51 protein-coding genes and 3 pseudogenes (1 of these 54 cut by a window edge) are annotated in these 57671 nt (G+C 58.2%); 15 read left to right on the top strand and 39 right to left on the bottom strand.

Features of this window, described 5'->3' with window-relative positions:
- Window positions 1-83: 83 nt before the first annotated feature.
- Genes ACTG20_RS01475 through ACTG20_RS01500 form a run of 6 tightly spaced genes read right to left on the bottom strand, consistent with a single transcriptional unit; the run spans window position 84 to window position 4911 of the window.
- Window positions 84-1262, bottom strand: coding sequence for a hypothetical protein (locus tag ACTG20_RS01475; protein ID WP_194495325.1), 1179 nt, complete (start codon window positions 1260-1262; stop codon window positions 84-86).
- Between the two features lie 2 nt (window positions 1263-1264).
- Window positions 1265-1927: an energy transducer TonB gene (locus ACTG20_RS01480; protein ID WP_194495327.1), complete on the bottom strand. Its 663-nt coding sequence runs from the start codon at window positions 1925-1927 to the stop codon at window positions 1265-1267.
- A complete protein-coding gene (locus ACTG20_RS01485; RefSeq protein WP_005339369.1) occupies window positions 1924-2325 on the bottom strand; it encodes an ExbD/TolR family protein in 402 nt (133 codons plus the stop codon). Before ACTG20_RS01485 ends, ACTG20_RS01480 begins: the two co-directional genes overlap by 4 nt.
- Window positions 2322-2852 carry a MotA/TolQ/ExbB proton channel family protein gene (locus ACTG20_RS01490; RefSeq protein ID WP_005339367.1) on the bottom strand — a complete coding sequence of 177 codons (531 nt, stop codon included), beginning with the start codon at window positions 2850-2852 and terminating at the stop codon, window positions 2322-2324. Before ACTG20_RS01490 ends, ACTG20_RS01485 begins: the two co-directional genes overlap by 4 nt.
- Window positions 2849-4153 carry a MotA/TolQ/ExbB proton channel family protein gene (locus tag ACTG20_RS01495; protein WP_194495329.1) on the bottom strand — a complete coding sequence of 435 codons (1305 nt, stop codon included), beginning with the start codon at window positions 4151-4153 and terminating at the stop codon, window positions 2849-2851. The genes ACTG20_RS01490 and ACTG20_RS01495 overlap by 4 nt, the downstream gene beginning before the upstream one ends.
- A complete protein-coding gene (locus ACTG20_RS01500) occupies window positions 4150-4911 on the bottom strand; it encodes a DUF3450 domain-containing protein (protein ID WP_005339362.1) in 762 nt (253 codons plus the stop codon). Before ACTG20_RS01500 ends, ACTG20_RS01495 begins: the two co-directional genes overlap by 4 nt.
- Window positions 4912-5121: 210 nt before the next feature.
- Between ACTG20_RS01500 and ACTG20_RS01505 the strand changes: the two genes are divergently transcribed.
- Window positions 5122-5898 carry a helix-turn-helix transcriptional regulator gene (locus tag ACTG20_RS01505; RefSeq protein WP_005357256.1) on the top strand — a complete coding sequence of 259 codons (777 nt, stop codon included), beginning with the start codon at window positions 5122-5124 and terminating at the stop codon, window positions 5896-5898.
- A gap of 59 nt (window positions 5899-5957) precedes the next feature.
- On the opposite strand, the gene glmS is transcribed toward ACTG20_RS01505, so the two are convergent.
- Both glmS and ACTG20_RS01515 read right to left on the bottom strand, forming a co-directional pair.
- Window positions 5958-7790: a glutamine--fructose-6-phosphate transaminase (isomerizing) gene (gene glmS, locus ACTG20_RS01510; protein ID WP_005355853.1), complete on the bottom strand. Its 1833-nt coding sequence runs from the start codon at window positions 7788-7790 to the stop codon at window positions 5958-5960.
- A gap of 56 nt (window positions 7791-7846) precedes the next feature.
- Window positions 7847-8620: a DeoR/GlpR family DNA-binding transcription regulator gene (locus ACTG20_RS01515; RefSeq protein ID WP_064335026.1), complete on the bottom strand. Its 774-nt coding sequence runs from the start codon at window positions 8618-8620 to the stop codon at window positions 7847-7849.
- 122 nt (window positions 8621-8742) lie between these two features.
- Here ACTG20_RS01515 and blrA point away from each other — a divergent pair, with 122 nt between their 5' ends.
- The 6 genes from blrA (at window position 8743) to ACTG20_RS01545 (ending at window position 15278) form a co-directional block, all read left to right on the top strand.
- Complete coding sequence (gene blrA / locus ACTG20_RS01520; protein ID WP_013724228.1) at window positions 8743-9417, top strand: beta-lactam response regulator transcription factor BlrA; 675 nt, start codon at window positions 8743-8745, stop codon at window positions 9415-9417.
- Complete coding sequence (blrB, locus tag ACTG20_RS01525; RefSeq protein ID WP_439987420.1) at window positions 9414-10835, top strand: beta-lactam sensor histidine kinase BlrB; 1422 nt, start codon at window positions 9414-9416, stop codon at window positions 10833-10835. The genes blrA and blrB overlap by 4 nt, the downstream gene beginning before the upstream one ends.
- An 80-nt stretch (window positions 10836-10915) precedes the next feature.
- Window positions 10916-11710 (top strand): OXA-12 family class D beta-lactamase, encoded by a 795-nt coding sequence (gene blaOXA / locus ACTG20_RS01530; protein WP_439987421.1) that lies wholly within the window; start codon window positions 10916-10918, stop codon window positions 11708-11710.
- Between the two features lie 83 nt (window positions 11711-11793).
- Window positions 11794-12273, top strand: coding sequence for a DUF1566 domain-containing protein (locus ACTG20_RS01535; protein WP_429123625.1), 480 nt, complete (start codon window positions 11794-11796; stop codon window positions 12271-12273).
- Window positions 12274-12390: 117 nt separating this feature from the next.
- Complete coding sequence (gene creD / locus ACTG20_RS01540) at window positions 12391-13746, top strand: cell envelope integrity protein CreD (protein WP_194495332.1); 1356 nt, start codon at window positions 12391-12393, stop codon at window positions 13744-13746.
- 134 nt (window positions 13747-13880) lie between these two features.
- Window positions 13881-15278, top strand: a complete 1398-nt coding sequence (locus ACTG20_RS01545) for a DUF4832 domain-containing protein (RefSeq protein WP_194495334.1) — start codon at window positions 13881-13883, stop codon at window positions 15276-15278.
- A 32-nt stretch (window positions 15279-15310) separates the two neighbouring features.
- On the opposite strand, the gene ACTG20_RS01550 is transcribed toward ACTG20_RS01545, so the two are convergent.
- The 28 genes and pseudogenes from ACTG20_RS01550 to mioC all read right to left on the bottom strand — a co-directional run bounded on the left by ACTG20_RS01550 (window position 15311) and on the right by mioC (window position 41374).
- Window positions 15311-15712: a hypothetical protein gene (locus tag ACTG20_RS01550; protein ID WP_194495336.1), complete on the bottom strand. Its 402-nt coding sequence runs from the start codon at window positions 15710-15712 to the stop codon at window positions 15311-15313.
- A complete protein-coding gene (locus ACTG20_RS01555) occupies window positions 15709-16836 on the bottom strand; it encodes a glycosyltransferase family 4 protein (RefSeq protein WP_194495338.1) in 1128 nt (375 codons plus the stop codon). The genes ACTG20_RS01550 and ACTG20_RS01555 overlap by 4 nt, the downstream gene beginning before the upstream one ends.
- Window positions 16823-17314 carry a serine acetyltransferase gene (locus tag ACTG20_RS01560; RefSeq protein WP_179902852.1) on the bottom strand — a complete coding sequence of 164 codons (492 nt, stop codon included), beginning with the start codon at window positions 17312-17314 and terminating at the stop codon, window positions 16823-16825. Before ACTG20_RS01560 ends, ACTG20_RS01555 begins: the two co-directional genes overlap by 14 nt.
- Window positions 17311-17973, bottom strand: coding sequence for a glycosyltransferase family 4 protein (locus tag ACTG20_RS01565; protein WP_440007950.1), 663 nt, complete (start codon window positions 17971-17973; stop codon window positions 17311-17313). Before ACTG20_RS01565 ends, ACTG20_RS01560 begins: the two co-directional genes overlap by 4 nt.
- Window positions 17927-18493: pseudogene (locus ACTG20_RS01570) on the bottom strand (glycosyltransferase); the annotation flags it as partial. The pseudogene ACTG20_RS01570 and the gene ACTG20_RS01565, both read right to left, overlap by 47 nt.
- A 29-nt stretch (window positions 18494-18522) precedes the next feature.
- Complete coding sequence (locus ACTG20_RS01575; RefSeq protein WP_179902854.1) at window positions 18523-19533, bottom strand: glycosyltransferase family 2 protein; 1011 nt, start codon at window positions 19531-19533, stop codon at window positions 18523-18525.
- On the bottom strand, window positions 19530-20909 hold the full coding sequence (locus ACTG20_RS01580) for a capsular biosynthesis protein (protein WP_320628409.1): 1380 nt from the start codon (window positions 20907-20909) through the stop codon (window positions 19530-19532). The genes ACTG20_RS01575 and ACTG20_RS01580 overlap by 4 nt, the downstream gene beginning before the upstream one ends.
- A complete protein-coding gene (locus tag ACTG20_RS01585; protein ID WP_194495342.1) occupies window positions 20909-22120 on the bottom strand; it encodes a lipopolysaccharide biosynthesis protein in 1212 nt (403 codons plus the stop codon). Before ACTG20_RS01585 ends, ACTG20_RS01580 begins: the two co-directional genes overlap by 1 nt.
- Complete coding sequence (locus tag ACTG20_RS01590) at window positions 22117-24258, bottom strand: GumC family protein (protein WP_194495344.1); 2142 nt, start codon at window positions 24256-24258, stop codon at window positions 22117-22119. The genes ACTG20_RS01585 and ACTG20_RS01590 overlap by 4 nt, the downstream gene beginning before the upstream one ends.
- A 15-nt stretch (window positions 24259-24273) precedes the next feature.
- Window positions 24274-24528, bottom strand: coding sequence for a polysaccharide biosynthesis/export family protein (locus ACTG20_RS01595; protein ID WP_439987868.1), 255 nt, complete (start codon window positions 24526-24528; stop codon window positions 24274-24276).
- A pseudogene (locus ACTG20_RS01600) lies at window positions 24520-24723 on the bottom strand (polysaccharide biosynthesis/export family protein); the annotation flags it as partial. The gene ACTG20_RS01595 and the pseudogene ACTG20_RS01600, both read right to left, overlap by 9 nt.
- 91 nt (window positions 24724-24814) lie before the next feature.
- Window positions 24815-26173: an outer membrane beta-barrel protein gene (locus ACTG20_RS01605; RefSeq protein WP_194495346.1), complete on the bottom strand. Its 1359-nt coding sequence runs from the start codon at window positions 26171-26173 to the stop codon at window positions 24815-24817.
- On the bottom strand, window positions 26157-27560 hold the full coding sequence (locus ACTG20_RS01610; protein WP_439987424.1) for an undecaprenyl-phosphate glucose phosphotransferase: 1404 nt from the start codon (window positions 27558-27560) through the stop codon (window positions 26157-26159). Before ACTG20_RS01610 ends, ACTG20_RS01605 begins: the two co-directional genes overlap by 17 nt.
- 20 nt (window positions 27561-27580) lie before the next feature.
- Entirely contained in the window at window positions 27581-28948 is a 1368-nt protein-coding gene (glmU, locus tag ACTG20_RS01615; RefSeq protein ID WP_194495350.1) for a bifunctional UDP-N-acetylglucosamine diphosphorylase/glucosamine-1-phosphate N-acetyltransferase GlmU, read from the bottom strand.
- 95 nt (window positions 28949-29043) lie between these two features.
- Window positions 29044-29472, bottom strand: coding sequence for a F0F1 ATP synthase subunit epsilon (locus tag ACTG20_RS01620; RefSeq protein ID WP_005342354.1), 429 nt, complete (start codon window positions 29470-29472; stop codon window positions 29044-29046).
- Between the two features lie 18 nt (window positions 29473-29490).
- Window positions 29491-30879 (bottom strand): F0F1 ATP synthase subunit beta, encoded by a 1389-nt coding sequence (atpD, locus tag ACTG20_RS01625; protein ID WP_005339344.1) that lies wholly within the window; start codon window positions 30877-30879, stop codon window positions 29491-29493.
- 33 nt (window positions 30880-30912) lie between these two features.
- Window positions 30913-31779 (bottom strand): F0F1 ATP synthase subunit gamma, encoded by an 867-nt coding sequence (gene atpG, locus ACTG20_RS01630; protein ID WP_005339343.1) that lies wholly within the window; start codon window positions 31777-31779, stop codon window positions 30913-30915.
- Between the two features lie 43 nt (window positions 31780-31822).
- Window positions 31823-33364 (bottom strand): F0F1 ATP synthase subunit alpha, encoded by a 1542-nt coding sequence (atpA, locus tag ACTG20_RS01635; protein WP_005342352.1) that lies wholly within the window; start codon window positions 33362-33364, stop codon window positions 31823-31825.
- 15 nt (window positions 33365-33379) lie between these two features.
- Entirely contained in the window at window positions 33380-33913 is a 534-nt protein-coding gene (atpH, locus tag ACTG20_RS01640) for a F0F1 ATP synthase subunit delta (protein WP_005339341.1), read from the bottom strand.
- A 13-nt stretch (window positions 33914-33926) separates the two neighbouring features.
- Complete coding sequence (gene atpF, locus ACTG20_RS01645; RefSeq protein ID WP_005339336.1) at window positions 33927-34397, bottom strand: F0F1 ATP synthase subunit B; 471 nt, start codon at window positions 34395-34397, stop codon at window positions 33927-33929.
- Window positions 34398-34451: 54 nt separating this feature from the next.
- Window positions 34452-34694 (bottom strand): F0F1 ATP synthase subunit C, encoded by a 243-nt coding sequence (gene atpE, locus ACTG20_RS01650; protein ID WP_005307205.1) that lies wholly within the window; start codon window positions 34692-34694, stop codon window positions 34452-34454.
- Between the two features lie 58 nt (window positions 34695-34752).
- Window positions 34753-35535 (bottom strand): F0F1 ATP synthase subunit A, encoded by a 783-nt coding sequence (gene atpB, locus ACTG20_RS01655; protein ID WP_005339335.1) that lies wholly within the window; start codon window positions 35533-35535, stop codon window positions 34753-34755.
- A gap of 8 nt (window positions 35536-35543) precedes the next feature.
- The gene (locus ACTG20_RS01660) at window positions 35544-35954 is read right to left on the bottom strand and encodes an ATP synthase subunit I (RefSeq protein WP_019445506.1); all 411 of its coding nucleotides are present in this window, start codon (window positions 35952-35954) and stop codon (window positions 35544-35546) included.
- Between the two features lie 190 nt (window positions 35955-36144).
- The gene (locus tag ACTG20_RS01665; RefSeq protein ID WP_194495351.1) at window positions 36145-37053 is read right to left on the bottom strand and encodes a ParB/RepB/Spo0J family partition protein; all 909 of its coding nucleotides are present in this window, start codon (window positions 37051-37053) and stop codon (window positions 36145-36147) included.
- Window positions 37050-37853: a ParA family protein gene (locus ACTG20_RS01670; RefSeq protein ID WP_005357226.1), complete on the bottom strand. Its 804-nt coding sequence runs from the start codon at window positions 37851-37853 to the stop codon at window positions 37050-37052. Before ACTG20_RS01670 ends, ACTG20_RS01665 begins: the two co-directional genes overlap by 4 nt.
- 26 nt (window positions 37854-37879) lie before the next feature.
- Window positions 37880-38506, bottom strand: a complete 627-nt coding sequence (rsmG, locus tag ACTG20_RS01675) for a 16S rRNA (guanine(527)-N(7))-methyltransferase RsmG (RefSeq protein WP_005339331.1) — start codon at window positions 38504-38506, stop codon at window positions 37880-37882.
- A 21-nt stretch (window positions 38507-38527) separates the two neighbouring features.
- Window positions 38528-40417, bottom strand: a complete 1890-nt coding sequence (gene mnmG / locus ACTG20_RS01680) for a tRNA uridine-5-carboxymethylaminomethyl(34) synthesis enzyme MnmG (RefSeq protein WP_005357220.1) — start codon at window positions 40415-40417, stop codon at window positions 38528-38530.
- 507 nt (window positions 40418-40924) lie between these two features.
- Window positions 40925-41374 carry an FMN-binding protein MioC gene (gene mioC / locus ACTG20_RS01685; protein WP_194495353.1) on the bottom strand — a complete coding sequence of 150 codons (450 nt, stop codon included), beginning with the start codon at window positions 41372-41374 and terminating at the stop codon, window positions 40925-40927.
- Between the two features lie 396 nt (window positions 41375-41770).
- Here mioC and ACTG20_RS01690 point away from each other — a divergent pair, with 396 nt between their 5' ends.
- From ACTG20_RS01690 to fhuB, 5 genes are all read left to right on the top strand, one after another.
- Window positions 41771-43867, top strand: a complete 2097-nt coding sequence (locus tag ACTG20_RS01690) for a TonB-dependent siderophore receptor (RefSeq protein WP_088868087.1) — start codon at window positions 41771-41773, stop codon at window positions 43865-43867.
- A gap of 79 nt (window positions 43868-43946) precedes the next feature.
- Window positions 43947-45593, top strand: a complete 1647-nt coding sequence (locus ACTG20_RS01695) for a multidrug ABC transporter permease/ATP-binding protein (protein ID WP_194495355.1) — start codon at window positions 43947-43949, stop codon at window positions 45591-45593.
- 46 nt (window positions 45594-45639) lie between these two features.
- On the top strand, window positions 45640-46404 hold the full coding sequence (locus ACTG20_RS01700) for an ATP-binding cassette domain-containing protein (protein ID WP_194495357.1): 765 nt from the start codon (window positions 45640-45642) through the stop codon (window positions 46402-46404).
- Between the two features lie 34 nt (window positions 46405-46438).
- A complete protein-coding gene (locus tag ACTG20_RS01705; RefSeq protein ID WP_194495431.1) occupies window positions 46439-47323 on the top strand; it encodes an ABC transporter substrate-binding protein in 885 nt (294 codons plus the stop codon).
- Window positions 47320-49302, top strand: coding sequence for a Fe(3+)-hydroxamate ABC transporter permease FhuB (gene fhuB / locus ACTG20_RS01710; RefSeq protein ID WP_194495359.1), 1983 nt, complete (start codon window positions 47320-47322; stop codon window positions 49300-49302). The genes ACTG20_RS01705 and fhuB overlap by 4 nt, the downstream gene beginning before the upstream one ends.
- A gap of 420 nt (window positions 49303-49722) precedes the next feature.
- Here the strand turns inward: fhuB and ACTG20_RS01715 are convergent, their stop codons facing one another.
- The 3 genes from ACTG20_RS01715 to hepT form a co-directional block, all read right to left on the bottom strand.
- Entirely contained in the window at window positions 49723-51042 is a 1320-nt protein-coding gene (locus ACTG20_RS01715) for a type II toxin-antitoxin system HipA family toxin (protein ID WP_019841146.1), read from the bottom strand.
- On the bottom strand, window positions 51042-51296 hold the full coding sequence (locus ACTG20_RS01720) for a helix-turn-helix domain-containing protein (RefSeq protein ID WP_017410478.1): 255 nt from the start codon (window positions 51294-51296) through the stop codon (window positions 51042-51044). Before ACTG20_RS01720 ends, ACTG20_RS01715 begins: the two co-directional genes overlap by 1 nt.
- Before the next feature lie 167 nt (window positions 51297-51463).
- Window positions 51464-51892, bottom strand: coding sequence for a type VII toxin-antitoxin system HepT family RNase toxin (gene hepT, locus ACTG20_RS01725; RefSeq protein WP_128816792.1), 429 nt, complete (start codon window positions 51890-51892; stop codon window positions 51464-51466).
- Between the two features lie 609 nt (window positions 51893-52501).
- On the opposite strand from hepT, the gene ACTG20_RS01730 reads away from it, so the two are divergent.
- The 3 genes and pseudogenes from ACTG20_RS01730 to ACTG20_RS01740 all read left to right on the top strand — a co-directional run.
- Window positions 52502-53125, top strand: a complete 624-nt coding sequence (locus ACTG20_RS01730; protein ID WP_429102837.1) for a recombinase family protein — start codon at window positions 52502-52504, stop codon at window positions 53123-53125.
- 787 nt (window positions 53126-53912) lie between these two features.
- Window positions 53913-54617 (top strand): annotated as a pseudogene (locus tag ACTG20_RS01735) (DEAD/DEAH box helicase family protein); the annotation flags it as partial.
- 141 nt (window positions 54618-54758) lie between these two features.
- Window positions 54759-57671 carry the 5' portion of a Tn3-like element IS3000 family transposase gene (locus tag ACTG20_RS01740; RefSeq protein ID WP_439987425.1) on the top strand. It continues 105 nt past the right edge of the window, so 2913 of the gene's 3018 nt are visible here — the first part of the coding sequence; its start codon is at window positions 54759-54761; its stop codon lies off the right edge, out of view.

The raw sequence follows: 57671 nt of genomic DNA on the forward strand, positions 1-57671 counted from the left end.
GATGACAAGAGCTTTTTGCAAAAATGCGTTCGTTTGCTGAAAAAGCGAACTGAACGCCCCAAAACAACCCCTTGGCATCTCTTTTACGCCGCTTTTTTGCTCAATTCTTCGCTTTGTGCCCGGATATAGTTGACCCAGCTGGTTGCCTTCTGCTGCCAGTTATCCTGTTGCTGCAGCTCACGGGCCAGTTCTAGCGCCTGGGCATACTGCTCCTTATTAAGGTGTGCCTGCACCAGCAGCGCTTTGGCACGATTGCCTTGCTCGCCTTTTACCGACTTGATGGCGGCGAGCTGGGTCATGGCAGCATCAGTCTTGCCCTGTTGCAGCAGCAGTTCGGCGGCGCGCATGGCGGCTTTGGGCTGACCGTGCTGGTTGGCGAGCTGCTGCCAGCTATCGACCGCTTGTGACCACTCCCGGGCACCTTCCCACAATTGGGCAAGCAGTTGGCGGTTTTCAGCGCTTTGCTTCATCTGTCCCTTGGCCATGGCCGCTTCCAGCAGACGGGCACCACGATAAGGCAGCCCTTGCCAGGCATAGAGACGGATCAGCTGATTGCGGGCAGACGCATCATCCATCAGTTTTCTGTCGATAGCTGTTTGCAACAGAGCCAGCGCCTGATCGCCGCGTTTGGCGGAGAGGTTGAGCGACACCGCCTGCTGCCACCATTTGCTCTCTTTGGGTTCGTGGCTGATCAACTCAGCCGCCTGCTCGGCAGCCACGCCATAACGTTGCTGAGCGGTGAGGGCGGAGAGACGAATAATGGCGGCCTGCTTCTGCCAACCCTTCTTCAACAACTGTTCGCTCTGGCTGGCGGCGTCACCGTACTGCTTGTTGTGGTAATAGAGACCGGCCAGACGCAGGCGCAGTGCATCGTCTTGCTTCAGTGCCAGTGCCGCCTTGTAGCTGGCAATGGCACCAGACCAGTTGGATTGCTGGGCCTGAATATCGCCGCGCAGTCGCAGCAGCTGGAGCTGTTGTTGCTCTGGCCACTCTTTATAGGCAAGGGCCTGTTCGACATAACGGCTCGCCTGGGCGGTCTGTTGCAGATTGGCCGCCAGCGAGGCTTGCAGCTGCGCCAGCCAGGCACGCTCGGCATCGCTATTTGGCTTGAGGCCGGACGCCTTGCTCTGGGCTTGTTGCCACTGACCGGACTGATAGAGCTTCATCACGGGTTCAAGCTGACGGGAGAAGTGAGGGCTGACCTCCATCGCCAGACAGGCTTGGCCGACCAGGGCAAGCAGACAGATCCAGATCCGCAACATAGTTATGACTCCAGTTTGAATTTGAGCGTGATGACTTGCACCAGCTTGTCGGTAGCGCCCGGTCTCGGCTGATAGCGCCACTTGTTGATCGCCTGAATGGCCGCCCGCTCGAACTGACGCTTGGGTTTGGCCTCGACCACTTCCACATCCTGCACGCCACCTTCCGCATTCACGCTAAAGCGCAGGGTGACGAATCCTTCGATCCCTGACTGTTGGGCACGATAGGGGTAGACCGGCTCGATCCGTTGCAGCGGCATCAGCATGTCACCTGCGCCGATACCTGCCCCCTGCTGCTGGCCGTGGTAGTTGCCACTCAATACCGGTGCGTTACTGGTCGCCACACCGGGGGCATAGACCTGCACCGCGCTGAGGCTGGAAACCAGATCCAGACTCGGCTCAACGGCCGCCAAAGGGGCCGCGGCAGGCATCGGCAGCGGTGTCGAGGCCAATGCAGCGGGAGGCTCTGGCAGAGGTTCAGGCTCCTGCGGTACCGGACGCTCGCGCACCTGCACCTCGGTCACCTCGTTTTGCATATTGATGACAATGGGCTTCTGTTCGCTCGCCACCTTCTCGCCCCGGGGCGGTTCAACCAGCGTGGCCATAAACAGCAGGATGCCCAGACTGAGGGCGATCCCCAGCCCCAGGCTCATCAGCTTGTATTTCATTTCGGCGCCACCGCCACGGCGATATTGGCGATGCCTGCCGCCTTGGCCTCATCCATCACCCGCACCACCTTGCCATGGGGCACTCGCTCATCGGCCTGAATCACCAGACTGGCATCGGGCTGCTCCGCCAGCAGACGGGCGATGGTGGCCTGCACCCGCTCCACATCGATCTGCTTGCGGTCAAGGAAGATCTGACCCTGAGCCCCGATCGCCAGCATGATGCTGGAAGATTTCTGCGCCTTGGCCTGACTGGCCTGAGGTCTGTGTACCTCGAGCCCGGCTTCGCGCACGAAGGAGGTGGTGACAATAAAGAAGATCAGCATGATGAACACGATATCCAGCATGGGGGTCATGTCGATCTGCACTTCGTCACGCTGGCGTTTGGATTGCCGTCTCATTGCATTACCTTCTCTTCTCGCAGGCCGTCCCGGGTCTTGGCCAGCGCACGCTTGGCCTGACTCTCGAGCCGACTGAGTAACAACACGCCGGAGAGCGCCACCACCATGCCCGCCATGGTGGGGATGGTGGCGCGGGAGATCCCGCCCGCCATGCTCTCCGGGTTAAAGCGGTTGGCCGCAGCCAACGCATCGAATACGCCGATCATGCCGGTCACTGTGCCCAGCAACCCCAGCATGGGGCAGAGCACCACCAGGGTGCGGATGAAGATCAGATGACGGTTCAATTCCAGCTCCGCCTGTGCCAGCCAGCGGCTGCGGATCGCCCTGGCGTGCCAGCTGTGGCGCTCGCTGCGGGCCTGCCAGCGGCCAAGCAGCTGTTGCTGCAAGGGACCGAAACCCAGATTGAGGTAGAGCAGCCGCTCGATCATCAAAATCCACATCAGCACCAGCAGGGCCAGAATGACCCAGAGCACAGGGCCGCCACGGCCCATGAAACTCTGCAGCTGTTGCCAGATGTCGAGCATCATGCTGCTCGCTCCATCCCGCCGTTATTGCTCTCGGCGCGCTCGGCCAGAATGCCGGCTACCTGCTGCTCCAGTACATTGGAAAGCTCGGTGAAGCGCGATTGCAGCAGGCTGTGGGCCAGGATCAGCGGAATGGCAGCAACCAGACCCTGTACCGTGGTAACCAGCGCCATGGAGATGCCGCCCGCCATGATCTTGGGATCGCCGGTGCCAAACTGGGTGATGGCCTGGAAGGTGCCGATCATCCCGGTCACGGTACCGAGCAGGCCCAACATGGGGGCGATGGCCGCGATCACCTTGACCATGCCGATGCCGCGCTCCATGCGAGGAGTCTCCTGCAGGATCGCCTCATCAAGACGCAGTTCGAGGGTCTCCATGCTCAGCTCGGGGTGTTTGTCTGCCACCGTCAGCACCCGGCCAAGGGCGTTGTCGGCGTGATACTCGCCGCTCTTGAGTTGGCGGCGCACCCGACCCAGTTCGCGGGAGAGGCTCCACAGCCGTACCGCAGCGATACCCAAACCGATGGCGGCCAGCAGCACGATAATGGCGCCAACCTGACCACCTTGCTGTACCTGCTGCCAGAAGGTGGGTGCCTGTGCCAGCATCGCCAGCAGAGTGCCATGAGAAGGATCCAGCGGCAGCGCTTCCCCTTCCTGACCCTGATAAGCCGCAACGGCAGAGAGCACGCTACCGGGCAGACCCAGTACCGGGCTCAAGCCTTCGGCGGTCGGTTGCAGGAAGCCGTCACTCCCCAGCAGAGCAAAGCTGCCAACCCGGGTCAGCGACTGCTCGCTGGCAGCCCCCTGAGCATCGAGCACCTTGCCGTTGAACTGGGCAATCCGGCCAGATTCGCGGATCTCCTGCAGCAGAGTAGCGGGCAGCAGGGCGAGAGCGGCGCGATCCGGCACCTGTTTATCCTGTGCCATGGCTTTCAGCGGGGCGAGACGCTCCGGGTACTGGCCCTCGACGGCGGATTCGCTCAGCAGCTTGACTGCATCGCTGGCGCCCTGACGGGTGACCGCGAAGATCTCGTTCATGTCGCCGGAGGCTTGCTCCCACTGGGCGTTAAGCTCGACCAGCTGCTTCTCGTTGCTGGCGAACTTGCCAGCCAGCTCCTTGCTCAGGCGCTGGGCCTCGGCCAGTCTGGCGCGGGCAGTGCCGAGCTCCTTGGCAACGGTCGCCAGATCTTGCTGAGCCTGCTGTTCACGAGCCTGTTCCTGCTGCTGCCACTCATCAGCGACAGCGGCATTGGCACCGCAGGAGAGAGCAATAAGGAGGGGGAACCACTTCATGGTGACTCTCATGATTGGGCCTCCTGACTACGGCTGACAGAGAGGGGGACATTGAGCAACTGGGGAACTTTCTTGTCGGCGGCCACATCCATCGCCTCGGCGATAGGGGAGAGCCACTGGCTGTCGAGGGCTTGCCACTGCTTAGACTCGGCAGACCAGCGCCATGCCTGACTGCGATCGGCCGTCATTGCCAGCAGGGAGACCCGACCCAGCGCCAGCACATCGACCCGACGCGGAGCACCATCCAGCTCCAGCTCGGCGGAATAGCTGTCCATCCGGCTGCCGTATTCGGCTTCAATCTGATAGGCCTGCAGCAGCTGACGGAATTTCTCTGCCTCGCTAACGTCTGCACGGGCCAGGGTCGCTTTCAACTGTTCAACCCGCGCCAGCCGATCTTCCTTGCGCAGCGGGATGTCGTTTTGCACCAGCTGTTCCAGATCTGCCTGCATCTGCAACATCAGCGGAATCAAGCCCTGACGGGTCTCTTGCACCGCTTCCAGCTGCTGGCTCAATTTACCCAGCTCATTTTGCTGATCGGCCACCAGAGATTGCATGTAGCGGTTGTAGGCTTCGAGGTCGCGTAGTTGAAGCTGGGCATTTTGCAGCTCCAGTCGTGCGGCAACAGCGGCATCGGCGGCTTTTTCCACCCGCTGCTGGGAGGCTTTCCCGGCAGCTATGCTGTTCTTGAGGGCGGGAGCAACCAGCTCATCCCCGATGGCAGCAAAGTGGACTGACAGTGGCAGCAGGGCCACACCCCATAATTTGTTCATTGAAATACATCTTACTAATGATAACTATTATCATTATCTCAAATGCAGGGCGGACTGGCAACGAGAGGATTTTCTTGGCCTTTATGCACAAAAACAGGATAATTTTTAAGCACGCACGGAATAAGTGGCTCCAATAGCCACCGCACAAATATAAATAACGATAAAAAATCTTTTCGATCAGTGTGATAGAGATCGAAAAAGGAGAAAGTAATGCTCAACGATGCGATCTGGGAACATATCGACAAGTTCACCAAGGCAACAAAAACCAGCGATATCCAGCAACTGCTGGAGCGCTTCAGTCATCAAATGGGCTTTGATTACTTTCGGCTGCTGATTATTTTCCCCATCAGCATGCAAAAATCCCACGTGGCACTGTTCAACAACTGTCCGACCACCTGGTTTGACGCCTACAGCGAAAACCAGTACCTGACCCAGGATCCGGTGGTCTATCTGGGGCTGAAACAGACCCAGCCGATCTTCTGGAACAAGCTCGACTGCGACTCGCCCTGGCTGCCCAGCGCCAGCCGCGACGTGATGAACCTGGCCGCCGATTTCGGTGTACGCAATGGCGTCTCCTTTCCGCTGCACACCCCGCAGGGGGAGCACGGCATCCTCTCATTCATCACCAAGGAGAAATCCAACTCCGACCTGATGTTTGAAAATGTCCCGCTGCTGTCGTTCTGCGCCAGCTACATCTTCAACTCCGCGCTGCAACTGATAAAAAGCAGACCGGATATGATGAAATACCTGACCGAACTGTCGGATCGGGAGAAGGAGTGCCTGTTCTGGGCCAGCGAGGGCAAGACCTCCTGGGAGATCGCCACCATCCTCGGCATCAGTGAGCGGACGGTCAACTTTCACCTGACCCAGGTGACCAACAAGACCGACTCAAAGAACCGCAGTCAGGCCATCGCCAAAGGGATCACCAGCGGCATCATAGTGCCCTCCCTCGACGAGGTCACCATCACCAACCTGCGGCTGTCGTAACCCCTCAGCCGAAACAAAAAGAGCCGCAATTGCGGCTCTTTTTCATTTGAGAGAGTGACTTACTCAACGGTCACCGATTTTGCCAGGTTGCGCGGCTGGTCCACGTCAGTGCCCTTGATCAGGGCAACGTGGTAGGAGAGCAACTGCAGCGGCACGGTATAGACGATGGGGGCGATCACCTCTTCCACATGGTTGAGGTTCATGACCCGCATGGTCTCGTCGCTCTTGAAGCCGGTGTCGGCATCGGCGAACACGTAGAGGATACCACCACGGGCGCGCACCTCTTCCACGTTGGACTTGAGCTTCTCCAGCAGATCGTTGTTCGGCGCCACAACGATGATGGGCATTTCGGCATCGATCAGCGCCAGCGGGCCATGCTTCAGTTCACCAGCGGCGTAAGCTTCGGCGTGGATGTAGGAGATCTCTTTGAGCTTGAGCGCCCCCTCCATGGCGATGGGGTACTGGCTGCCACGGCCGAGGAACAGGCTGTGCTGCTTGTCGGCAAACTCTTCGGCCAGGGTTTCGATATCCTTGGCCAGCGCCAGGCTCTCTTTAATACGCAGCGGCAAGGCTTGCAGCGCCTTGACCAGTTCGGCTTCGGCGGCGGCGCTCAGGTGGCCACGGCAGTGACCGACCGAGGCCACCAGCATCAGCAGGCCAGCCAGCTGGGTGGTGAACGCCTTGGTGGAGGCCACACCAATTTCTGCCCCCGCGCGGGTCATAAAGGCCAGATCCGATTCACGCACCAGCGAGGAGCCCGGCACGTTGCAGATAGCCAGCGAGCTCATGTAGCCGGATTCCTTGGCCAGACGCAGGGCGGCCAGGGTATCGGCGGTCTCACCACTCTGGGAGAGGGTCACCAGCAGGCTGTTGGGGCGCACTACCGATTTGCGATAGCGGAACTCGGAGGCGATCTCTACATCGCAGGAGACGCCAGCGATCTCTTCGAACCAGTAGCGAGCCACCATGCCGGAGTGATAGGAAGTGCCGCAGGCGACGATCTGCACGTGCTCCACCTTGTCAAAGATGGCGCGCGCGCCGTTACCGAACGATTCGACCACCACGTGATCGCTGCCCAGACGCCCTTCCAGGGTGTTGGTGATCGCTTTGGGCTGCTCGTGGATCTCCTTGAGCATGTAGTGACGGTATTCACCCTTGTCACCGGCATCGTGGGAGAGTTCGGACTCCTGCTCTTCGCGCACCACGGCGTTGCCGTTGGTATCGAAGATATGCACGTCACGGCGGGTCACTTCGGCCACATCACCCTCTTCCAGGAAGATGAAACGACGGGTCACCGGCAGCAGCGCCATCTGGTCGGAGGCGATAAAGTTCTCGCCGATACCGCGGCCGATCACCAGCGGTGAACCGGAACGGGCAACCACCACGCGGCTGTCGTCGCGGCTGTCCATCACCACGGTACCGTAGGCACCGCGCAGCTGCTTCACCGCAGTCTGCATGGCGGCCAGCAGGCTGCCGGCGCTCTTCAGCTCATGATGGACCAAATGGGCAATCACCTCGGTATCGGTGTCGGAGCTGAACACATAGCCCAGCGCCTTCAACTCTTCCCGCAGCTCTTCGTGGTTCTCGATAATGCCGTTGTGCACCACCACGATATGCTCGGAGACGTGGGGGTGAGCATTGCGTTCGGAGGGCTCGCCGTGAGTGGCCCAGCGGGTATGGGCGATGCCGGTACCACCGTGAACGGACTGCTCGTCGAGCGCCTTGGCCAGCTCGGCCACCTTGCCCAGACGGCGAACCCGCTGCAACGGCTGGTTGGCGCTGAACACGGCCACACCGGCTGAGTCATAACCGCGGTACTCCAGACGGCGCAGGCCCTCTACCAGAATTTCAGCCACATCACGTTGGGCAACAGCCCCGACGATGCCACACATACACTTCTCCTTGAGATGCAAATCGTAAAGTCAGTTGGATGGTTCAGAGCTCGATGTCAGCAAGTGACCGGGGCGCAGATAAGCGTCACCCCCTGGGCTTGAATCTGTTCTCTGGCCTCGCTGGCCAGCCCCTCGTCGGTCACCAAGGTATGGATGCTCGACCAGGGAAGTTCGAGATTGGGGATCTTGCGGCCGATCTTTTCCGATTCGACCATCACAATGACCTCCCGCGATACCTCGGCCATGACCCGCGACAGGCCCACCAGCTCGTTGAAGGTGGTGGTGCCACGTTCCGGGTCGATACCGTCGGCACCGATAAAGAGCTGGTCGAAGTCGTAGGAGCGCAGCACCTGTTCCGCCACCTGCCCCTGGAAGGATTCGGAGTGAGGGTCCCAAGTGCCACCGGTCATTAACAGGGTAGGCTCATTTTCCAGCTCGCGCAGGGCACCGGCCACATTGAGGGAGTTGGTCATCACGATGAGGCCGCGCTTGTTGCCCAGCATGGGGATCATGGCGCTGGTGGTGCTGCCGCTGTCGATGATGACGCGGTTGTGATCACGCAGCCGCTCGGCCGCCGCACGGGCAATGGCTAACTTTCGGTTCGAAACTTGTTCAGGGTTGACCTCGACCACCATCTCGTTCGGCAAGGGGACGGCACCACCATAACGGCGCAGCAGCAGACCGCCGGTCTCCAGTACGGCCAGATCTTTACGGATGGTCACTTCGGAGGTAGAAAAGTGTTTGGCGAGGGCGTCGACACTCACTTCACCCTGCTCTTGTACCAGGGTCACTATGGTGTGACGGCGTTGTTGAGTATTACGTTTGGTCATTTTTAAGTTTCGATTCGAAAGAACATCGAAATATTAGCCCCTTTTTCGGAAAAATAAAACAGCAAATAGGATCCGATTTAGTTCGATGCCAGAATGGGGTGCCAATTTGCGACGAGGATGCCATGCAAAAGAGAGTCATCTGGCTGGTGGAGGATGAGGCCAGCATCGCCGACACCCTGATTTATGCCCTGCAGACCGACGGGTTCGAGGTGGAGTGGTTCATGCTGGGCCAGCAGTTGCTGACACGACTGGAACAGACGCGACCCGACTTCCTGATCCTCGATGTGGGGCTGCCCGACATCAGCGGCTTCGAACTCTGCAAGCAGGTGAGGGCGCTGACCGATATCCCCCTGATGTTCCTCACCGCCCGCAGCGAGGAGATAGACCGGCTGATCGGGCTGGAGATCGGTGCCGACGACTATGTGGCCAAACCCTTCTCGCCACGGGAAGTGTGTGCCCGGGTGCGGGTCATCCTGCGCCGCAGCCAGCCCGTCGCCCCCCAGCCCAGCGCCCTGCTGGTACTGGATGAGGAGCGGGCCCGCATTCACTTTCGCGGCCAGCCGCTGGCCCTCACCCGCTACGAATATCTGCTGCTCAAGACCCTGATGCTGGCGCCGGGGCGGGTCTACTCCCGCCAGCAGCTGATGGATCTGGTGTGGCAGGATGCGGAGGAGAGTCTGGATCGCACCGTAGATACCCATATCAAGACCATCCGCGCCAAGCTGCGCGAACATGATCCAGAAGCCAACCTGATCCTCACCCATCGCGGGCTGGGCTACAGCCTGGAGCTGGCATGAGACTCGGGTTGCAACTGCTGTGCGGCCTGCTGCTGATCTTCGCGCTGGCCGCCTGGTTCGTGCTGGAGATCTTCGTCGAGGAGATAAAACCCGGGGTGCGCAGCGCCACCGAGGATACTCTGGTAGACATGACCCAGCTGCTGGCACCGCTGGCGCTCGATGATCTGAAAGAGGGCAATATGATGAACGGGCGTTTGGCCAGCGCCTTCGCCCGCCTCAACCAGAATCCCATCAATGCGATGATCGACGGCCACCTCAAGCAGCAGGCGGAGTACCGCATCTATGTCGCTGACCGGCAAGGCATGGTGATTTACGACTCCGACGGTACAGATCTGGGTAAGGACTATTCCCGCTGGAACGATGTCTACCGCACCCTGCGCGGCCAGTATGGCGCCCGCAGCACCCGCACCGATCCCGACGATGCTGCCAGCTCGACCATGTATGTGGCGGCACCGCTGCGGGAAGGGGCCGAAATCATCGGCTCCCTCACCGTCGCCAAACCCAATCGCACCCTGATGCCAGCCATCGAGCGGGGGGAACAGGAGCTGCTGCGGGCCGGCGGCCAGATGCTGCTCATCTCGCTGCTGATCGGCAGCCTGCTGGTGTGGTGGCTCAACCGCGCCATCGGCAAGCTGGTGCACTACGCCGACTCGGTCAGCAAGGGGGAGGTGGCACCGCTGCCAAGGCTGCACACCGTCGAGCTGGATCGGCTCGGCCGCTCACTGGAGACCATGCGCCACCAGCTCGATGGCAAAAGCTACATCGAAGCCTATGTGCACAGCCTGACCCACGAGCTGAAGAGCCCGCTGGCCGCCATTCGCGGGGCAGGGGAGATTTTGGCCGAAACGCCGCCCCCCGATGTCGCCAAACGGTTTATCGGCAACATCAATCTGGAAACCGCGCGCATGCAGCAGCTGATCGAGCGAATGCTGCAACTGGCGCGGCTGGAGTCGGGGCAGGGGCTGGATCGCCAGTCGGTGGAGCCAGCGAAACTGGGCAAGCGCACCCTCGATGCCCGCCAGATCATCGCCCAGCGCCGTCAGGTCGAGTTGGTGGCCGAGCTGGCCAGCGCGCCGAAACAGAAGTGGGATCCGCTGTTGGTGGAGCAGGCCATCGGCAACCTGCTGGATAACGCCATCGACTTCTCTCCCGCCAACGGGCAAGTCACCCTGAGCGGCAGCCAGCAGGAGGAGGGCTACTGTTTTCGGGTCACCGACTGCGGCCCCGGCATTCCCGACTACGCCCTGCCGCGCATCTTCGAGCGCTTCTACTCCCTGCCGCGCCCCGACAAGGGCAAGAGCAGTGGTCTGGGGCTCAGCTTCGCCCATGAGGTGGCCCACCAGCATGGCGGTCGTCTGACCCTGAGCAACCGGCCGGAAGGGGGCGCGCTGGCGGAACTCTGGCTGCCATTCACCTAGTCCCCCCGCAACTTCACATTCCCCACACAAAGCGGCATTAGACTGCCGCTTTCTCTCATCCATTTGCTCAAGGAAATGCTATGTCCCGCCTGCTTCTCTCCAGCCTGCTGGCTGCCGGTCTGCTCACAGCCCTGCCAGCCTCCGCCGCCAGCGGCTGCTTTCTCTATGCTGACGGCAACGGCCAGACCCTCTCCAGCGAAGGGGACTGCTCCAGCCAGCTGCCGCCCGCGTCCACCTTCAAGATCCCGCTGGCGCTGATGGGTTACGACAGTGGCTATCTGGTGGATGAAGAGCATCCGGCACTGCCTTACAAGCCGAGCTATGACGGCTGGCTGCCCGCTTGGCGCGAAACCACTACCCCGCGCCGCTGGGAAACCTACTCGGTGGTCTGGTTTTCCCAGCAGCTCACCGAATGGCTGGGGATGGAGCGCTTCCAGCAATATGTCGACCGCTTCGACTACGGCAATCGGGATCTCTCCGGCAATCCGGGCAAACATGACGGCCTGACCCAGGCCTGGCTTAGCTCCAGCCTCGCCATCAGTCCGGAGGAGCAAGCCCGCTTCCTCGGCAAGATGCTGAGCGGCAAGCTGCCGGTTTCGGCGCAGACCCTGCAGTACACCGCCAATATCCTCAAGGTGAGCGAGATCGACGGCTGGCAGATCCACGGCAAAACCGGCATGGGCTACCCGAAGAAGCTGGATGGCAGCCTCAACCGCGATCAGCAGATCGGCTGGTTCGTCGGATGGGCCAGCAAACCGGGCAAGCAACTGATCTTCGTCCATACCGTGGTGCAAAAGCCCGGCAAGCAGTTCGCCTCTATCAAGGCTAAAGAAGAGGTGCTGGCCGCCCTGCCTGCACAACTTAAAAAGCTGTGATCTCGCTTCCCGCCAGATAAACCCCGATAACCACGGTCAGCCCACCAGCGACGGGCTGACCGCCATTCGTAAACGAGACAAACATGAAATTATTTCTATTGCTGCTCTGGCTTCCGGCCAGCATGGCGCTGGCTGCCTGTGATCTCTCCGACCGCCTGACACGGCAGGGAGAAGTCATCCATGATCGGCTAAACCACCTCGAATGGCAGGCGTGCAGCCTCGGCAGCCAGTGGCAGAAAGGGAAAGGTTGCGTGGGCACACCGGCCCTGCTGACGCTGCTTGAAGCCAAAGATGAAGCTGCCCGCCTTGGCGAGGAGTGGCGACTCCCCACCATCGAGGAGCTCTTCACCCTGCTCGACGAAAATTGCCGGGCGCCGATGACAGACCCGCGCTTCTTCTCCGATATCCATGACAACGGGGAAAATTCAGCCCCCTACTGGACCTCCAGCTCCATTGAGGAGATGCCTGAACTGGTCTACTACATCGACTTTATGCACGGACTCATCGACGGCCACACCGATCGTTTCGCACAAGCCGCCCGGTTGGTGCGCTCCCGCCCCTGAACAATCCCGCGGCGCCTGATGGCGCCGTTTTGCAGCAGTTCACCGCCACTTCACACAAGCCCATCACCACTTCACGCCGGACTGACAGACTCACTCCATCCAACAAGGAGACGTGTCATGGTCAAACAGATATTCACCCACAAAATCTTTCTGCTGCTGTTGCTCAGCCTGCTGCTGATGGTACCGGTGCAATCCATCATGGAGCTGAACCGGGAGCGTCAGGCTTACCGCAGTCAGGCCATTCACAGCATCATGGCCAGCAGCAGCGGCCCGCAACGACTGATGGGGCCCATTATCGTGCAGCCCTATACCCGTTCGGTGACGGTCGAGCAGGAGGGCAAGCGCTTCGTCCGTCAGGAGCAGATCTACCGCTACCTGCTGCCGGAGCAGTTGGATATCAAGGCCAACATGGAGGTCACCCCGCGCAAGCTGGGCATCTATCAGGCGCAGGTCTACCAGACCCACCTCACCCTATCCGGCAGCCTTCCCACCCGGCAGAGTTTGCTGAATGACGCGACCTCACCGCTCGGTGAAACGGCCGAGCTGGTGGCGGGCAAACCCTACCTGAGCCTGGTGCTCTCCGATGCCCGCGGCATCAACAGCGTCCCCGAACTGCAGCTCGGCACACAGCGGATCCCGTTTGCCCCCGGCGCCCGTCTCGGTGACGCGCTGGCCGGTATCCATGCCCCGCTCGACAGCCTGCCCCAACAGGATGGCACCTTTCATCTGGATCTGAATCTGCAGGGGATGAACGCCCTCGACATAGTCCCGCTGGGCAAGGAGAGCACCTTGCTGCTGGCGGGCAACTGGCCCCATCCCAACTTTATCGGCGACTTTCTGCCGGGCAGTCGCACCCTGAGTCCACAAGGGTTTGAGGCCAACTGGCAAACCAGCTGGTTCGCCAGCGACATGGAGACCCGCTTCAACCGGATGATGAACGGGGGCGATAGCAATCTCTCCACCTTCAGCGTCAGTCTGGTGCAGCCGGTGGATCACTATCAGCTCAACGAACGGGCGGCCAAATATGCCCTGCTCTTCATCGGCCTCACCTTTATCAGCTTCTTCATGTTCGAGCTGCTCAAGGGGCTGAGGGTTCACCCGATCCAGTACGCGCTGGTAGGTATGGGGCTGGCTATCTTCTATCTGGTGCTGCTGGCCCTGACCGAGCACCTCGGCTTTGGCTGGGCCTATCTGGTGGCCGCACTGGCCAGCGTGCTGCTCAACGGCTTCTACCTCAGTCATGTGCTGAGTGGCCCAAAACAGGGGATCGGCTTCGCAGCGCTGCTCGGGCTGGTCTATGCCATCCTCTACAGCCTGCTGCAGGCCGAAGAGATCGCCCTGCTGCTCGGCGCCCTGCTCTTGTTCGCCACCCTGGCGCTGATCATGCTGCTGACCCGCAAGCTCGACTGGTATCAGGTGATGGGGCAACGGAGTGTCGAGTCCCGCCCAGCCGGACATGACAATGACGACTGAGGGCACAACCTCCGTCAATCTCTGACCTAGACAACAAAGGCTTCAGTCGGTTCTTCTCGAAAACAGCGGAACCGGCTGGGCCTTTGCCCGCCAATTTCCTAGCATGCAACCATGTTCCACTGGCGGACGATCACATGAAAATGCATCCGGGCAGGATCCTGCTCTATTCCGGCTTGCTATGGGCTCAGGGAGCTCTGGCCGGTACCCTCACCATTCATCCCGAACCGGTCGACGACCTCTTGCACAATCCCGGCGTCGGTATCGAAGAGTTTCACAACAGCTGGGGTCATCCCCTCTCTCTGGCTGAACATCCGATCAGCACGGTCGACTACTTCCGCTTCTACTGGAGCGAGCTGGAGCCACGGGAGGGCGAATACAACTTTGCTCTGATCGACAGGGCCATCGATCAGGCACAGCACGCCACCCCGAAACAGTCGATTGCCCTCAGGGTCATGACCCTTGATGAGCCCTTCTCGGGCAGCAAGATACCGGAGTGGCTTATCAACAAGGGGATTCGGGGAGAGTGGGTGAACAACCACCAGACCTTTGTGCCCGACTACAGCGACCCGCAGTTCCTCGCCCGGGCCACCCGGCTGTTCCAGGCACTGGGAGACCATTACGATGGCAACCCGGCGCTGAGTCATGTCGACATCGGCATGATAGGTTCATGGGGGGAGTGGCACATGAGCAACTTCCCCGGCCCGACGCTGGAACAGCGCTACAGCAGCGAGCAGCTCAAACCCTATGTTGACCTGCAGATGGCCGCTTTTCCGCGAACCCCCAAGCTGATGCTCATCAACAACCTGCCCATGTTTGAGTATGCCGTGGGCAAGGGAGCTGGCTGGCGGGCAGACTGCCTCGGCGACTGGCACCACTTCTCCCAAAGCTGGAGCCACATGCGCAATGCCTACCCGGAACGACTGGCGAGCGCCCGCGCCGATGTGGCGAACTTCGATTCCAGCTGGCAGCGGGCGCCGGTCAGTTTCGAGGTGTGCGGCAAGCTGAGCGAGTGGCCAGGCCAGCAGCAGTACACCATGGAGGAGGTCAAGGCCACCTTTGACTGGGCGCTGGCCCAACACGCCTCCACCATCAATCTCAAGTCGGATCCGGTTCCCCCCCAATATCGACCCATCGTCGACAATGCCCTGCGCAAGCTGGGCTATCGCATCGTGCTGGACCAGCTGATCCTCAAGGGAACCATGAAGCCGGGGGCTACCCTTACCCTCAACGGCAACTGGCACAACGACGGGGTAGCGCCGGCCTATCGCAACTGGCCGCTCACTTACCGGCTGGTCAACGAGGAAGGCCAGGTCGGCGCCATGCTGGTGACCCGCAACGACATGACCCACTGGATCCCGGGCAGCAAGGCTACCACTCGCGACAGCCTGACCCTGCCGGGCCGGATGGCACGCGGTCACTACTATCTCGAGCTGGCCTTCATCGGTCAGGACAAGCAGCCCGCTTTGCAGCTCGGCATTGCAGGTCTGGAAGAGAGTGGCTGGTATCGTCTGGCCGAGATCGACATCCAGTAACGAAAGAGGGCTCCCGCGGGAGCCCTCTTTCGTCACATCAGCACACTCTTTTTGAACAGATCCCACACCCCGAACGAGAAGTGCTTGAAGATGTCGATGCCAAGGGCTGACTTCACCAGATAGAGCAGCAGCACCATACCGCAGATCCCCAGCAGCAACAGCAGGGTGGTCAGCAGCACCTTGAGGTGAAAGCCGCTTTCCCGCCCGCGATGACGGCGATCCCGTCCCATCAACACCACCAGATAGCAGCGCCAGCGACCGATGCCGAAGGCGCTGTTGACGTTGATGGCGTGCGACTTGCCATCACTCATCAGCCGCAGCGCCTGCTCGATACCGTCGCGCTGAGTTTCACTCAGGCTCTCGGCCACCTCGGGGGAGAGAGCACGGTAGAAGCGGTCGATCGCCCCCTGCGGTTTCTGCGGTAATTGGCTCATTGGTTTTCTCCTGCGGGTATGCCCAGAGCCTTGCGGTAGACCGCCATAGTCTGACCAGCGATCCGCTGCCAGTCATACCGCTGCAGATAGTCGCTGTAATCGACCTTGCCGCGGGTCAGCTGGGCGTTGAGTCGCTCTGCCAGCGCACTCACATCGCCAACCGGGAAATAGCACTCCTGTTGCAGCGCCACCGCCAGATTGGCGGGAATGTCGCTCACCACCACCGGCAGGGAGAAGGAGAGCGCCTCCAGCAGGGCTATCGGCAACCCCTCGTGATAAGAGGGCATGGCAAACAGGGCCGCCTGTGAAAAGACGCTGATCAGCGCCTCGCCATTGAGGAAACCGGTACGGATCACCCCCGGAGTTTCATCCGCAATCCGCTGCAAGCGCTCGCTGTAGGGGGTCGGGTGATCCGTATCCCCCACCAGTACCAGCGGCAGCTCGGTATCGAGCTGGCGGTAGGCGGCGATGAGATCGTGCAGCCCCTTCTCTTCGACGAAGCGGCCCACCGCCACCAGATAGCTGCCAGCGGTCAGTCCGAAACGGGCCAGCGTCAGCTCCCTCTTGTCCGCTGCCGGTAGCTCGACCCGTTTCACCCCGTTGTAGATGAGGTGGGCATCCTGGCGATCGTACTGGCGGCGGATCGCCTCGTTGATCACTTCGGAGATGACGATCACCTCGCTGGCATAGCGTACCGCCCAGCGCTCGCCAAGGCGTAATACCCACTTGGCCAGCGCCCCCCACTTCTGGCGGTCATAGTCGGGGCCGTGATGGGTAAAGACCACCCGTTTGCCAAGCAACCTCAGCAGCGGCACCACCAGCCCCGGGCCGATGGCATGGACATGCACCAGATCGCAGGCATGGCTGCGGCAGTAAAAAGCCGCGAGCAGAGAGTGGAGGATTGCCTCCAGCGACTTCTTTTTGGGGGCGGGCAACGCCTTGAGAGCTACCCCTTCAAACTCGCCGCTTCGGTAATTCACATAGGGGGCGCGAGCCAGCACGGTCGCCGCCACTTCGAACTGGCGGCGCAGCTCCGGATAGAGGGACTGACAATGGGTTTCGACACCGCCCAGTACATGGGGGATCCCCCGGGTACCGAGCACGGTCACACTAATCTGCTTCATGATCTTCTCGAATGATTCTGGCGGGATTGCCCGCAACAACGGCGCGAGCCGGGACGGAACGAGTAACGACGGCACCGGCCCCGACACAGGCATGATCACCAATGGCGATGGCCCCGATGACGATGGCGCCGGTGCCGAACTCGACCCCGTCCCCCACGGTGGGCGAGAGGAGCTGGCCGCTTTGGCGATCACTCTTGTTGCCCAGGGTACAGCTGTGGCGCAGGGTGCAGTCACGCCCCATCTGCACGCCATCACCGATGACGATATTCTGCGGGTGATAGAGGCGCAGGCCCCAACCCAGCCGGGCTCTTGGCGAGATATCGAGGCCGCACAGCAGCTTGAATCCCTTGAGCAGCAACAAGCCGGGCAACCTCATAAAGCGGCCTCCCTGTGCCAGCCGATAACTGAACAGGAACAGGCGCGCCGTCTTGCTCGGATTGAGCGCCAGTTCGGCTTTCAACTCATGCCAAAAACTCATCCCTGTTTCTCCTCCAGCAACGACTGGTAGAGCGCCAGCAGGGCTTGCTGGTGGCTGGCGAGGGAGTAGCTGTCGATTAGCCGCTGACGAGCCGAACGCCCCATGGCCGCCGTCTGCTCCGGCTCGGCCACCAGCCTGTCCATGCAGCGGGCCAGCTCGTCGGCATTGCCCGCCTCGAACAGCAGGCCATCGAGACCGTCGCGGATCTGCTCCGGAATCCCGCCAATTCGAGCCCCGATCACCGGTTTGCCGTAGGCCATCGCCTCCAGTACCGACATGGAGCAGTTCTCATACCACTCGGATGGCACCACCACGGCCTTGGCGTGACGCAGCAGATCGAGCAACTCTTCACCCTGCTTGAACCCCAGCAGTTCGGCATTGGGATAATGCTGCCCGAGGTGCGCCAGCAGCGGGCCACCGCCCACAATTTTGAGGCCCGCCGGCCGCGTCATGCGCTGATGGGCACGGGCAAGCGTCTCGACCCCTTTCTCGGCCATCAGGCGGCCGAGGAACAGAAAGTACCCCCGATCCTCTCCGCTTTCGCGGCTCGACTCGACATCGATACCATTGAGGATCACCTCGATGCGGGAAGCAGGCAGCCGGGTGCAGCATCCCGGCCATGAAGGCGCTCGGCGCCACCAATACATCGACCTGCTCATAGTTGCGGCGCCACTGCTGCCAGGCCGCCTCGGCAGAGAGCAGCAGGCTCTTGCCCCACGAACCCTCCTGCCACTGATGGCGAAACAGCTTGAGCCAGGAACCCTCGATCCGGGTCAGATCGAACGGCTCGCCATCGACCAGCATGCTGTAGTTGGGGCAGGCCACCTTGTAGTCATGGGCTGTCAGCACCGTCTTGCAGCCCATGGATTTGGCCACCCGGATGATCGCCGGGGTGAGCTGGTGGTAGATGTTGTGAAAGTGAACGATATCGGGCCGCTCGGCACGAATAAGCTCCGCCAGCCGATCACAGGCCTCCTGATTGTGGATGAAGCGAACGGCGATCTTCAGCCGATCGAAGAGCCCGTGCCGCTGGTGATAATCGACGTTGGCAGGAAAGTAGCCGCTCTGGGGCGAGGGGAGGTTATCCGGATGCTGCATGGCAAAGTCGATCACCTGATGACCCGCCTGACGCACCATCTCCCGCTCCTGAAAGAGGACGGTCTCGGCACCTCCCTTCATGAAAAAGAACTTGTTGGCAAAGAGCACCTTCACGGCAATGACTCCTGGATCAGACGATGGGCGGGCGCCTCGCGCGCAGAGCGCTGGGGCAACAGCAGGCCGCGCACCAGCCCGGCTGCATAGATGGAGAGGTTCATGACACTGCGCAGGGCATCTTGCAGGGAGCGGTTCTTCAACCACTTGAGAGCGATGAAGCCACACAGCGGTGTCAGTGCCAGCAAAGGCAACCAGAACGGCAGTCCGGCTACGAAAAGCAGCACGCAGAACAGGAGTGTCAGCAGGTAGAGTCCGAACAGCAGCTCGGAGCGGATCACCGACAGCACCTCGCGAAAATAGGGCTGCCCCCACGCCGAGCGCACCAGCTCGCCGCTGGCAAACAGATACCCCATGCGCCAGCGGTAACGGATCAGGGCAAGGGAGTCCATGGTGTGGGAGGTGTGAAAGAAGAAGGGGACATCGAGCCGCTCCAGCCGATAGCCCGCCTGACGCAGCCGGATACCCAGCTCCGCCTCTTCGTAACCGTGCAGGTTGCGATTGGTGAGATAGCCGATCTGCTCGATGGCGCTGCGTCGAAACAGGCCGCCACCACACAGCCAGCGCGACTCGCCCAGCGGATAGATCTGGTTGATGCGCTGCTTGCGCGACTTGAACTCATAGCTGTGGGCATCATCCATCTCGGCCCGCCCGGCCACGCCACCGCAATCGGGGTGGGAGTGCATGTGCGCAAGGGCGGCCGGCACAAACTCCGGCTCCAGCTTCATGTCGCCATCGAGCAGCAGCAGGAACTCCCCTTCGCTGAAGAGGTAGCCAAGCTGTGGCCCCACGCCGCAACAGCGATCGGCCGGGTCGGTCAGGCTCACCACAGTCACCCCCAGCTGGCAGGCAATCGCCTGGGTGCGGTCGGTCGAGAGACTATCCGCCACGATAATCTGGTGGGAGTAGTCGGCCAGAGCGCTCCTGATGCTGGCTATGGTGTCGGCAATCCCTGCCTCCTCGTTGTAGGTCTTGATGATGACGGAGATAAGGGGGGATGGAGTCATGACACCTCACAAGAGCTGGTGGCCTGCCGAACCGAAGAACGGATCACCAGGGCGGCACCCAACACGAAATAGAAGAGGAACTGCTGTACCGGGATCAGCATCAGCAGCTGGCTGTAAGGCAAGCTCAGCAGGCAGGCGATCCCGAACGCGATGAAAGCGGGTTGATAGCTGAGCAGACGCACATCTGCCGCACTCAGCAGCTGACGATCCAGCAACGGATGGGGACGGCAGCACCAGAGCAACAGAACGATCAGCACGATGAAGATCAGGGTGCCCATCAGTCCCACCTCCCACAGCAACACGCTGAGGGAAGTGGAGTCGAGCAGCACGTTGAACAGGGGGTTGAGAAAACCGGGCAGGGTGCTGCCATGGTTAGTGGTGTTGAGGCCATAACCAAACAGCAGATTGCTGAGACCGTGGTGATCACCGTTGCTGGCCCAGAAAAAGAGCGTCGTCACCCGCCCCAGCTCGCCGGTTTCCGGGTTGATGTGGTTGGGATCGAAGATATAGCCGAGGGAGTCGATAAACAGCGCAATGGCCCCCTGTTGCCCGGCCCCCTCGAACGCGGATGAGTAGGAGGCAGCCAGCACCAGAACGGCCACTGCCACCAGCGCCGTCATCGCCAGCGCAATCAGCAGCAGACGCTTGAGGTCATAGCTCTTCATCCCCCTGACATAGCTTGGCGAGAGCCAGACCCAGGCCAGCAGCAAGGGGGACAACAGGATGACGAACTTCACCTCGGCCAGCACGCAGATGGCAAAGGCGGCAAGAATGTGAAAAGCAACCGAACGACGCGAAATGAGGCCATGGCGAAACTCGGATAGCTTGATCAGCATCACCAGCAGACAGAAGAAGCCGAGAGCACCGGTATTGCCGCCCCCCATGGGATCCCCCCCGAAGGTGCCGACCACCGAGTCCCACTTTTCAAACTCGCCACGCAGTGCCACTCGTTTCGGCACCACCACCAGCACCTGAAACAGCACCACCGGGATCTGCAGGTAGAAGACCCACTCCACCAGCTTCATGATGCGGTAAATCTGTGACTCACGGCAGAAACCCAGCAACAGGCAGGGGAGCAGCAGAGAGAGCGCCAGCTCGTTCTTGAAACCGATGATAGTCACCATGCCCCCCTGCTGAAGCAGGGCGCCCAGCAGCGCCAGCACCAGCAAGCCGCAGTAGAGCAGCAGCAGCACCTTCTCCTGATAGTCGAGCCGCAGCGGGCTGTAACGCGTCTGCAGCGGCAGCAACATCAAGGTGGCAATCGCCAGCAGGAAGGGAAGCCAGAGGAAGGCTGTAATACCGGTGGCGTACTGGGCCAGGCCGCAGATCACCAGCGACAGCAGCAGATTGGCCTGCATGATGAGGGCACTGTTCACTAGGCCAGCTCCATCCGCCCCTGCAACTCGGCAGCCCGGCGGTTGACCCGCAAAAAGACGAAGCCGTAGCGCACCGCAGTCAGCAGAGAGAAGGCCAGCACGCAGAGCTCGTACTCCTGATGCAACCAGGGCAACAGCACGAAGGCGATCACCACGACCAGCAACTGCTCAAGCTGGATCCGCAAAAAGTAGCCGGGCGAGCCAAACACCAGCTCGATTACGGTCAGCGGGCAGATGGCTACCGCAGTAAACACATAGGGCAACATGTAGCGGGAGGTATCGATGGAGGCGATCCACTCCGCATTGAAGAACCACTTCATCACCAGCGGATAGCAGATGAGGATCCCGAGGGTGGCCGCACTGCCCATCGCCAGCAGCAGCCGCTTCACCTTGCGAAACTCCTCCCCGTTGAAACGGCGCAGGCGAAAATCCTCCGACCATCGCGAGAAGATGGAGTGGCGGATGGCGTTGCCGACAATCACCACGGGCGCCAGACAGAAGCGGTTGACCACGGCAAAGTAGCCCGCCACCAGAGGGGAAAACCAGAAGTTGATCAGCACGGTCGGCAGATTGGCCGTCACCATCGCCAGCACCTCGGCACTGCCGACACCAGCCAGATGCGCTTTATGGCGGGAGAAGAAGTGCAGCAGGTGGCGCGGGGCCGCCTCTCTCAGCATGGCACTGTGCCAGGCAAAGGCTGACCACAACCAGCCCCCGATCACCAGCAGCAACAGACAGGCCCATAACTGATAGAAGTGCGCCATGTCTGGGGCCAGCAGCAGGCAGAGCAGCACCACGGCGGAGGCCGAGATACGCTGCAGACCGAGCCGCTGGTAGTGGCCGGCCCGCAGAGCCAGATTCTCGGCGATAAGGATCAGCCCGTGGGTCACGGTCAGCAGGTAGAGCGGCCAGAGCGGCAGCGAGAAAAAGCAGACCACCACCAGCACATAGGGGATGGGGAGTAGCAAGACCTGCAACAGGGAAAAGATCAGGTTGCCGGGCAGCTCGGCCTCCTCCAGCTTGGGCAACAGCAGTTGCGAGGCAAAGGTGGCAAGCTGGGCACCGATCAGCACCAGACTGTAGCTGAGGGCATAGAGCCCGACCGCAGCCATGTCGAACTTGTGCGAAAGTGACCAGACCGAGAGCGCCCCGATCAGCTGGGATAGCACGGAAGCACCACCTATGGTGGTGATGCTGCGCAGCAGTTTCATAGTGCGCCCCGGGTGGGAGCACCACAGAATCTCAGGTTCTCAGCCCCTTCCAGATCCCGCTCGGCGACCTGGGTCAGCACAGTCCCCAGAACCGCCACTCTGGCATCCCGCAGCTGTGCAAGCACGCTCAGCACCCGGCTGGCCGGCAGTTGCCCGGACTGAACCACATGAATGGCACCATCCAGCGGTTGCCCCAGCAGCAGAGCATCCTTGCCGACCTCCAGCGCAGGAGTGTCCACTATGATGCGGTCAAACTGCCCGGCAAGGGTTGCCAGCAGTTCGCTCCAGCGCGGGGAACCAAGCAGTGCCAGCGGGGAAGATACCGGCTGACCAGCAGGCAGCAGGGTCAATCCCTCTTTTGGCACCAGACAGGCAGCCAAGTCGGCTTCGCCTGAGAGCAGCTCGGCCAACCCCGGTCTGGCTTCCTGCCCCAGCAACTGGCGACCGAGGGCGCCCCGGCGCAGATCCCCATCCACCAGCAGCACCCGCTCATGGCGGGCAAAGCTGGCGGCGCAAAGTGCCGCCAGCGTCGACTTGCCCTCACCAGCACGGGTCGAGGTGATCATGATGCGCTGCAGCTGACCCGACTCCAGCCGCATAATGGCGTAGAGATCATCTGCACTGGCTCCCACTCTGGGATTGACCGCACCCACCCGCAGCAGGGCACTCTGATCCTGCAAGGCTGCCAGCCGCGGGATTTCGCCAAGCACCCGCCCACCGAGCTGGGAGACCAGCTGGCTCAGACGATCCAGGGTATTGCACAGTGCTCCGGCAGTGATGACGGCCAGCACGGCAACCATGCCCGCCATGATCACCACCATCAGCAGAAACAGCATCTTGTTTGGCTTGGCTGGCAACAAGGGCACCGATGCAGCATCGTAGAGGATGGCATTCGACTCGTGCAACTGAGCGTTCAGGCGGGTCTCTTCCTGACGGCGGAACAGCTCGTTATAGAGCTGACGGGTCTTGTCGATATTGTTCTTCAGGTTGTTGTACTCATCCTTCTTGACTGCCAGCGAGGAGAACTCCCGCTTCTTCTCGTCAAGCTGGGCGAGGTACTCCTGCTCCTTGCGCTGGCTGCTCTGGTAGCGATCCTCGATACCGTCGGCAATCTCCCGCATCAGCTGGTTTGACTGGGTATTGAGCGCCTTGATGCGCGCTTCGGCCTGCAGAATACGGTCATGCTTGGGGCCATAACGCTTGGCCAGCTCGGAGAGCTCCTGCTGGGCCTTGATGAGGGCGATGCGCAGATCCTGCATCTGGGGATGGTTGGAGACCTCGGGCAGGGAGGCCAGCGCCGCCGGATTGCGGCCGTACTCCTGAATGGACTGGAATTCGGCCTGCGCCGCCAGCCGCCGCTCGCGGGCATCCGCGTACTTGTTGGTGATGATGCCGAGCTCTTCGGTTTGCAAACCATCTACGCCGCGAAACGTCAGCAGATCATTGCGAGCAAGAAAATCGCCGAGCTGCTTCTCTTGCTTCTCCAGACTGGCCTTTATCTCGACCAACCGACTCTGGTTCCAGTGCGATGCCGTAGTGTTGGCATCGACCCGCTCCTCCACATTGAGATCGATGTAGGTCTGGGCCACCTCATTGGCGACGCTGGCGGCCAGCTCGGGAGAGCGGGATTCGAACCCGATGCTGACCAGCTGGGTATCGCGCACCGGCGAAATAGAAAGATGTTTAGCCAGATACTCCATTGCGTGCTGGTTGCGTGAGGAGGCATCCTCCTGATGTCCGGCACTCCAGAATCCCTTGATGCGGCTAAACCAGCTGTCCGGATTGGGCTGCCCGTTGAATTCCGGCAACTCGGCCAAGCCCAGATGAGTGACCACCTTCTCGGCCACCCGGCGTGACTTGAGCAGCTCGAACTGGGTGTTGTAGTACTCGCGGCGGCTGGTATCGACCCGATAGACGGGCTCGATAGGTGAAGCGCTGTTGGCATCAGCCTTCAGCAGCAGGGTCGCACTGGACTGGTAGTAGGGTGGCATGCTGAGGATAAAGGGGGCTGCCACAAGGGTCACCACCGCGGCAAACAGCACCACCTTCCACCAGTTTGCCTTGAGCACCCGCCAGGGGCCGCTGAAATCGAGGCGGCTCTCTAGCGCACGGCCATTTTCAACCAACAATGAAGTCATGAAGAGCGTCCTGGATCAGAAAAAACTTTGTTCGATGGTGATGATGTCGCCGGGCTTGAGTTGCCGTTGCAGGCTCACCTCTTCCAGCAACTGATCGCTGCCATTGAGGCGCAGGCTGATATCCCGTCTAGCGGCGCGATCGGTGAACCCCCCCGCCAGCGCGACGGCCTTCTCCACCGTCAGGCCGGGCTGGTATTCGTAGCCACCCGGGTGAGCCACCTCGCCAGCTACAAACACCTGACGAAAAGTGGTCACGTTGACCGTCACCATGGGGTCGAGCAGCACGCCGCGCTTGAGCCCTCTGGTCAGCAGCTCGGCCACCTCAGTGGTGGTATGGCCCATCAGCAGCACCTGACCCAGATAGGGGTAATTGACTTGGCCACTGGTATCGACCTTGAACTTCATCGACAGATCCGGCTCGCCATACACCCGGATTTCGACCTCGTCCCCCGGAGCCAGCCGGTAGGCGGAATCGTTGCCTTGCGGGCTCTAGCCAGCCCAGACCGACAGGCTGAACAACCAGCCAAGCAGAAGCACCATCACGCTTTTGTTCATGTTAAATGGCTACCTTGAGTGAAAGAGAAAGCTGTTGTTTGTCGTAACCGAGGGCACGGCCATAGCAATTACCGCCGATGTCGATGGGCTGCCCGGCAAAGCTGGAACCGGAGTCAGACTGCAGGTAGTGGAGCCCCAGATTGACGGAGGGACGAATGTCGTAGCTGATGCCCATGCCCCAGCGATGGATGTCGTCCTTACGGTGGCGGTTGTCGTTACCACAGACCACCGACTGGTGATAATCATCCCGGATATCGTGATAAGAGAGCGTGGTCGCCACTCCGGGTGACCAGTGGTGCTGCCACTCGGCGCCATATAGCTGGCTGCTGACATAGCCGCCGTCACCACCCGGATCACGAATGGTCCGGCTGGAGAGCAGCGCGAGCTTGCTGTAAGCGAGCGGTTGCCACTCCAGACGCAGATCCCAGTTCAGCCCTTTGAAACTCTCTGCCTGCGGATCGTTGACGAAACGCTTGTAGATCCCGCCGATATTGGCATCGATCCGGGTCTTGCCGGTCAGCTGGCTCATCACCCCTGTGATAAGGAAAAATTCGTCGGAATCCTTGCGCGGATTGGCCAGGTAGCGTCGCAGATTGGTCTGCAGGGTGTAACGAAAACGGCTGACATGACTCACCTGATCGAACAGCTCGACAATAGCGGTGTTCTCCTGCCACTCCTGCTCGGCCATATAGCGTTCAAAATCATGCTGGTAGAGGTGCTTGTCGAGATAACCCAGATCCTTGTGGGAGAGCGCCAGCTCCAGCTTGCCTCTGGCATCGGGAGCACCGTAACTGTAGCGGCCACCCACTTCGCTACGTTTGAAGCGCAGCGGCTCATTTATCTGAAATCTGCCAAATGTGCCATCACCACAGAGCGCACGACCTTCCTTCTCATCAGCGTCACTGGGACAGGGAGAAGTATCTCCCCGCAACATAAAGCCTTCGGTCAGCCCCTCGCCACGCGCCTCATGGCCCAGCCGATACTGGTACATCAACTTGAAGGTGTTGCGCAGGGAGAAACGCCAGCTGCCGTCAAACTGGAATTGGTGATCGGCATAGTCATCGGCATGACTGCTGTCATAGCGACGATAGTCACCCAGATAGCTGAACTGATAGCGATCCAGACCGCGTTCGCCCACCATGCGAAATTCCGGGGTGATCCCGATGAAATCTGAGCCTATCGCCTGACTACTGTCGCGCTGCCACAATAGGTTGCTGTCGTGACCATAACGATTCTCCACATCGGTCTGGATCTCCAGACCAAGCGGCCCCTGATGGGATACGGGAGAAACCTCGGCACGGACTGAAAGAGAGGGGGAGAGCAGCACTCCGGCGCAAACGAGGTTAGTAAGCGGATGCACCGACAAACCCCTTGAATACTGTCAGGAAAATGATTTTTAAATCCAGCCAGAGTGACCAGTACTGGATGTACTTGAGATCGAACTTGACCCGCATCTCCATCTTGTCGAGGGTGTCGGTTTCGCCACGAAATCCATTTATCTGGGCCAATCCCGTAATCCCCGGTTTTACCTTGTGGCGAAGCATGTAGCGATCAACCAGAGAACGATACTGCTCATTGTGCGCCACGGCATGGGGCCGCGGTCCCACGATCGACATGGAGCCCTGAATTACATTGAAAAATTGTGGCAACTCATCCAGCGAGGTGCGACGCAAGAATGCACCGAATGGCGTCACTCTGGGATCGCCTCTGGTAGCCTGAGTCACCACGGCATCATTCTCCATGACGCGCATGGAGCGGAATTTCCATACCTGTATCCGTTTTCCCCCCAAACCGTAGCGATCCTGCTTGAAGAGTACAGGTCCGGGTGAAGAGAGACGCACCCCGAGTGCCACCAGCGCCATGACCGGAGAGATGAGCAGCAAAATAAGTGAGCCCAGAACCAGATCTTCAATGCGTTTGAGCAGGGCTGCCCCCCCTTCAAACGGGGAATCGAAAAAGCTGAAGGTATAGATATCGCCGACCCGATCGATGTGGGATACGGTCAGGCCATACTCGTAGAAATCAGGTACCAGATAGGTATCGACCGTAGTGTCGGAAAGTTCGTAGAGGTAGTGATTGATGCGCTCCCGGGCAGTCAGGGGCAGCGCCAGATAGACTTCGTCGACCAGCCCTTTGCGAGCCAGCTCAAGCAGTTCATCGACCTCACCCAGCAAGGGGCTGCGAGTCGGGTAACCGAAACGCTCTTCGCTACGGGCATCGAAAAAACCGAGCATCTGAATATCATGACGCGGGCTCTCCCACAGGGATTTCTCCAATGCCAACCCGGCAGGCGTGACCCCGATAATGGCTACGCGGCGGCAACAGGAAGAGCGACTGAACCAGAGGGTCACCAGCCGGTACAGCACCCGATAACCGGTGGAAATAAGGCAGGCCATGGCAAGCCAGAGCACCGCCAGCTCCAGCGGGAAAGGGTGGTAAGGTTTGAAGAGGGGAACCAGATAGACCAGCAGGTAGAGCAGGGTCGCTGTTACCAACCAGGAGAAGATGAGGCGCAGCAGAGACTGCGCCAAATATTTACGAACCCGGCTGCAATAAAGCCCGGTATTCTGGGAAACCAGAAAGAAGACCACCATGCCCAGCGTGGTCAGAGACATCTCGTCCAATCCATGAAACAAACCGAAGTGCCGCGAGAGCAGCACCATTGAGACTGAAATTCCCACCAAATCGACAAAGCGGGAAAACAGACTGTGGCTCGCATCTGCGAGCTTGATAATTCGCTTGTTCATGGGTCGCCTTCATACTGATATCACTTATCAGTTTTCTTGACCGGACGAGCCCAGTTCTTGATATGGCGCTGGGGTACCCGGGTAATCACGAGTTCATGTTCGCCCACGTCCTTGGTAATAGTAGAGCCGGCACCCAGGGTGGCCCCCTTGCCGATGCGAACAGGCGCTACTAGTTGGGTATCAGAACCGACGAATACATCATCCTCGATGATGGTCTGGAATTTGTTGACCCCGTCGTAGTTGCAGGTGATGGTACCGGCACCGATATTCACCCCGGCTCCGATCTCGGCATCACCCAGATAGGTCAGATGACCGCACTTGGAACCAACCCCAAGACGGGCCTTCTTCATCTCGACGAAGTTGCCAACGTGCGCATCCTGCTCCAGAACCGCCCCCGGACGCAAGCGGGTAAACGGACCCACTGAGCACTGTTCCGCCACCTGTGCACCCTCGATGACCGAGTAGGGTTTCACCTCGGTGTGATCGCCAATGACACAATCTTTCAGTACGCAACCGGCTCCGATACGAACGTGATTGCCGAGAGTCACCTTGCCCTCAATGATGACGTTTGCATCAATAACAACCTCTTCACCAATTTCCAAAACCCCACGCAAATCAAAGCGTGCGGGGTCGATCATGGTTGCACCAGCAATCATCAGTTTCTCGGCCTGCATCTGCTGATAGCTGCGCTCAAGTTGGGCCAATTGCACCCGATTGTTGGCCCCTTCAACTTCAGCGGCACGCTCTGGATGCACAGCGGCAATCGGGCAATTATCGCCGTGAGCCATGGCGATCACATCCGTCAGATAGAACTCACCCTGGGCATTCTTGTTGTCGAGACGAGACAACCATTGACGCAACTGGCCCCCATTGGCCACCAGCACGCCGGTGTTCACCTCACGGATCGCCAGCTGTTCGGCATTGGCATCCTTCTGCTCGACGATGCCGACTACCTGACCATTCTCACGGACGATACGGCCATAGCCGGTAGGGTTGTCGAGCACTACGGTCAGCAGTGCCATCCCGTTTTCAGCCTTGGCAGCCAGCAGTCGCTGCAGGGTCTCTGGCTGGATCAGCGGGGTATCGCCGTAGAGCACCAGCACATCGTCTTCATCCTGCCAGAACGGGATGGCTTGGGCGACGGCGTGACCTGTCCCCAGCTGCTGAGCTTGCAACACCCAGTTGACATCAGCCGCCACGATCCGCTCTTTCAGCAGCTCGGCACCATGGCCATAGACCAGATGCAGCTGCTCGGCGCCGACCTGACGGGCGGTATCGATCACATGGGAAACCATGGGTTTGTTGGCTACCGGGTGCAGTACCTTGGGCAGAACGGAACGCATGCGGGTACCTTTACCCGCAGCCAGGATCACGACGTTGAGAGACATGACTTCGACCTTGAACTTGTGTGGAAATACTCGGCGGAGTCTATCCAACGGGTAAAAAAAAAGCGACCCGAAGGTCGCTTTTTACATCACCGTTATTAGCGGTAATTCTTTTTGACGATATCGATGACTCGCAGTTGAGCCATCGCCTTGGCCAGCTCGGTGGCGGCCTGGGCGTAGTCGATATCACCATGGGAGCTGTGGATCCGCTCTTCGGCTGCGCGCTTGGCTTCCTGGGCTTTCGCCTCATCCAAGTCGTCGGCACGAATCGCGGTGTCCGCCAGCACGGTCACGGATTCAGGTTGTACTTCCAGCATACCGCCGGAGATGTACAGCACCTCTTCAGTTCCGTTCTGCTTCACCAAGCGGACCAGGCCCGGCTTGATGGCAGTCAGCAACGGAGCATGACCGTGGCGGAGACCCAACTCACCTTCGGAGCCTGATACCTGAGCAGTTTGCACGCGACCGGAAAACAGTTTTCCTTCGGCGCTCACCACATCCAGGTGAAAGGAGATCATCTCTGCCATGGGCCCTCCTGTCGAGGCTTACAGTTTCTTGGATTTCTCGACGACTTCGTCGATACCGCCAACCATGTAGAACGCCTGCTCGGGCAGATCGTCATACTCGCCTTTCAGGATGCCCTGGAAACCACGGATGGTCTCTTTCAGCGGCACGTATTTACCCGGAGAACCGGTAAACACTTCTGCTACGAAGAACGGCTGGGACAGGAAACGCTCGATCTTACGGGCACGGGCTACGGTCAGTTTGTCTTCTTCTGACAGTTCATCCATACCCAGGATGGCGATGATGTCCTTCAGCTCTTTGTAGCGCTGCAGTACGGTCTGAACGCCACGAGCGGTCTCGTAGTGCTCTTTGCCAACCACCAGCGGATCCAGCTGACGAGAGGTAGAGTCCAGCGGGTCAACGGCCGGGTAGATACCCAATGCCGCGATTTGACGGGACAGTACGACGGTCGCATCCAGGTGGGCGAAGGTGGTCGCCGGAGACGGGTCAGTCAAGTCATCCGCAGGAACGTAAACGGCCTGTACGGAGGTGATGGAACCGGTCTTGGTGGAGGTGATACGTTCTTGCAGAACACCCATCTCCTCGGCCAGAGTCGGCTGGTAACCTACTGCGGAAGGCATACGGCCCAGCAGTGCGGATACTTCGGTACCGGCCAGGGTGTAACGGTAGATGTTGTCCACGAAGAACAGCACGTCACGACCCTCGTCACGGAACTTCTCGGCCATGGTCAGGCCGGTCAGCGCAACGCGCAGACGGTTTCCGGGCGGCTCGTTCATCTGACCGTAAACCAGAGATACTTTGTCCAGTACGTTGGACTCCATCATCTCGTGGTAGAAGTCGTTACCCTCACGGGTACGCTCACCTACACCGGCGAACACAGAGTAACCACTGTGCTCGATCGCGATGTTACGGATCAGCTCCATCATGTTTACGGTTTTGCCTACACCGGCACCACCGAACAGACCAACCTTACCACCCTTGGCGAACGGGCATACCAGGTCGATAACCTTGATGCCGGTCTCCAGCAGATCGTTGCTGTTGGACTGATCTTCGTAGCTGGGGGCAGCGCGGTGGATAGACCAGCACTCTTCTTCACCGATCGGACCTTTTTCGTCGATTGGCTCGCCCAGTACGTTCATGATCCGACCCAGAGTCGCAGTACCGACCGGAACCTGGATGGATTTACCGCTATTCACTACTTCCAACCCACGACGCAGACCGTCGGAGGAGCCCATGGTGATGCAACGAACGACGCCGCCACCGATCTGTTGCTGAACTTCCAGCACCAGACCCTGGCCTTGACCTTCGCTAACGACCTTCAGTGCATCGTACACCTGGGGCACGGCATTCTGCGGGAACTCGATGTCCACCACAGCGCCGATGATTTGGACGATGAAACCGTTACTCATGTCAAATCCTCTAAACCTTTGATAACCCTTGCCTTACACCGCAGCAGCACCGGATACGATCTCTGTCAGCTCCTGGGTAATACTGGCCTGACGGGCCTTGTTGTATACCAGTTGCAGATCGTTAATCAGGTTACCGGCGTTGTCAGTCGCGGCTTGCATGGCAACCATTCGGGCTGCCTGTTCACTTGCCAAGTTTTCCACTACACCCTGGTAAACCTGAGATTCGACGTAGCGAACCAGCAGGGTATCCAGCAGCTTCTTGGGATCCGGCTCATAGAGGTAATCCCAGTGGTGTTTCTTGGCGAGCTTGCTGTCTTCAGTTACGGGCAAAGGCAGCAGTTGATCGACCCGTGGTTGCTGCACCATGGTGTTGACGAACTTGTTGTACACCAGATACAGCTTGTCAATCTCACCGTTGTCGTAAGCCTTCAGCATGACCTTGACTGAACCAATCAGGTCATTGACGCTCGGACTATCGCCCAGTCCTGCGACATGAGCTTTAACCTTGGCGCCGTGCCGTTCAAAGAAGTTGGAGGCTTTGTTACCGATCAGTGCCAGGTCAACCTTGGCACCTTTCGCGCTCCATTGCTTCATATCATTGAGGGCAGCCTTGAACAGGTTGATGTTCAGACCACCACACAGGCCACGGTCGGTGGAGACGACGATGTAACCCACTCGCTTGACCTCACGTTCGATGAGGTAGGGGTGCTTGTATTCCAGGTTCCCCTGAGCGATATGGCCGATCACCTTGCGCATGGTTTCAGCGTACGGACGGCTGGCAGACATGCGTTCCTGCGCACGGCGCATTTTGCTTGCTGCCACCATTTCCATAGCGCCGGTGATCTTCTGAGTGTTTTTCACACTCCCGATCTTGTTACGTATCTCTTTTGCGCCGGCCATCTCTTACTCTCCATCAAGTGGCAGCTCACGCTGCCACACACGCTTACCAGGTCTGGGTTGCCTTGAAGTCATCCAGCAACGCAGTCAGCTTGCCAACGATCGCGTCGTTGTAGTCGGCTTTGGCATTGATTTCAGCCATCAGCTCGGCATGCTGGGTATTGGCGTAAGAGAGCAGAGCGGCTTCGAAGTCGACGATCTTGTTCAGCTCGACATCGGAGAGATAGCCTTTCTCGGCGGCGAACAGCACCAGAGACTGGTGAGCCACGCTCAGCGGAGAGTACTGCTTCTGCTTCATCAGCTCGGTCACTTTCACACCGTGATCCAGCTGCTTGCGAGTCGCCTCGTCCAGATCGGAAGAGAACTGGGCGAATGCCGCCAGTTCGCGATACTGGGCCAGCGCGGTACGGATACCACCGGACAGCTTCTTGACGATCTTGGTCTGAGCAGCGCCACCTACACGGGATACAGAGATACCCGGGTCAACCGCCGGACGAATACCGGAGTTGAACAGCTGTGAAGTCAGGAAGATCTGACCATCGGTGATGGAGATCACGTTGGTCGGAACGAACGCAGATACGTCACCCGCCTGGGTTTCGATGATTGGCAGTGCGGTCAAAGAACCGGTTTTGCCTTTCACTTCACCCTTGGTGAACTTCTCTACGTACTCGGCGTTAACGCGAGCAGCACGCTCCAGCAGACGGGAGTGCAGATAGAAAACGTCACCCGGGTAAGCTTCACGTCCTGGCGGACGGCGCAGCAGCAGGGAGATCTGGCGATAAGCTACGGCCTGTTTGGACAGGTCATCATAGATGATCAGCGCGTCTTCACCGCGGTCACGGAAGTACTCACCCATGGAGCAACCGGCATACGGAGCCAGGTACTGCAAGGCAGCCGCTTCGGAGGCAGAGGCAACCACCACGATGGTGTTGGCCAGGGCGCCGTGCTCTTCCAGCTTGCGCACCACGTTGGCGATGGTGGAGGCCTTCTGGCCAATCGCAACGTAGACACACTTAATGCCGGAATCTTTCTGGTTGATGATGGTGTCGATCGCGATGGCGGTCTTACCAACCTGACGGTCACCGATGATCAGCTCACGCTGGCCACGACCGATAGGGATCATGGCATCGATGGCTTTCAGACCGGTCTGGACCGGCTGGTCAACAGACTTACGCTCGATAACGCCCGGTGCGATCACTTCGATCGGCGAGAAGCCGTCGTTGTCGATCGGACCTTTACCGTCGATCGGCTGACCCAGGGTGTTCAACACCCGGCCCAACAGACCACGACCTACCGGCACTTCCAGAATACGGCCAGTACCTTTTACTTTCATTCCTTCTGACAGACCGTCATAGGAACCCATAATCACCGCACCGACGGAGTCACGCTCCAGGTTCAATGCCAGAGCGTAGCGGTTGCCCGGCAGCTCGATCATCTCACCCTGCATGGCATCAGCCAGGCCGTGAATACGAATGATACCGTCGCTCACAGAGACGATTGTACCTTCGTTACGCGCTTCGCTCTTTACATCAAACTGCGCAATGCGCTGCTTGATCAGCTCGGCGATTTCAGTGGAATTCAGTTGCATGCTCTAATACCCCAATCAAGATTGCAGCGCGTCAGCCATGCGATCCAGCTTACCGCGGACTGTGCCGTCGATTACCAGATCACCGGCCTTGATGAGCACCCCGGCCATCAAGGACGCATCGATGCTGCAATTCAGCTTCACTTTGCGCGCGAGACGTTGTTCCAGAGAAGCCTGAATATTGGCTTTCTGCTGGTCGGTCAGTTCGATCGCCGAAATCACGTCAGCCTGAACCTCTTTATCCAGTTCAGCTTTGAACGCTACAAATTCAGCAACGACCGCCGGCAGCACACCCAAGCGACCATTCTCGGCCATCACCCGGATCAGGTTCTGGCCATGCACGTCGAGTTGCTCACCGCAGACACCGACAAACAGCGTTGCCAGCTCTTCGGCGGCCACAGAGCCGTTTACCAGGTTGTGCATGGTCTCGTTTTCCACTACTTGCGCAGCGAAACCGAGCATACCCAGCCACTGGTCAACCGCCTTGTGCTCAACGGCAAACTCGAAAGCAGCCTTGGCGTAGGGGCGAGCGATTGTAGTCAGTTCAGACATAGCCCCGTTCCCGTTACAGTTCTGCTACCAGTTTGTCGACGATGTCGCTGTTGGCAGCCTGGTCGATTTGACGCGCCAGGATCTTCTCTGCACCAGCAATGGCAAGAGCAGCAACCTGCTTACGCAGTTCTTCTTTGGCACGATGACGTTCAGCTTCGATCTCGGCACGGCCCTGAGCCAGGATTTTTTCCCGCTCAGACTGGGCACCAGCGGCAGCTTCATCAATGATCTGGGCTTTACGTTTGTTAGCCTGTTCAATGATTTCAGCAGCCTGCAGCTTGGCTTCTTTCAGCTGATCGGTGGCGTTGGCCTTGGCCAAATCCAGATCTTTCTTGGCACGTTCGGCAGAAGAGAGACCGTCAGCAATAGCTTTCTGACGGGCTTCGATGGCAGCAATCAGCGGCGGCCATACGTACTTCATGCAAAACACTACGAAGAAGAAAAAAGCAATTGCTTGGCCGAGGAGGGTGGCATTGATATTCACAGCCGATGTCCTCTTAAGTTAGTTAATGGGTTATGCCTGGAGAGTCGTAACGACTTAGCCAGCAACCGCAAACATCACGTACAGACCCAGACCAACGGCGATCATCGGGATCGCATCCACCAGACCCATTACGATGAAGAACTGGGTACGCAGAACAGGGATCAGATCCGGTTGACGAGCAGCACCTTCCAGGAACTTGCCACCCAGGATACCGATACCGATGGAAGCGCCGATAGCAGCCAGACCCATCATCATTGCAGCAGCGATGTACAGCAGGTCCATGTTCAAGTTTTCCATGAGGATCTCCAGTTATTTAGATGTAATTGATTGTATAAAAAGGATTATTTGAGTTGCATCAACCATGGTCTTCCTGCGCCATCGACAGATAGACGATGGTCAGAACCATGAAAATGAATGCCTGCAAAGTGATGATCAGGATGTGGAAAATTGCCCAAGGCACGGACAGGATCCACTGTGACCACCAGGGTAACAAACCAGCAATCAGGATAAAGATCAGTTCGCCAGCATACATGTTGCCGAACAGTCGAAGACCCAGAGAAACAGGTTTGGAAATCAGCGTAACAGTTTCCAGGATGAGGTTAACCGGGATGGCCGCCGGGTGGTTGAAAGGCTGAAGCGTCAGCTCCTTCACAAACCCGCCGATACCCTTGACCTTGATGCTGTAATACAGGATCAAGAAGAACACGCCCAAAGCCATGGACATGGTGATGTTAACGTCAGCAGAGGGAACCACACGCAGATAGGGAATACCCATCAATTGTGCAGCGTGAGGGATAAAGTCAACGGGGATCAGATCCATGAAGTTCATCAGGAAGATCCACACAAACACCGTCAGCCCCAAAGGTGCGATGACCTTGTTGCGACCGTGAAAGATGTCTTTGACGTTACCATTCACAAACTCGACCAGCATCTCCACAAAGCACTGCAGCTTACCCGGCACCCCGCTGGTAGCGTTAACGGCTACTTTGCGGAACAGCAGGATAAACAGGGCGCCTAGCACGACGGAAAATACCATTGAGTCGATATTGACCGTCCAGAACCCGGACCCGACTTGAAGGTGGGTCAGGTGGTGGGAGATATATCCCTGAGGAGTCAGGACTTCTCCGGTTGCAGACATGAGTTTTCCTAATAGTGGTTGTTAAGCGTGAATGAAACCATCCACTGTACAACGAGGGCGAGGATATAAGTGGCGAAAAACGAGACGGTAACGACCTCGACTCCCGCACCAAACATCAGGGCGAATAGACCTGTTGTAGAAATGAGCTTAATCCCTGCCCCACCATAAAAGTCCCGCAAAACCAGGCCCACACTCTCGGTTGTCACCTTGCGGCGCAGCACCCAGACCGTAAACAAGGCTTGAGGAACCCAGTACATCCCCCCTCCGTAGAGGGCGGAATAACCGGCGCTGGCACCAGTCAGGTAAAACCAGACGGCACTCATCGCCAGGATCAGGATGAGCTGACAAACGAGCATAACCAAGGCCAGTGTCAAACCTTCCAAGGCTATTTTCTGCTTCACCAACCTACCCCTGAACATTACAGAACTGTAAAAAATCGGGATCCGAAGACCCCATGTTAACAGCTCTTAAAGCCGGTCAAATTATACCCTTGAGGGCAGCTATTGCAATATGACAAAAATCCTTAATTTTTGCGGCTTTCCGCGGCAAATCAGGGTTATGGTCATATCAAAAGGAATGGATGTTTTATTACTACAAAAAGCGTAAAAATCACGATTCCGACACGCCAAAATAGCCCAATATACGGTCCAAATCGGACAAATTCTCGTAACTTATTACTAACTTCCCGCTATCCCGCTTGCCAGGCTGAAGTTGCACCTGATTGCCAATTTTTTCTGCCAGTTGGCGCTCCAGGTAGCCGATCTGCGGATCACGAACCGGTTCGACCCTGGCTTTTGCCGGTTCGAGCGCTTTTTGCACCAGCTTCTCGGTATCGCGTACGGTCAGCCCTTTCTGGGCAACCAGCTTGGCCAGTTCAGACTGGGCCTGGCCGCTCAGAGCCAGCAGGGCACGGGCATGGCCCATGTCGAGGTCGCCATGCTCGACGAAACGCTTCACGTCGTCGTTGAGCTGGTTGAGACGCAACAGGTTGGTCACCGTGGTGCGGGACTTGCCCACCGCCTCGGCCACCTGCTGGTGGGTGAGTTCAAATTCGGTCAGCAGTCTTTGTAGAGCGACCGCCTCTTCGATGGCATTAAGGTCTTCCCGCTGAATATTCTCAATCAGCGCGATGGCGACGGCAGCCTCGTCGGGTACATCCTTGACGATGCAGGGCACCACCTCAAGCCGCGCCAGCTGGGACGCGCGCCAGCGCCGCTCACCGGCAATGATTTCGAAGGATTGTTCGCCGAGAGGGCGTACCACGATGGGCTGGATCACCCCCTGAGCGCGGATGGAGTTGGCAAGCTCTTCCAGTGCATCCTGGGACATGTCCTTGCGGGGCTGGTACTTGCCGGACTGCAACCACTCCACCGGCAGCTTGCGCAGCTCGCCCTGATTGGTGGGGGCCATGGCCTCTTCAGTACGTTGATCGCTCATCACCTGTTTCTGGCGGGCAGCCGTGCTGGTACTGAGCAGGGCATCCAGCCCCTTGCCCAGTCCACGTTTTTTCGGAGTCATATGCTCTCTCGGTCTGCGATGGTCGCCTGACGTTCCTGCTCCTGGCGGCGCAGGATCTCGCCAGCCAGTGCCAGGTAGGCCTTGGCGCCCACCGATGATTTGTCATAGTGCATGGCCGGGGCACCGAAACTCGGGGCCTCAGCCAGTCTAACGTTGCGGGGAATGATGGTGCGGTAGACTTTGTCGCCAAAGTGCTGTTTTAGCTGATCGGACACATCATTGGCCAGCCGGTTGCGGTGATCGAACATGGTGCGCAGCACCCCTTCGATCTTGAGCTCCGGATTGACCACGGCGGCCAGCTTGCTGATGGTGTCGACCAGGGCAGTGAGCCCCTCCAGCGCGTAATATTCGCACTGCATGGGCACCAGCACGGAGTCGGCGGCGGCCATGGCGTTCACGGTCAGCATGTTGAGAGAGGGCGGGCAGTCGATGAAGACGTAGTCGTATTTGTCCCGCACCGAAGCCAGCGCATTGCGCAGGCGGATTTCGCGGGCGAAAAATTCCATCAGACGGATTTCGGCCGCGGTCACGTCGGCGTTGGCGGCAATCAGGTGATAGCCCCCGGTGGTTTCGGGGATGATCACTTCGCTGATGGGGGCATCCTCGATCAGCAGCTCATAGGCGGTGCGCTCGACATCATACTTGTCGACACCACTGCCCATGGTGGCATTGCCCTGCGGATCCAGATCGATCACCAGCACCTTGCGCCGGGTGGCAGCCATGGAGGCGGCCAGATTCACACAGGTGGTGGTTTTACCCACTCCACCCTTCTGGTTGGCTATGGCGATGACTTTTCCCACACGATCCCCTAAATGAAACTGCGACCCTATTCGGGCTGGATATGTTTGAATTCCAGCAGATGACGTTCACCTTCCAGCTCCGGCACCCGCAACTCATGACAGGCTACCAGACGGATATTGGCAGGCAACTGGGCCAGCTCCTGCTCGGGATATTGTCCCTTGAGTGCCAGGAAGCAACCCTGTTCTGATGGCAGGTGGTGACACCAGCTCAGCATATCCTCCAGCGAGGCAAATGCCCGACTCAGTACACCATCAAACCCCACCTCGGGTTGATACTCTTCAACCCGGGATTTGACCGGCGTCACATTGGTCAGACCCAGCTCCTGGATCACCTGGCGGATGAAGTTGATCCGCTTGCCCAGACTGTCGAGCAGGACGAACTGCTTGTCCGGATTGATGATGGCCAGCGGCAATCCCGGCAGGCCGGGACCTGTCCCCACATCGATGAAGCGCTCACCGTGCAAGTGGGGGCTTACCACCAGGCTATCGAGGATATGCTTGACCAGCATGGCGTCCGGATCTCGCACCGAGGTGAGATTGTAAGCCTTGTTCCACTTGTGCAGCAACTCGACCAACTGCACCAGTTGGCTCTTTTGGGTATCGGTGATAACAATTTCGGCCTGCTTGAGCAGGCCGTTCAATCTTTCCAGCATATTTTCCAACGGTAAGAATCCTCAGGCGGTTTTACGCAGCAGGCCGTGTTTTTTCAGGTGAACCAGCAGGATGGAGATGGCCGCCGGGGTGATGCCGGAGATGCGGGAAGCCTGACCAATGGTCTGCGGCTTGGCATCGTTCAGCTTGGCTTTCACCTCGTTGGAGAGGCCGTTAACCTCGCGATAGTCCAGATCCAGCGGCAGCAGGGTGTTCTCGTTGCGCAGCTGTTTTTCCACTTCATCGTGCTGACGCTCGATGTAACCGGCGTACTTGATCTGGATCTCAACCTGTTCGGCCGCGGCAGGATCGGTCACGGAAGGGCCGACCCCTTCGATGGCCATCAGCGCATCGTAGGTCACCTCGGGGCGACGCAGCAGCTCTTCCAGACTCTGCTCGCGGGTCAGCGGGGTATTGACCAGGGCGTTGACCGCTTCCAGTGACGGATGTTGCGGGTGGATCCAGGTTGAACGCATGCGCTGACGCTCCAGCTCGACCTGTTCCATCTTGGCGTTGAACTTGCTCCAGCGCTCGTCATCCACCAGACCTAGTTCGCGACCGATGGCAGTCAGGCGGATATCAGCGTTATCTTCCCGCAGCAGCAGGCGATATTCGGCGCGGCTGGTGAACATGCGATAAGGCTCGCGGGTCCCCAGGGTGGAGAGATCGTCCATCATCACGCCCATATAGGCCTGATCCCGACGCGGGTTCCAGGGATCCTTGTCCTGGGCACGCAAGGCCGCGTTCAGACCGGCCATCAGGCCTTGTGCCGCCGCCTCTTCGTAACCGGTCGTGCCGTTGATCTGGCCGGCGAAGAACAGGTTTGGAATGCACTTACTCTCCATGTTGGCCTTGAGATCCCGCGGATCGAAGAAATCATATTCGATGGCATAGCCGGGGCGGGTGATGTGGGCGTTCTCGAAGCCGCGCACGGAACGGACGATCTGCACCTGCACGTCAAACGGCAGGCTGGTGGAGATCCCGTTCGGATAGAGTTCGTGGGTGGTCAGGCCTTCCGGCTCGACGAAGATCTGGTGCGCCGTCTTGTCGGCGAAACGGGTGATCTTGTCTTCGATCGACGGGCAGTAGCGCGGGCCAATTCCTTCGATCACCCCGGCGTACATGGGGCTGCGATCCAGGTTATTGCGGATCACCTCGTGGGTACGCTCGTTGGTGTGGGTGACGTAGCAAGGCACCTGACGGGGATGCTGACTGGCATTGCCGATAAACGAGAAGACCGGACGCGGATCGTCGCCGTGCTGTTCCTGCATGACGGAGAAATCGACGCTGCGAGCATCGATGCGCGGCGGGGTGCCGGTCTTGAGGCGATCGATGCGCAGCGGCAGTTCACGCAGGCGCTGGGCCAGGGCGATCGAGGGAGGATCCCCGGCACGGCCGCCCTTGTAGTTCTCCATCCCGATATGGATCAAACCATTCAGGAAGGTACCGACCGTCAGCACCACAGTCTTGCCGCTGATGCGGATCCCGCTCTGGGTGACCACACCGGCAACACGATCCCCGTCCATGATCAGATCGTCACAGGCCTGCTGGAAGATCTTCAGGTTCGGGTAATTCTCCAGCATCTGGCGAACGACGGCCTTGTAGAGCAGGCGATCCGCCTGGGCACGAGTGGCTCGCACCGCCGGGCCCTTGGAGGAGTTGAGGGTGCGGAACTGGATCCCGCCAAGATCGATGGCACGCGCCATGATCCCGCCGAGTGCGTCAACTTCCCTGACCAGGTGTCCCTTGCCGATCCCGCCGATCGCCGGATTACAGGACATGTGTCCCAGCGTATCGATATTGTGGGTCAGCAACAGGGTGTTCATGCCCATGCGGGCTGCCGCTGTTGCTGCTTCGGTTCCGGCATGACCGCCACCGACGACGATCACATCAAATTGTTCATGGTATTGCATTGGGATCACCTTGATCTGCACGCCTGAAGATCTTTATTTGCCTGGGCTAAAGGGCGGAACATTCTATCTGTTTCGCGTCCTGAGGGGAACGTCTACTTAACGTTCAGTATGAAGGGAGGATCCACTAATTAGATCTTAAGGATCTTTAGATCGATCTTTTACTGGATCTCTTATTAGGATCCGCCCTTTCTGTTGATAAGCACTTTTTGATCATAAAGATCATTAATTTAAGGACGATCCTAGCTTGTGGAAAAGCTTGGATCCTGGCCCGGTGAACGAGGGGATAACCAGGACTTTTATACACAGAGGTCTGTCGGTCTGGATCTAATACATGGATAACTATAGGTTTTGCAGAGCTTTACACCGTAGTTATGCACATTACCCCTGGGCGTTGTGGGTAACCTTGTAGAACAACTCCCCCGGATCAATCTGTTAATAACATGGTGGATAGTCGATCTGGGGATAAGTGGGGAGATCAAGCTTTTTTCAGGATCTCCCGCACGCTGATCAGGCGATCATCGTCATCCAGTCGCGGATCCACACTTCTGCGGCATCTTCGGGGATCTCGTGTTGGGTCACATCAATGTCGAGCCGCTCGCCGATCCGGCTGGCTCCGCACTCGGCCAGCAGCCGATCCAGCGTCTTGCCACCCTGGCAAAAGGTGTCATAACTGCTGTCACCAAGGGCGATCACGCCATATTTCAATGAATTAAGATCCGGATGCTGCTCGGCAAGATCCTTGGCGAAGGGTTGCAGGTTGTCGGGCACATCCCCGGCACCATGGGTGGAAGTGACCACCAGCAGGATGGATCCCGCATCATCCAGCACCTCTGCCAGCTTGGCCGGGTTGTGGATCCGGCTCTGGTGGCCAGCCTGTTCCAGCAGGTTGGCGACGTGGTCTGCGACATATTCGGCGGCGCCCAGCATGGAGCCGACGACGAGATTGAGTTTGGCCATGGAATGGATCCTGATTTCAGACAAAGAAACGGAAAGCCGGATTCTACCGCCAAAGGGTGTGGATAAATATGGATAAAGCTTGGGGATAATGGATCCAGTCAGATAATGTCACCGGATCCATCCTGCCGATCTTTTTTCTGCTTCTTTATATTCCTCTCCATTTTCTTATCCGCTCATAGCTCTCCTGATGGCTCCCATCTCCCGCGAAATCCTGCCAACGATGCAGCTAGATAACAATGTAGATGCAAATGATTAGCAATTATTGAATCGATTCGATCACGGCTCCTGTAGTAGGATTGCGCTGCTTTATTCGCCCATGGAACAGGGTGATGTCGTGACAAACGACCACAAATAACAATTAAAACAACATAACTCATTGATAAACGAGACTTTAATATGATTGCGCAAAAATACACTACAGGACCCGGCAAGAAGGGCGCCTTCGGCGTGCTTTCGCTCTCCGGTTTGCTCGTCTCCCTGCCGCTGATGGCCGAACAAACCACCGCTGAGCTGCCCAAAGCCAGCGAAACCATGGTGGTGACCGGTACGGCCATGAAGGTGGAAGTGCCGATGGCCGAGACCCCTCGCGCCGTCTCAGTGGTTAATCGCGAGGAGCTGGATCAGCACGCCGTGTTGCAGCTGGATGAAGCGATTCGCTACCGTTCCGGCGTATTGACCGGCCTCTATGGCTCAGACAACAACACCGACTGGTTCAAGGTGCGTGGCTTCGATGCCGCCTCTTATCTGGATGGCAACCGCTTGTTTGGCACCGGCTACTACGTCTGGACGCCGGAACCGTTCGGTCTGGAGAGTGTGGAAGTGCTGAAGGGGCCAGCCTCGATCCTTTACGGTGAGGCGCCTCCGGGCGGGGTGATCAATGCCATCAGCAAGCGACCGACCGCCACGCCGCAAGGGCAGGTAGATCTGCAGCTTGGCAGCCGGGATCACCGTCAGGTCGGGGTGGATGTCTCTGACGCGCTCTCCGACAACAGCCGCTACCGCATGGTTGCTCTTTATAAAGAGCGTGATGGAGTGCTTACCGGCACCTACAACGATCGGGTTTATCTGGCGCCGAGCGTCACCTTCGATCTTTCGGATCGTACCAGCCTGACCCTGCTGGCCAGTTTTCTGCACGACGAAGGGGTCCCGACCAACGGCTTCTTCCCGGTCTATGGCACCCTGAATACGTCAGGTGGCCAGATTGATCCCTCCACCAACCTGAGCCAGCCGGATTACGATCGCAACCGCAATACCCAGATCTCCACCGGTTACGAGCTGGCCCACCAGCTCAACCAGACCTGGGAGTTCAAGCAGAACGTCCGTTTCAACTATAACGATCTGCTGCTGCGCCAGACCTATATCTTCCCGACCTATGAAGGCACAACTGCCAGTCGTGGCCTGGTTTACCGTGATGGCAATACCAAGAGTGCCACCATGGATAACCAGATGGTGGGCTACTGGAACACCGACAGCACCGAGCAGACCTTGCTGCTGGGGGTGGATCTGCAGCGTCACGTCAACGAAGGGGTCGAGGCCGACAACTACGGTATGGGCTCCATCAATACCATGAACCCGGATTACAGCGGCTTCCCCGGTTTTGACGAGTCGACCGCCACTCACCAGAAGAGCAGCAAGGGCCAGAGCGGCCTCTATGCCCAGCACCAGATCCGCTGGGACGATCGCTGGTTGCTGACTGCCGGTGGCCGTTTTGACTATGTGGAGACCCACAACACCAATACCAGCAAGGACGAGCGCCAGTACGATCACGAGCTATCCCTCTCGGGCAGCCTGATGTATCTGGCTGACAACGGCCTCTCTCCCTACTTTGCCTATGCCGAGTCGTTCGAGGTGCTGCCGGGGATCGATCCTAACACCCGAAACTCCTACAAGCCGCTCAAGGGCAAGCTCTACGAGACCGGCGTGAAGTATGCGCCTGCCTTCCTCGACGGTTACATCAATCTGGCGCTGTTCGATCTGGCCCAGACCAACTCGCTGGTCTCTACCGGTTCCGGCCAGCAGACCCAGGCGGGTGAAGTGACCTCTCAGGGGATTGAGCTGGAAGGGAGCGTGCAGGTGACAGATGCGCTGCGTCTGACCGCTGCTTATACCTACACAGATGCCAAAACCAACGACACCGGCAGTGGCGATCGCCGTGCCAGCCTGATCCCTCGCCACCAGGCCTCCTTCTGGGGCAACTACAAGGTGCAGCAAGGGGTGGCTTCGGGTCTGGAGCTGGGGACCGGTGTGCGTTATATCGGTTCCAGCGTGGGTATTGGCGCCGTGAATGCGGACTATACCCCCATCTACGGCTCTGCCGAGGTGCCGGCCCATACCGTCTGGGATGCGATGATCGGGTATGACTTTGCCAAGAACTGGCGCGCCCAGCTCAACGTCAACAACCTGCTGGGTGAAACCTACGTGGCCAGTTGTGACTACTACTGCTACTACGGTGAGCCGCGCAGCGTAGTGGGCAGCATCAACTACCGCTGGTAATCGAAGTCGGGCGGGAACCGGATTCCCGCCCTTCTTTTCACCCGCAGTTGTTCTGATCTCTCTGGAATACCGGTCCGTTATGGAACTCTTGTCTCTGGTTTATCGCCAATATCGTTGGCCTTTTATCGCCATCACCCTGCTCAGTCTGCTCAGTGCCGTCAGCGGGATTGGCGTCATTGCTTTTATCAATCAGTCTCTTATCGAATCTATAGGTGATCCGCTGCCGATCCTCGGTCAGCTGGTCGGCCTGATTGTGCTGCTGCTGGTGATCACACTCGGATCTCAGCTGGCCCTGACCACTCTCGGTCACCATTTTGTCTACCGGTTGCGCGGCCGTCTGCTCAAGCAACTGCTGGATACCGATGTCGCCCGCATCCGCCAGATTGGTCAAGGTCCACTGCTGGCCTCCCTCTCCAGCGATATCGGCCAGATCACCATCGCCTTCGTGCGCCTGCCGGAGCTGGTGCAGGGGCTGGTACTCACGCTGGGTTCTGCCCTTTACCTCGGCTGGCTATCTCCGGCCCTGCTCGGGGTGACCGCGCTCTGGGTCACCGTCACCATGGTAGTGGGCTGGCTGTTGGTGAACCGTGTTTATCGCCATCTCTCCCAAATGCGTCAGGCCGAAGATCGGCTCTATCAGAACTATCAGGCCATCATCGCTGGCAGCAAGGAGCTGGCGCTCAACCGTGAGCGGGCTCACTTTGTCTATCACCAGCTCTATGAGCAAAATGCCCGTGACTACCGCCAGCAGATCATCCGCGCCGACACCTATCACCTGAGCGCGGTGAACTGGTCGAATATCATGATGCTGGGGGCCATCGGTCTGGTCTTCTTTCTGGCCAACGGCCTTGGCTGGGCCAACACCAATGTGGCCGCCACCTTCGCCCTGACCCTGCTGTTCCTGCGCACCCCGCTGTTGCAGGGGATTGGCGCCCTGCCGACCCTGCTTGCCGCTCAGGTGGCGTTCGACAAGATCGCCGCCCTCAATCTGGCCGAGCCGGATGCGGACTTCCCGCTGCCGCCCGCCATCCGCCTCTGGCAGCGTATCGAGTTGGAGCAGGTGAGCTTTCACTATCAGGGGGAGGGCGGCTTTGCCGTCGGCCCCATCGATCTGGTCATCGAAAAGGGGGAGCAGATCTTCATCATCGGTGGCAATGGCTCCGGCAAGTCGACGCTGGCCATGCTGCTGACCGGCCTTTACCAGCCGGTATCGGGCCGGATCCTGCTGGATGGTGAGCCGATCACCGATCGCAACGGCTATCTGGCGCTCTTCTCCGCCATCTTCACCGACTATCACCTGTTTCAGCACCTGCTGGGGCCGGAACCCAAGGATGAACTGGTGGCCGAGTGGCTGGAGCGGTTGCAGATGGGCGGCAAGCTCACCATCAAGGATGGCTTTATCGCCGATATCGAACTCTCTCAGGGGCAGCGCAAGCGGGTCGCCTTGCTGCTGGCGCTGGCCGAGCAGCGCGAGGTGATGCTGTTTGACGAGTGGGCCGCGGATCAGGATCCCCAGTTCCGCCGCATCTTCTATCAGGTGCTGTTGCCGCGCCTCAAGGAGATGGGCAAGACGGTGATTGCCATCAGTCACGACGATCACTACTTCCCGCTGGCCGATCGCCTGCTGGAGATGCGTCAGGGCCAGCTCACCGAACTGACCGGCGCGCGCCGTGCCGAAGTGAGCCGCGATGCGATCGCCCATCTGGATTGCGAGGTGCCGGCTTGATGCTGGCACCGATGAGACTGGCGGCAAGCCAGCACAGGAATTGCTTATGTTCGAGATGAAATCAGCCAGCTTCACTGTCAATGACCGCACGCTGCTGCACCCCACCGACCTGCGTTTCGAGCAGGGACAGGTCTATGGCCTCATCGGCCACAATGGGTCGGGCAAATCGACCCTGCTCAAGCTGCTGGCCCGCCAGCAACCCTTGAGTGATGGCGAGATCCTGTTCGATGGCAAGCCGCTGCCCGACTGGGGCAATCGGGAGTTTGCCCGTCAGGTGGCCTATCTGCCCCAGCATCTGCCGAGCGCCGAGAATCTGCTCGGGCGGGAGCTGGTGGAGATGGGCCGCTACCCCTGGCGTGGCCTGCTGGGCCGGATGGGGGCGGAGGATCACCGTCAGGTCGATCGGGCCATCGCCCTTACCCATACCGAACGCTTTGCCGATCGGCTGGTGGATACCCTCTCCGGCGGTGAGCGGGGGCGGGTCTGGCTGGCGATGCTGCTGGCCCAGGAGAGCAGCTTCATCCTGCTGGACGAGCCGCTGGCCGCGCTGGACGTGGCCCATCAGGTGGAGGTGCTGACGCTCGTCAAGCAGTTGAGCCGTCAGCTCAACCTCGGGGTCATCATCGTCATTCACGACATCAATATGGCCTCCCGTTTCTGCGATCGGCTGGTGGCACTCCACTCCGGCCGCCTGCTCACCCACGGCGAACCTGAGGGGATCATGACCAGCGAGACTCTGCACGCCATCTATGGCATTCCGATGGAAGTCATTCGCCACCCGGCTCATGCTCATCCCATCGCCATCGTCTGACAGGGGGGCTCTCTTGAACCGTTTATTGAAGAAGATGGCACCCTGCCTTATTAGCCTGCTGCTGCCACTAGTGGCGCAGGCTGACACATCCCCGATCGCCTCTGCACCGCTACCCCGTATCGCCACCGTCGACTGGACCATCGCCGAGACCCTGCTGGCACTCGGGGTGACGCCGCTGGCCGTTGGGGATGCAGGCCCCTATCAGGCATGGGTCGGCGAGCCACGGCTACCCGCCGGAGTGGTGGATATCGGCCTGCGCACCCAGCCCAACCGTGAGCTGCTGGCGGAGCTCAAACCCGATCGCATCCTCATCTCGCCGCTGGCGGCCCCGCTGGCGCCAACTCTTTCCCGCATCGCGCCGGTGAGCACCATCGCCCTCTATGATGGGCAAACCGATCTGTGGCAGCGGCTGCACGAGGTGACCCTGACCCTCGCCCGTATGGTGAGCAAAACCGCCGAGGGCGAACGGCTGCTGGCCGGGCTGGATCGGGAGCTCGCCAGTATGCAGGCCAGATTGCCTGCGGATCTGCCGCCCCTGCTGGTGGTGCAGTTTATCGATGAGCGCCATGTGCGGGTGTTTGGTCGCCACAGCCTGTTCGATGCGGTGATGACGCGCCTCGGGCTGCGTAATGGCTGGCAGGAGCAAACCAATGACTGGGGGTTCTCGGTGGTCAGCATCGAGCAGTTCATGACCTTGCCAACCGCGCGGCTGGTGGTGGTCGATCCCATCCCGGTCGGAGTGAATGAACGGCTGCAGGAGCCTGGGCTGTGGCAGCATCTGCCGCTGGTACGGCAGGCGCCCGTGCTGCATCTGCCTGCGGTCTGGAGTTTTGGCGGCGTATTGGCCGCCCGCCGTTTCGCCGATCTGCTCAGCGATGCATTGCTGCAAGATGTCGAGCGTATGGAGGCTAGCCGATGAAGCGACTGCTCACATCGCCGCTGCTGCGGCCGGTCTTGATCCTGCTGGGGTTGACCCTCTTGCTCGCGTATTGGGAGCTGGCTCGCCAGCTGCCCGGTGCGCTCTGGTGGCAGAGCCTCTTCGCCCCCAATCTGGATGATGTCAGCCAAGCGGTGGTGCATTTCAGCTGGCTACCCCGCTTGGCTGTCACCCTGCTGGCCGGGGCGGCACTCGGGCTGGCGGGCACCCTGATGCAGCAGGTGCTGCGCAACCCGCTCGCGTCACCGACCACCTTGGGGGTGGCCTCCGGTGCCCAACTGGCGTTGATGATGGTGACCCTGTTTGCCCCCTCCTGGCTGTTGCTGGGGCGGGAGTGGATCGCCATGGCCGGTGGCAGCCTCGCGATGGCACTGGTGTTTGCCCTGGCCTGGCGTCGCCAGCTCAATCCGGTGGTCATCGTCTTTGCCGGGCTGGTGATCAACCTCTATCTGGCGGCCATCAGTATGGGACTCTTGCTGTTCTTTCAGGAAGAGCTGAAAGGTTTGCTGGTGTGGGGCAGTGGCTCGCTAGTGCAGAACAGCTGGAGCGGGGTGAGTTACCTGTTGCCTCGCCTGCTGGCAGCCGCTGCGCTGGCCGCGGTACTGGTGCGCCCGCTGGCGGTGCTGGAGCTGGATGATGCCAGCGCCCGCAGTCTGGGGGTCTCCCTTCAGCATCTGCGTTTTGCCGGACTGGGGCTGGCGGTGTTTGTCACCGCTTGCGTGGTGAGCGTGGTGGGGCTGATCGGCTTTATCGGGCTGGCGGCGCCCGCCATGGTGCGGCTGCTCGGGATCCGCCAGCTCGGCCAGCGGCTGCTGTGGGCTCCGATCCTCGGCGCCCTGCTGCTGGCGGCGACCGATCTGTTGCTGCAGAGTCTGAGCCGCTTCTGGCCGGTGATGATCCCCACCGGCGCTATGACCGCTCTGCTGGGGGCGCCGCTGCTGCTCTGGCTGATCCCGCGCCTGGGCATCAAGTCGGGTGCGCCTAAGGCAAACGCCGGCCTGCTGGTGGCTCGCCATCCGGCTCCGGCTCGCCTTATTGGCCTGTTGCTGGTCGGGCTGATGCTGGCCGTGGTCGTCTCCCTGCTGGTTGGACAGGGGATGACGGGCTGGAGCTGGCCAAGCTGGCTGCGCTGGCAGGCCCAACTGGAGTGGCGGTTGCCGCGCACTCTGGCGGCGGGGGCGGCTGGCGTGCTGCTGGCGCTGGCGGGCACCCTGTTGCAGCGGGTCAGCAACAACCCTATGGCGAGCCCGGAGCTGCTGGGGGTGAGCGGCGGCACCTTTATGGGGGTGATAGCGACGGCGCTGTTGCTGCCTGCATTGCCCCTGCCGCTGATGCTGGTCGGTGGCCTGCTCGGTGCCTTCGCTTGTCTCTTGCTGCTGGTGGTGGTCAATCGCAAGCACGGCTTCCAGCCGGAGCGGATCCTGCTCTCCGGTATCGCCATCACGGCACTGTTTGAGCCGCTGCAGGCCATCGCGCTGGCCAACGGTGACCTGCGGGTGCAGCAACTGCTCTCCTGGATGTCCGGCTCCACCTACTACGTCACCCTGCCGGTGGCCTATGAGTTGGTGGGGCTGGCGCTGTTGATGCTGGCCGTCTGCCTGTTGGTGAGCCGCTGGCTCGATCTGCTGCCGATGGGGAGTGCTGTAGCGACCGCGCTTGGCATTCGCCTCAACCGTGCCCAGCTCGCCATCCTGCTGCTGGTGGCCGTGCTCACCGCCAGTGCCACCCTGGTGGTCGGGCCGCTCTCCTTCGTCGGTCTGTTGGCGCCACATATGGCCAAGCTGATGGGGTTGGTGCGGGCACGTTGGCACCTGCTTGGGGCCGCCGCTTCCGGCGCACTGCTGATGGTATCGGCTGACTGGGTCGGCCAGCAGATCCTCTTCCCGCAGGAGGTGCCGGTCGGGCTGGTCTCCACCTTGTTAGGAGGCGCTTACTTCATGTGGTGCCTGCGCCGCCTCTAGGTTTGTGGACAAAAAACGCACAACAAAAAGCCCGGGATGAACCCGGGCTTTTTGTTGTTTGCCGAACCGGCTTACTTGCCGATGCAGAATGTAAATAATTTATTATCTTCAATATGTTAGTGACTTTTCGGGGGCCACTAGGGGTAAAAGTAACTAAAACAGCATATTGAGAGGCCGCTCACGGGTTTCTGTCATCGTGCAGCGTTCCCACATAGTCCATTCTCGATCGTGCAGCCTTCCCATATGAATCAACGTGATGCCACCACACGCACTTAAAACCGTTTTTTAGGTGAGTTTTGAACATATTTTGAACCGACTGTAGCACCGTCCGGAACCTGGAAAGCCGCTTTACTCTTCGAACCGTGCAAGTTTCCCATAGGTAGTTTGGCTAACCGTGCAGTCATCCCACATACCTCCATTTTAATCCCAGCCCTTTATCAGCCTGGCTGAGCGGGCTTTTAGGCCCTCTAGAATGGTGCTGCTGATGGTATCGGGGAAGCCTGCTGGCAATTGCTGTGTAACGCGCTCAATAACATCATCAACGGAGTTGGCCAGTTCTGTCAGGATCTCTTCCATAGCAGAACGTTCAAATCCCACAGCTTTCGCCGTTTGGAAGAAATGACGCGGGAATATCTGCTCAATGGCGTACTTCTTTCCCTTGCTGCTTGCTAGGCCCATAGCGAGCTTGGCGTCCCTTCGGTTGAGGCCTCGGCCGCCAAATACTGGATAGACAGATAGGATGTCGTAAAAAGGGGTCAGGCGAAAACGCCCTTCCGGCTCAATAAAGACCGAGAAGTTTTTTGCATGGCCATCGGTGGCCGCCAGCAGCCAGAACAGGACCTGAGATTTCATGAATAGGTAGCGATCCTGTTCTGGTGTCGCAGAGCCCAGCAAGGTTTTCATGATGTCAGTGATCCCCGGTCCTCCATGGTTCTCGTATTTCCGTGCTGACGGAACATTCAATACCTGACAGAAATCTTCTTGGGGAAGGCGCATGATCCAACTGCGATCGGCAGCGTAACGTCTGTCGAAGCGTTCCACAGCCAGTGCTTTGACCTGGCCAACCTGCATCATGAAGCAGTGAGGTACGGGTAGACCAAACTCCTTGGCAATCAGAGTGCAGAGATATTCGTTTTCTACGCTCTGGGAGAGGTCTATCGAGTAGGAGTGGCTTTCAATCTTGCCGATAGGGAGTTTGATAATGTGGGTTGTCGGCGTTGCGTTGAGTGGCAAGTACCAACGGTCATCGAGATAGAGCAGCGCAGTCTTTTCTTGCGCCCCGGCGATAGAGATCCGGAACTCCTCTTGCTCTCTGACCATCCCCAAAGGGATTCCTGATTTGTAGCTGGTCAGGATCTGCTCGAGCTCGTCATCGGAAAGTGCTTTGTAGTCGATTCGCCTGACATCTGGAACGTCGTGCCCTTCGGTAACCAGCTGTAATGCCCCTACGCTATCCTGGCCAATGCAACTGAGCAGATCGAAGGGCTGGGTTGATGCCGCTTGATAGCGTGCTACAACCCTGTTTCTCACCTCCGTATTATCTGGCAGCAGGTTGTCGAAGAAGTTATAGGTTTCATCGCCCCGGTAGGCCTGATGGCGCAATGGCATGGAGAGTGAGATCGGACGGCTGCCCGGTTGTGCTAGCCATGACTCATGGTACTGAAACTGATGGGCGCCGCTGGTAGTTTTGGTGAATGTGCCTACCCGATAGCCGTTCATGTAGACAGCCAGATTGGCCATTACCACTCCTCCTTCCAGCCCGATGCCGGACTCTCGGATGACTCATTGCGGGGTTTGATATCCACTGACAATTCGAGCGCTGCGAGGATCTTGAACAGGGTTTCCAGCTTGGTGGACTCAGGATTGAGCTCGAAGCTGGAGACTGTGTCTTGCCTAATCCCCACTTTCTCGGCCACTTTGCCTTGAGAGAGCTTTTGAGAAAGCCTGGCATCCTTGATACAGGCGCTCAGCTGCTTGGCGCTGGTTACTTTCATGATTCGACAACCTGGTAGCGTGCCTTCTTCCAATTTACACGCTATGGCAGGTATATCAATGTTTACCTGTTATAGGAGGTAAATATAACTTACACGCTATAGGCGGTATTTAACACTTATCCCCTATCGGGTAAGAGAACGGTAAACGGAGATATGACGTCGAAGTTTCAATCAATATGGGCAGCCAACCAGTCGAGACCTTGCTCTGCAAACGTGAACAGCTGGTCGCTATAGCCTTGAGCAATGACGCTACGGATGATCTCGGGGTCAATATTCAGATAGTCGTGCACCAGCGCAATGCGAAGGCCAATGAGCTTGCTCCAACAGATCAGAGTGTCGGGGCATAGCTCACCACGTAGGACAAGGAGCTCGAATGCCTGATAGGCATCCTGTGGGGTATGGCCTGCCAGCGTTTTGGCCCAGTGTTTTGCCACGCCAATACTTGCTTCGATAGAAACTTGCAGGATTCGCTCGGCGGCGCGGTACTCCAGATTGGAAAGGGTACGCAGCGCCAGAATTGCCCGGATCTCTGACAGCTCGGCCTGGTAGCGCGACAAGCTGGTGCGCAAAGCGCCGATATAAGCGTTATCGCTCATCTCTACTTCTCTACTTAATGCTTATTGATATCGATAACCGAGAGTTCCCCCCAGAACTCATTGCCACTACAGCGCCAGCAGTTCTTGAGTGCTGTATCCAGTAGTCCACTCTGTTTAGTCGGAGCAAAGGCCACCGCCAGATCCCAGTTGGTGCCAGGGGCAAACTGTCCCCTTGGTACGGTCATTTGGTAGTTTGAGACAGAATACTGGTTAGTATGGTGTCACATGGTTGGGCTTTTGTACGTAACGTTCAATAGCCTGCCGCGCTGCGCTTGGCTGCTGGCTTGTTCGGTGAGTCGAAAAGATGACTCACCTCAAAGCCCAGCTTCTGTAGATTTCCTCCTTTGGCATCCCATTCAGCAGATCAGGAATGGTGAGCAACGTCGCTCAAATACAACTCAAAAGCGACTTTGTGATGACGGGTCACACTTAAAGTTTGTTTTGTCAGATCAGAAGGCTATCGAAAGGCAGTGTTTCGATCGTCATGTGGTGGTTCTAAAAAGGTATACCCCATTAAAACCACTTAATACCCTCTCGAAAATCATATTGAAACCACTTATATTGAACCAGTAATTAGGAACCACTTTAAACAGACTAATGGGGGTTTCAATGTTCATACGGGCGTATTTACGTGCATCGACTGTGGAACAGGATGCTGAGCGGGCACGAGAGCTGCTGATTGGTTTTGCTGCTGAGCATGGCCATCAGATTGCCAGTTTCTATGTAGAGAATGAGTCGGGGGCGACGCTGGACAGGCCTGAGCTTATGCGGCTGATCCGTGATGCTGCAGATCGTGACATTGTGCTGGTAGAGCAGATTGATCGTCTGGCCCGTCTCAATCAGACGGATTGGCAAACATTGAAGCAGTTGCTGGCTCAGAAACAGCTCTCAATCGTTTCTCCGGAGCTTCCGACTTCCTGGGTGGCGTTACAGGGGGACAGCCGCTCCGAGTTCACCAGCGCCATTTTGCAGGCTGTAAATGGCATGCTGTTGGATATGCTCGCAGCAGTTGCTCGCAAAGATTATGAAGATCGCAGACGCAGGCAGCAGCAGGGTATTGCCAAGGCCAGGGATGAGGGGAAATACCGCGGTCGCCAGAAAGATGAAAAGAAGCGTCAGCACATCGCACAGTTGTTGAGCACCGGACACAGCTACTCGGTGATCCAGGAAATGTTGGGCTGCTCCCGCCATCTGATTTCGCGCGTGGCAAAAGAGGTCCGTTCAGCAAAATAGCGGGTCATTTATCCGAGGCACCCATGCGACGCTTCTCGATATACAGCCACGCAGCAAAGGCGCCAAACCCAATCAGGAATGAAAACAGGAGGATCAGGATGACGATGCTGTTCATGGTGATGGCCTCAGGTGTAGCGGATAAAGGATGCAATCAGGTGATCGTGTGACCAAACTCCATATCACCATGGACTTCGCTCAGGAAAAAATCAACAACGCACTGAAAGTATTGAAGTTTGTTCGCTCGTAACAAACATGATTGCGTGGAATCACGCAGGATGTGGAGCCATGGAATGAACACTGTCATTCCCAACCAATTCCCGTCCAGTTTCTTTCCACATAACTATCTATCTGGAAAAGTGGTGCGAATTTTCCACATAGTGGAATGCCAGTTCAGAACGAGTTATGTGGAATCCTGATCGAAGACTTCCTATCTATCTGGAAATTTCGTGCCGTTTTTCTCTCTGGAATATTGGTCATCTTGTTTGAAGGGATTATGGACCTTGGTGTGCTGGAATTGATGGGGGCGGATTCCTATCTATCTGGAATCTTGGCCTGTGCATTCCGCGGGAGCCAAGCCGTCTAACTGGCTATGGGACTAACTCAAGCGATGCCCTTCAACAAGCATTCACTACGACCTAGTTATGCCATTGCCAGACGTTTCCTTGACCCGAAAGCATGCCATCAAGAGCAGCACCCCATGTTGCTTTATGAGTCTGAAATCAATAAAACCCGGCTGAATTTATGAGAGAATCTTGAGCAATATTGTCCCCCGACCGGAAGAGTGCTCATGGCCGAGATCAACAAAGCAACCCTCACCGAAGCCGATATCATCTCAAAGTACCTGCTGCCTGCTATCAAGGCTGCTGGGTGGGATGACCTGACCCAGGTTCGCCAAGAGGTGAAGCTGCGGGATGGCAAGGTGGTGGTGCGCGGCCAGATGGCGGCACGCAAGAAGGTCAAATCGGCCGATATCGTGCTCTATCACAAGATGGGCTTGCCACTGGCGGTGATCGAGGCCAAAGCCAACAAGCATGAGATTGGCAAGGGGATGCAGCAGGGGCTCGATTATGCCCGTCTGTTGGATGTGCCGTTCGTGTTCGCCAGCAACGGCGATGGCTTCGTATTTCATGACAAGACCAATCCGGCCAAGCTGGAATCCGAGATCGCGCTGGAGGACTTCCCCAGCCCGGGCCAGCTTTGGGATAAACTCTGCACCTGGAAGGGTTACACCCAGGCCCAGTTGCCTGTCATCAGTCAGGACTATTACTCGGATGGCAGCGGCAAATCTCCCCGCTATTACCAGCTGCAGGCCATCAACAAGACCGTAGAAGCCATCTCGAAAGGTGAGGATCGGGTATTGCTGGTGATGGCCACCGGCACCGGCAAGACCTACACCGCATTTCAGATCATCTGGCGTTTGTGGAAGGCGGGCGCCAAGAAGCGCATCCTGTTTCTGGCCGATCGCAACATTCTGGTGGATCAGACCAAGATGGGGTTCTAGGGATTTTCCGTCCAAAAACGACAAAGTGCTCTGGAGGCCCCGCCGTCTGTGGCCTCCAGAGGGGTATTACTTTTTTCGAGATCCCTATTTGGGCTCTGTTTGAGTAAGATTTAGTCTTTTTGGGCTAAATCCATGGCATTCGAAGAACGTGTCCAAATCTTGTCCGAGGCAGAACAAGATGAGTTATATGGACCCCCCGCTTTCACCTCCGCCGACCAACGCTTCTTTTTCTCGCTGAACGATAAGGAACTGGCGATCGCTAAAAGCCTCCGTCATCGGGGCCAGCGTTACATGCTGGTGGTACTGCTGGGCTATTTCAAAGCCAAGCCGGTGGTGCTGAATCCCGGCTTTCATCAGATCAAGCAGGACCTCAAATACGTTTATCAAACCGTTCTACCAGGCCCAGGCTGTAGACCCTTTAATCTCACGCCAAAAGAGAACGAACGGATTTACCAACGTGTTTTCCAGCTCTGCAACTACCAGCGCTGGAATGTCAAAGACCATGGAGCGGCGTTGAGAGATTACTTATCCCAGCAAGCCAGAGCCTGGACAGCGCCTAGGCACCTCTTCGATGCGGCCATTGAATATTGTTCGGGGCAGAAGATCGCAATCCCTGCCTACAGCACGCTGCAAAAGATCATCAGTCAGGTGGTGGGAGACGAACAGGAACACATGGCCGCGCACCTTGAGCGTGCAATGTCACGCGGTCTTAAGCAAGCACTGGCGGAGCTCGTGAACGGCACAGGTCCACTGCCGTTCCGACAGTTGCGACAATCGGCTCGTAACTTCACCGGAACCGAGTTGGAGAAAGAACTGATTGTCTATCGCCATATCCAGCATTGGATGCCGGAAGTGGATCTGCTGTTGAGCACGCTATCACTGTCGCAGAAAAATCTGCAACACCTGGCAGAGAAAGTCGACTACTACGGTGCCAAACTGAAACGTCAAACCGTAGGCAGCCAATGGCTGTATTTATTGTGCTATCTTCAAACGCGATGGCAGCAAGCGCTGGAACGTATTGCCGATGGCTTTGTGCATCATGTCAGACAGACCAAACAGAAGGCAAAGGATTATGCGCAGGAAGCGGTGTTTAAGGATTGGCAAAAAGCAGCTAAAAATGTCAGCAAGGCAGCTGAAGTACTGCACCTGTTCATTGATGACAGCATTGATCTGCAACTACCGTTTGCAACAGTAAGACAGCAAGCACTGAGCCTGCTGACCAAAAGGGATCTGGAATCTGTATGTCTCTTCCTGAACGAGCAGCGACGATCGGTCGATGAAGCCATGTGGCAGTACTGCGACGAGAAAGAAAGTCTGCGGAAAGGTTTGCTGCGAGAGTTGTTCCTATGTCTGCGCTTCGAAGGCTGCGACGGCACCCAGCACTTAGCGGCCGCCTTGGCGAAAACACAAAACGAACTCAACGGCCAGGACGCTCAGTTGCAAACTGCCGACACCAGACTCCTTTCCAAAAAATCACGTGAATTCCTGCTGGATGGTGAAGGGAATATCCTGATCGATCGTTATGAGTGGTTCCTCTATCAACAGATTCCTGATCGCCTGAATGGCCAGCTGACGCTGCCTGATATCACTAAATACCGGGCACTCGACGCCGACCTGATCGACGGGGAACATTGGCGAAAAAACAAATATACGCTGCTTCAACAGAGCCATTTTACAAAATTAGCGGAGGAGCCTGAAAAGCTGATCAAACAGATGGCCATGGAATTGGATACCCGTTTGTACGAAGTCGGCGAATATCTTGAACAGGAAGACAACCGGAATATCATCTTGCGTAATCCGCAGGGTAAACGCTTCTGGCGCCTGCCTTCGGCCAGCAAACATCATCTGGTCAACAATCCCTTCTTCCAGCAAATTCCCACAACGGGGATTGCGGATGTACTGCGCATGGTTGATCGTGACACCGGTTTCATTGACTGCTTCGCTCATGTGCTGGGTTCCCAATCCAGAAGCCGTTCCCATGAATATGACCTGTTGGCAATTCTGGTCGGCAATGCAACCAATCAAGGCATTTACGGCATGGCACAGATCTCTGATCGTACCTATGATCAGCTCAGCACTATCCAGGCGAACTATCTTCGCCTGGAAACATTGAATGCTGCTAACGACAACATCAATAACGCGACAGCCAAGCTACCCATCTTCCGGTACTACAACATCCAGGAAGATGTGATCCACGCCAGTGCCGATGGTCAAAAGTTCGAAGCCCGGCGCGAGACCTTCAAAACCCGTTATTCGTCGAAGTACTTTGGCACTCAAAAAGGTGTTTCTGCCATGACCTTGATCGCCAATCACGCTGCGATCAACGCCAGAGTGATCGGCGCCAACGAACATGAATCGCACTACATCTTTGATTTGTTGATGAGCAATACGTCAGACATCATTCCGGATGTGCTCTCAACCGATACCCATGGGGTGAACCATGTGAACTTCGCGTTACTGGATCTGTTCGGATACCAGTTTGCCCCACGCTATGCCCAGGTTGGCAAAGTGATCAATGACATGTTTGATGTCAAGGAAGACAAAGAACACCGAATTCAGCTGTGCTTAAAAAAGCCAATCAATACCCATCGTATTGCGCAGCACTGGGATACCATCCAACGGATTGCAGTATCACTTAAGCAGCGGAAAACAACGCAAGCCACCTTGGTGAGAAAGCTCTCGGAGTACAAGCGCAATCACCCGCTGCTGGAAGCCCTGACGGAATACAATCGCCTGGTGAAAGCGAATTATCTACTGTGCTACATCGATGATGCCAGTTTAAGAAACTATGTTCAGCGCGCGCTGAACCGGGGAGAGGCCTATCACCAACTGCGTCGGGCCGTGAGCAGCGTCAATGGGGATCAGTTCCGGGGCAGTTCAGACGAAGAAATCCAGCTATGGAATGAGTGCGCTCGCCTGGTCACCAATGCCATCGTTTACTTCAACTCCAGGATACTCAGCCAGCTGTTGACCAGCTTCGAATACCAAGGAGATACCAAGAGAATAGATATCGTCAAACAGGCATCCCCTGTGGCCTGGCACAAC

Source organism: Aeromonas sp. 84A, assembly GCF_051919345.1.
Classification (GTDB): Bacteria; Pseudomonadota; Gammaproteobacteria; order Enterobacterales; family Aeromonadaceae; genus Aeromonas; species Aeromonas veronii.

Coding starts and splice junctions, on each gene's coding strand:
- ACTG20_RS01475 (WP_194495325.1), bottom strand. CDS start 1,262: ATGTTGCGGATCTGGATCTGTCTGCTTGCCCTGGTCGGCCAAGCCTGT.
- ACTG20_RS01480 (WP_194495327.1), bottom strand. CDS start 1,927: ATGAAATACAAGCTGATGAGCCTGGGGCTGGGGATCGCCCTCAGTCTG.
- ACTG20_RS01485 (WP_005339369.1), bottom strand. CDS start 2,325: ATGAGACGGCAATCCAAACGCCAGCGTGACGAAGTGCAGATCGACATG.
- ACTG20_RS01490 (WP_005339367.1), bottom strand. CDS start 2,852: ATGATGCTCGACATCTGGCAACAGCTGCAGAGTTTCATGGGCCGTGGC.
- ACTG20_RS01495 (WP_194495329.1), bottom strand. CDS start 4,153: ATGAGAGTCACCATGAAGTGGTTCCCCCTCCTTATTGCTCTCTCCTGC.
- ACTG20_RS01500 (WP_005339362.1), bottom strand. CDS start 4,911: ATGAACAAATTATGGGGTGTGGCCCTGCTGCCACTGTCAGTCCACTTT.
- ACTG20_RS01505 (WP_005357256.1), top strand. CDS start 5,122: ATGCTCAACGATGCGATCTGGGAACATATCGACAAGTTCACCAAGGCA.
- glmS (WP_005355853.1), bottom strand. CDS start 7,790: ATGTGTGGCATCGTCGGGGCTGTTGCCCAACGTGATGTGGCTGAAATT.
- ACTG20_RS01515 (WP_064335026.1), bottom strand. CDS start 8,620: ATGACCAAACGTAATACTCAACAACGCCGTCACACCATAGTGACCCTG.
- blrA (WP_013724228.1), top strand. CDS start 8,743: ATGCAAAAGAGAGTCATCTGGCTGGTGGAGGATGAGGCCAGCATCGCC.
- blrB (WP_439987420.1), top strand. CDS start 9,414: ATGAGACTCGGGTTGCAACTGCTGTGCGGCCTGCTGCTGATCTTCGCG.
- blaOXA (WP_439987421.1), top strand. CDS start 10,916: ATGTCCCGCCTGCTTCTCTCCAGCCTGCTGGCTGCCGGTCTGCTCACA.
- ACTG20_RS01535 (WP_429123625.1), top strand. CDS start 11,794: ATGAAATTATTTCTATTGCTGCTCTGGCTTCCGGCCAGCATGGCGCTG.
- creD (WP_194495332.1), top strand. CDS start 12,391: ATGGTCAAACAGATATTCACCCACAAAATCTTTCTGCTGCTGTTGCTC.
- ACTG20_RS01545 (WP_194495334.1), top strand. CDS start 13,881: ATGAAAATGCATCCGGGCAGGATCCTGCTCTATTCCGGCTTGCTATGG.
- ACTG20_RS01550 (WP_194495336.1), bottom strand. CDS start 15,712: ATGAGCCAATTACCGCAGAAACCGCAGGGGGCGATCGACCGCTTCTAC.
- ACTG20_RS01555 (WP_194495338.1), bottom strand. CDS start 16,836: ATGAAGCAGATTAGTGTGACCGTGCTCGGTACCCGGGGGATCCCCCAT.
- ACTG20_RS01560 (WP_179902852.1), bottom strand. CDS start 17,314: ATGAGTTTTTGGCATGAGTTGAAAGCCGAACTGGCGCTCAATCCGAGC.
- ACTG20_RS01565 (WP_440007950.1), bottom strand. CDS start 17,973: ATGAGCAGGTCGATGTATTGGTGGCGCCGAGCGCCTTCATGGCCGGGA.
- ACTG20_RS01575 (WP_179902854.1), bottom strand. CDS start 19,533: ATGACTCCATCCCCCCTTATCTCCGTCATCATCAAGACCTACAACGAG.
- ACTG20_RS01585 (WP_194495342.1), bottom strand. CDS start 22,120: ATGAAACTGCTGCGCAGCATCACCACCATAGGTGGTGCTTCCGTGCTA.
- ACTG20_RS01590 (WP_194495344.1), bottom strand. CDS start 24,258: ATGACTTCATTGTTGGTTGAAAATGGCCGTGCGCTAGAGAGCCGCCTC.
- ACTG20_RS01595 (WP_439987868.1), bottom strand. CDS start 24,528: ATGGTGACGGTCAACGTGACCACTTTTCGTCAGGTGTTTGTAGCTGGC.
- ACTG20_RS01610 (WP_439987424.1), bottom strand. CDS start 27,560: ATGAACAAGCGAATTATCAAGCTCGCAGATGCGAGCCACAGTCTGTTT.
- glmU (WP_194495350.1), bottom strand. CDS start 28,948: ATGTCTCTCAACGTCGTGATCCTGGCTGCGGGTAAAGGTACCCGCATG.
- ACTG20_RS01620 (WP_005342354.1), bottom strand. CDS start 29,472: ATGGCAGAGATGATCTCCTTTCACCTGGATGTGGTGAGCGCCGAAGGA.
- atpD (WP_005339344.1), bottom strand. CDS start 30,879: ATGAGTAACGGTTTCATCGTCCAAATCATCGGCGCTGTGGTGGACATC.
- atpG (WP_005339343.1), bottom strand. CDS start 31,779: ATGGCCGGCGCAAAAGAGATACGTAACAAGATCGGGAGTGTGAAAAAC.
- atpA (WP_005342352.1), bottom strand. CDS start 33,364: ATGCAACTGAATTCCACTGAAATCGCCGAGCTGATCAAGCAGCGCATT.
- atpH (WP_005339341.1), bottom strand. CDS start 33,913: ATGTCTGAACTGACTACAATCGCTCGCCCCTACGCCAAGGCTGCTTTC.
- atpE (WP_005307205.1), bottom strand. CDS start 34,694: ATGGAAAACTTGAACATGGACCTGCTGTACATCGCTGCTGCAATGATG.
- atpB (WP_005339335.1), bottom strand. CDS start 35,535: ATGTCTGCAACCGGAGAAGTCCTGACTCCTCAGGGATATATCTCCCAC.
- ACTG20_RS01660 (WP_019445506.1), bottom strand. CDS start 35,954: ATGTTCAGGGGTAGGTTGGTGAAGCAGAAAATAGCCTTGGAAGGTTTG.
- ACTG20_RS01665 (WP_194495351.1), bottom strand. CDS start 37,053: ATGACTCCGAAAAAACGTGGACTGGGCAAGGGGCTGGATGCCCTGCTC.
- rsmG (WP_005339331.1), bottom strand. CDS start 38,506: ATGCTGGAAAGATTGAACGGCCTGCTCAAGCAGGCCGAAATTGTTATC.
- mnmG (WP_005357220.1), bottom strand. CDS start 40,417: ATGCAATACCATGAACAATTTGATGTGATCGTCGTCGGTGGCGGTCAT.
- mioC (WP_194495353.1), bottom strand. CDS start 41,374: ATGGCCAAACTCAATCTCGTCGTCGGCTCCATGCTGGGCGCCGCCGAA.
- ACTG20_RS01690 (WP_088868087.1), top strand. CDS start 41,771: ATGATTGCGCAAAAATACACTACAGGACCCGGCAAGAAGGGCGCCTTC.
- ACTG20_RS01695 (WP_194495355.1), top strand. CDS start 43,947: ATGGAACTCTTGTCTCTGGTTTATCGCCAATATCGTTGGCCTTTTATC.
- ACTG20_RS01700 (WP_194495357.1), top strand. CDS start 45,640: ATGTTCGAGATGAAATCAGCCAGCTTCACTGTCAATGACCGCACGCTG.
- ACTG20_RS01705 (WP_194495431.1), top strand. CDS start 46,439: ATGGCACCCTGCCTTATTAGCCTGCTGCTGCCACTAGTGGCGCAGGCT.
- fhuB (WP_194495359.1), top strand. CDS start 47,320: ATGAAGCGACTGCTCACATCGCCGCTGCTGCGGCCGGTCTTGATCCTG.
- ACTG20_RS01715 (WP_019841146.1), bottom strand. CDS start 51,042: ATGGCCAATCTGGCTGTCTACATGAACGGCTATCGGGTAGGCACATTC.
- ACTG20_RS01720 (WP_017410478.1), bottom strand. CDS start 51,296: ATGAAAGTAACCAGCGCCAAGCAGCTGAGCGCCTGTATCAAGGATGCC.
- hepT (WP_128816792.1), bottom strand. CDS start 51,892: ATGAGCGATAACGCTTATATCGGCGCTTTGCGCACCAGCTTGTCGCGC.
- ACTG20_RS01730 (WP_429102837.1), top strand. CDS start 52,502: ATGTTCATACGGGCGTATTTACGTGCATCGACTGTGGAACAGGATGCT.